The following is a 57,671-nucleotide window of genomic DNA, read 5'->3' on the forward strand; positions in this document are numbered from 1 at the left end:
AAATAAGATGAGCAAAAGATTAGTTGTGGTTGCGGGCGTACTTTGCGCCACCCTGGGCCTGTCGGCCTGTACCACTAACCCTTACACCGGCGAATCAGAAGCAGGGAAATCCGGCATTGGCGCAGGTCTTGGGGCCGCGCTCGGCGCAGGCGTCGGTATGCTGTCTTCCTCTAAACACGATCGCGGCAAAGGCGCGCTGATCGGTGCCGCAGCCGGGGCCGCACTGGGCGGCGGTGCAGGTTATTACATGGATGTGCAGGAAGCTAAACTGCGCGACAAAATGAAAGGTACCGGCGTCAGCGTGACGCGTCAGGGCGATAACATCGTGCTGAACATGCCAAATAATGTCACCTTCGATACCAACAGCAGCACGCTGAAACCGGCAGGCGCTAACACGCTGACCGGCGTGGCGATGGTACTGAAAGAGTACCCGAAAACCGCCGTCAACGTGATCGGTTACACCGACAGCACCGGCACCCGCGCGCTCAACATGAAACTGTCGCAGCAACGTGCTGACGGCGTGGGCAGTGCGCTGATTACACAAGGTGTTGAAGGCAGCCGCGTACACACCACCGGCGCCGGCCCGGATAATCCGATTGCCGGCAACAGCACCGAAGCCGGGAAAGCGCAAAACCGTCGTGTAGAAATCACGCTAAGTCCGTTGCAGTAAACTCTGAATATCCTTATTCATCACGGGGCCTTATGGCCCCGTTTTGTCTGGCATGTGATATTCTCCCGCAATGTGTCTCCTCAACGGCGTTACGGGTGTCAGTATGTCTCTGAAAGCTATCGCGAAAGATCTCGGTATTTCCGTGACCACCGTCAGCCGCGCGCTGAACGGTTACGATGACGTTTCAGCAGAGACCAAAGCCCGTGTTCAGGCGGCGGCAAATGTGCGCGGTTACCGCCCCAACACCCTCGCCCGCCGGTTGAAAATGGGCAAGATCGACGCCGTTGGCCTCATTTTTCCCTTCACTTCCCACCCTTTAAGTAATTCTGCTTTTATCGAAATGGTCGGTTGTATCACCCGTGAACTGGCCAAACATGAAATCGACCTGTTACTGGTGCCGGACGAACTGGGCACCTTTTCGTGGCGGCGTCTGATTGAAAGCAAACGCGTCGATGCTATGCTGGTGGCGCATACGCTTGATAACGACCCTCGCCTGCTGGATTTGCAGCAACGCAATTTCCCGTTCCTGGCACTGGGCCGCAGCGGTTGCCTGACGCAGGACTACGCCTGGTTTGATTTCGATAACCGCGCCGGTATGCAGATGGCGGTCGATCATCTCGCCGCACTCGGCCATCAGCGCATCGCGTTTCTTGGCGAAAATAATCAGCAATCGTTTATCGGACAGCGTTATCAGGGGTATCTCGACGGGTTGCAGGTCAACGCCCTGCCGGAAAACCCGGACTACATGCATAAAATCAGCCCAAGCCGTCGCGCCGGTTATCAGACCACGCAGGCATTGCTGGCGCTACCGGTACCGCCAACGGCGATTGTCTGCGACTGCAATATGCACGGCGAAGGCGCAGCACTGGCGTTACATGAAGCCGGTTTACTGCTCAGTGGCGGTATATCACTCATCATTTTTGACGGATTACCCCGTGACAGCGTGCCGGATGTGGCGGTGACCGCCGTCCGCCAGGGCACCCGCGAAGCGGTCGGTTTGCAAATCGCCACCATGACAATGTCGCTGATCCGCAACGAGCCACTGAAAGATTTACAGGTTCTCTGGCAGCCTGAACTGCAGGCGGGCGTTACCGCACATCCACCACGCTGATACTTCCCCTTTCGGTTATTTTTCCACCCTATATCACAAATCTGACGATTTACATTTCCCATCCGAAACGTTTCGGATCAATAGTTACTCCACCTGATCGCGTCTTATCAGCGCAAATCTTTGTTTGGAGCAGCGACTATATGGAAAACCAGATTGTTCATTTAACCGGCGGGAATACCGGCCTGATCGTGCGTTGCATGCCTTACGCCGAAATTCTTTACTGGGGAAACCGCCTCAGCCAGTTTTCAGCGAATGACATTATTTCGCTGAGCCGCGCGGTGCCCAATGGCCGGATTGATGTCGAAGCGCCGGTGAATGTCAGTGCCGACTCAGGGCGCGGTTCATTCGGCACACCGGGCATGGAAGGCCATCGCGACGGGCTGGACTGGTCGCCGGTATTCAATACCACGCAGGTAAAGCATGATGAAAACCAGCTCACCATTACCACCGAAGACCCGATCGCCGGACTGCAATTTCGCAGCGAGTTACGCCTCGATGACAGCGGCGTTTTACAGGCACGTAACAGCCTGACCAACCTCAAACCCGGCACGTATCAGGTGACGCGACTGGCCGTGACGCTGCCGCTGCCGGAACGTGCCGCCGAAGTGATGGCCTTTCATGGCCGCTGGATCAAAGAATTCCAGCCGCACCGCACACGGCTGGATCACGGCGGCATCATTCAGGAAAACCGTCGCGGCAAAACCTCTTCCGAATATTTTCCGGCGATGATGATCGGTCATCCGGGTTTCAGCGAAGAACAGGGCGAAGTCTGGGGAATGCATCTGGGGTGGAGCGGCAACCACAGGCTGCGCGCCGACATCAAAATCGACGGCCGCCGTCTGGTGCAAGCCGAAGCGTTGTATCTCCCCGGTGAGCAACGACTCGGGCAAGGCGAAACTCTGGAAACGCCCTGGTTGTATGCCAGTTATTCCGCCTGCGGCCTGAACCGCATGAGTCAGCAATTCCACCAGTTTGTGCGTGAACAGATTTTGCGCTTCCCGGCTGAGAAACCGCGTCCGGTACATCTCAATACCTGGGAAGGGATTTATTTCGATCACGATCCTGACTACATCATGCAGATGGCGACCGAATCCGCCGCGTTAGGTGTGGAACGCTTCATTATCGACGACGGCTGGTTCCGTGGCCGCGACCATGACCGCGCCGCGCTCGGTGACTGGTATCTCGACGAGAAGAAATACCCGAACGGCCTGAAACCGGTGATCGACCATGTAAAAAAACTCGGGATGGAATTTGGCATCTGGGTCGAGCCGGAAATGATTAACCCGGATTCCGATTTATACCGCGCCCACCCTGACTGGCTGCTGGCGTTGCCGGGCTATCAGCAACCGAGCGGACGTCACCAGTTCGTGCTCGATCTGAACAATCCGCAGGTCTTTGATTATCTGCTGGAACGCATGAGCTGGCTGCTTGGCGAGCACGACGTCGATTATGTGAAATGGGACATGAACCGTGAAATTGTCCAGCCCGGCCATGAAGGCCGCGCGGCACTGACGTCACAAACGCAGCAGTTTTACCGCCTGCTCGACGCGCTGGGCGAACGGTTCCCGCAGATTGAGTTTGAATCCTGCGCGTCCGGCGGGGGTCGCATTGACTTCGAGGTGCTCAAACGCAGCCACCGTTTCTGGACATCCGACAATAACGACGCGCTGGAGCGGCAGAAAATTCAGCGCGGCATGAGCTATTTCTTCCCGCCGGAAGTGATGGGGTCGCACATCGGCAACAAGCTGTGCCATGCCACCTCACGCCAGCACAGCATTGAATTTCGCGGCCTGACGGCGCTGTTCGGTCACATGGGGATTGAGCTGGATCCGGTGAAAGAAGGCGATACCGAACGCGCCGGTTTTGCGAAATACACCCGCCTTCATCAACAACTTCGCCCGTTATTACACAGCGGCGACGTTTACCGCGTGGATACACACGACGAGACGGTGCTGATCAATGGCGTGGTCAGTGAAAGCGCCGATCGCGCGGTATTCCTGGTCAGCCAACTGGCGATGCCCACCTGGTCGTTACCCGGTGTGTTGCGGGTGCCGGGGCTAAGATCTGATGCGCGTTATCGCGTGACGGTGCTGGATGAACCGCCATTGCTGGCGGGTGGCGGCAGCGGTCACACCATGCGCGTACAACCGGCGTGGCTGCATGAATCTCCGGTATTGAGCGGCGAATGGCTGGCAAATGCCGGGCTGGCACTGCCGGTGTTGGATCCGGAAAGTGCCCTGCTGCTGGGCTTCGAAGAAATCAGATAACAACAAAAAACGCCGGTACGACAGTGCCGGTTTTCATGGTTTCGGCAAGGAAATCACTATGAACTCTACACAAACCTCCGATCGTTGCTTCTACAAAAACAATACTAATTTCTGGATATTTGGCAGCTATTTCTTCCTGTATTTCTTCATCATGGCGACCTGTTATCCGTTTTTACCGATCTGGCTTTCTGACGTGATCGGCCTGAGTAAGACGGAAACCGGTATCGTGTTCTCCAGCATGTCGTTGTTTGCCATTCTGTTTCAGCCGATTTTCGGCATCATTTCAGACAAGCTCGGCCTGAAGAAGCATCTTCTGTGGGTCATCGCCGTACTGCTGTTCCTGTTTGCGCCGTTCTTCATTTACGTCTTCGCGCCGTTGTTAAAACTGAATATTGTGCTCGGTGCCATTCTCGGCGGCGCCTATATCGGTTTCGTGTTCGCGGGCGGTTCGGGCGCGACTGAGGCGTATATCGAAAGAGTGAGCCGCAACAGTTCGTTTGAATACGGTAAGGCGCGGATGTTCGGCTGTTTCGGCTGGGGGATTTGCGCCTCGACGGCGGGTGTGCTGTTTAATATCAACCCGGATATCGTGTTCTGGATGGGTTCCGGGGCCGCAATCATTTTGATGATTTTGCTGCTGATTGCCCGTCCACAGGAAAACAAAAACGCACAGGTTTTGGATAAACTCGGTGCCAATCAGCCGCAATTCTCGCTGAAAACGGCGGCTTTATTACTGAAAGAGCGCAAACTGTGGATGCTGATTTTGTATGTCATCGGCGTGGCCTGTGTGTATGACGTGTTCGATCAGCAGTTCGCGACGTTCTTCAAAACTTTCTTCGCGTCGCCACAGCAGGGCACGGAAATGTTCGGCTACGTCACCACCGCCGGTGAGTTGTGTAACGCACTGATTATGTTCTGTTCTCCGTGGATCATTAACCGCATCGGCGCGAAAAACACCTTGCTGCTGGCAGGTACGATTATGTCGATCCGCATTGTCGGTTCGTCATTTGCCACCACGGCGGTTGAAGTGATTTTGCTGAAGATGCTGCACGCGCTGGAAGTACCGTTCCTGCTGGTTGGCGTGTTCAAATACATCACGCAGATTTTTGATGTCCGGTTCTCGGCGACCATTTATCTGATCGGGTTTAACTTTGCCAAACAACTGGCGGCGATTTTCCTTTCGGCCTTCGCGGGCAGTTTGTATGACCGTATCGGATTCAGTGATACTTATCTGATCCTCGGCGGTATTGCCTTTGGCGTGACGATCATTTCCGCGTTTACCCTGAGCAGCAGGCCGAAGCCTGAAGCGGTTTCCGGGGTGCAAACGGCAGAAGGTTTGCGCTGACTTGCGGATGCAGTCTTTCAGCACTCTGTGCTAGTCTCCGTGGGATGAGCAAGAAGGGAGAAAGGCTGTGAGCAAAAAACAGGAACCGGGCGCTGCGGTTCGCGCCACGATACGTGACGTCGCCAGTGCCGCCAAAACCGGTAAAACCAGCGTTTCACGTTATCTCAACGGTGAACAACACCTGCTGTCCGATTCGCTGAAAGAGCGCATCGGACGGGCGATCTCCCTGCTCGATTATCAGCCCAGCCAGATGGCACGTAGCCTGAAAAGCGGGCAAACGCGGCTAATCGGGCTGATCCTCGCTGATATCACCAACCCGTATTCTGTCGATGTGATGCGTGGCGTTGAAGCCGCCTGCCGTCAGGAAGGGCTGACGCTGCTGGTGTGTAACACCAATAACGAGCTGGATCAGGAAAAGCATTACCTGCAATTACTCAGCAGTTATCGCGTCGATGGCATTGTGGTGAATGCCGTCGGGATGCGCGAGGCGGCGATTTCTACGCTGCAACAGGCCAATTTACCCATGGTGCTGATTGACCGTAAAGTGGCGAATTTCGCCTGCGACGTGATCGGACTTAACAACGTGGAAGCCACTCAGATGATGACCGGTCATCTTCTGGAGCAGGGTTTTGAAGCCCTGCTTTTCATCAGCGAACCCGCCAATATAAACACCCGCTTTGACCGCTTACACACCTTTCTGAAATGCATGCAGCAATCTCCGCAGTATATTGCCGAACAGGGTGAAATTGAGCTGAGTAATACCGGAGGGCTGGATAATCTGCTGAAGGACTTTGTGGCACGGCACGCGGATAAACACAAAGCGGTGATGTGTGTGAACGGCGCACTGACGCTACAGGTTGCACGCGCTATGCAGCGGCTGAATCTGCGCTGGGGGCCGGACATCGGTTTATCCGGCTTTGACGAACTGGTGTGGGCAGAACTGGCGGGCGTCGGTATTACGACGCTGAAGCAGCCGACTTACGACATGGGCGTGGCGGCGCTCAGACAACTGGTGACCCGCATTCAGGGCAATACTGAGCCGGTTAAAGACCTGGAGTTTTCCGGCGAACTCATTGCGCGCGGTTCTACAGCAGCGCGCTGATCCCTCTTCTTCCCCCTGAACCTGCCCGTTCTTCGTGAGCGGGATCATATTTTTGCGCTTTTGTCCTGTCGATTGGAACCGGTTCCAATTAGGTTGTATAAAACGAAACAAAACGTTAACAACGGCTCGACCTGTCATTTGTTCCACTAAAATAAGGTTTCGGAAATGATTGCCTGCGCCAGATTACAGGGCGCTTTCACAGGATAAGTATTCATGAAAAGAGAAATCGTCATTGTTACCGCAGCCTACGGCAACAGCGTGGTAAAAGCCCGCGGCGGCCAGGCGGAGCTGCTTTCAGTGATTGCTGATGCTAAGGCCGACGGTGTGGAAATTCGTCGCGAATTGTTCACTGCCGGAGAACTGGATTCGTTGCCAGCGCTGGCAGAAAAAATTAAAAGTCATGGATTGTTTGCGGTGTATTCCGTGCCGTTTCCGCTGTTTTCAGCCGGTGGCAAGCTTAATTCTGATGCATCACAATATTTTGAAGAGGCGCGCATTCTCAATGCCCGCACCATTAAGTTTTCTCTCGGCGAATTTATGCCGGGCCAGGATCTGACCCCGCTGAAGGTTGTGCTGGCGTCAAGCCCGGTGAAGCTGGTGGTTGAGAATGACCAGTCGCCGGATTGCGGCATTCTTTCACGCATTAACGCTTTTATGTTTGCTGCTGAGTCGCTGCATCTGCCGTTAAGCATGACGTTCGACATGGCCAACTGGCTGTGGGTCGGACAGGATCCGGCCGTGGCCGCTGAGCGTCTGGCGCGTCATGTGGGTTATGTGCATGTCAAAGCTGCACAAAAACGTAGCGGAAAATGGCATGCCGTCGCGCTCGATGACAGCGATGGCAGTTGGGAACCTTTATTGAAAAGCCTGCCTCAGGATGTGCCACGCGGTATCGAATTCCCGCTTGAGGGTGATGATCTGACCGCGGTGACGCGCCATTACGTAGAACTGTTACGTCAGTAAGCGCCGTCGGGACCGTGCTGATGCACTATCAGGAGAAACAGTTATGAACCAGTCCAGGATCGCCGCCCGCCGCTGGTGGTATATCATGCCGATCGTGTTCATCACTTACAGTCTGGCGTATGTCGACCGCTCGAACTTCAGTTTTGCCTCAGCGGCCGGTATCAACGACGATTTGGGCATTACCAAAGGGATGTCGTCCCTGTTGGGTGCACTGTTTTTTTTGGGCTATTTCTTCTTCCAGATCCCCGGCACGATTTACGCCGAACGCCGCAGTGTTAAAAAACTGATTTTCTGGTGTTTATTGCTTTGGGGGGGATTCGCCTCTTTAACCGGCGTGGTAACCAACATTCCGATGCTGGCAGTGATCCGCTTCGCCCTCGGCGTGGTGGAAGCTGCCGTGATGCCCGCCATGCTGGTGTATATCAGCAACTGGTTCACCAAATCCGAGCGTTCCCGTGCTAACACCTTTCTGATCCTCGGCAATCCGGTGACAGTGTTGTGGATGTCGGTGCTTTCCGGCTATCTGATCAAATCCTTTGGCTGGCGCGAGATGTTTATCTTCGAAGGCATTCCGGCGGTGATCTGGGCGGTTATCTGGTGGTTTACCGTCAAAGATAAACCTGAACAAGTCAGCTGGCTGAGCGACCAGGAGAAACAGGCGCTGGCCGCACAACTGGAAAAAGAGCAGAAAGACATTCAGGCGGTGGGCGGTTACCGGGAAGCCTTCCGCTCGCGCAATGTGGTGCTGCTTTGCCTGCAATATTTCTTCTGGAGCATTGGCGTGTATGGCTTTGTGCTCTGGCTGCCGTCGATTTTGCGCGACGGCAAATCAATGGGCATGGTCGAAGCGGGCTGGTTATCTTCCGCCCCTTATCTGGCCGCCACTATCGCCATGATCCTGGTGTCCTGGGCATCGGACAAAATGCAAAACCGTAAGTTGTTTGTCTGGCCGTTATTGCTGGTGGCCGCGCTGGCGTTCTTTGGTTCATGGGCCGCTGGCACAAACAATTTCTGGCTTTCGTACAGTTTACTGGTGGTTGCGGCTGCGGCAATGTATGCCCCGTACGGGCCGTTCTTCGCCATTATTCCTGAAATGCTGCCCAAAAATGTGTCCGGTGGCGCGATGGCTTTGATTAACAGCCTCGGCGCACTGGGCTCATTCTTTGGCTCCTGGTTTGTCGGCTATCTCAACGGCAATACGGGCAGTCCGGCAGCCTCATTTATTTTCATGGCCGTGTCGTTACTGGTTTCCGCAGGTTTAACCCTGCTGGTGAGACCGCGAAAGGCCAACATTCAGCCGAAAGAAGTTTCCTTAACCCAAGGGAGTAAGTCATGAAGCCGTCTATCGTTTTATATAAAAAATTACCCGCCGACCTGCATCAGCGTCTTGAAGAGCATTTCACCATCACTGAATTTGATGGCATTACGGATAAGAACCGTGCTCAGGTGTTTGATGCGCTGCAAAACGCCGAAGGATTACTGGGTTCCGGCGGGAAAATTGATAAAGAACTTTTCGACCATGCACAGCGCCTGCGTGCGGTTTCTACCATTTCCGTCGGTTATGATAATTTCGATGTGGCAGAACTGACCCGCCGCGAAATCCCGATGATGCATACTCCGACGGCGCTGACCGATACCGTCGCTGACACGGTGATGGCACTGGTGCTCTCTACCGCCCGCCGCGTGGTAAATGTGGCCGAGCGCGTAAAAGCCGGTGAATGGAATGAAAACATTGGCGAAGACTGGTTCGGCATTGATGTTCACCATAAAACCATGGGCATCGTCGGCATGGGCCGTATCGGTCTGGCGCTGGCGCAACGTGCGCATTTCGGTTTCGACATGCCGATTTTGTACAATGCACGCAGCCAGCATAAAGAAGCGGAAGAGAAGTTTGGCGCGCGTAAATGCGAGCTGGATGAGCTGCTGAAAGAGTCTGATTTCGTCTGTATCTTGCTGCCAATGACCGAGCAAACCTTCCATCTGATCGGTAAGGAAGAGCTGGCGAAGATGAAATCCAGCGCGATTTTGATCAGCGCAGGTCGCGGGCCGGTTATCGATGAACCAGCCCTGATCGAAGCGCTGAAAGCCGGTACGATTTATGGTGCTGGTATGGACGTGTTCGAGACTGAGCCGCTGCCAAAAGATTCTCCGCTGCTGAGCCTGCCAAACGTGGTGGCACTGCCGCATATCGGTTCCGCAACGCATGAAACCCGCTACGATATGGCGGCCTGCGCAGTGGATAACCTGATCGCCGCACTCAGGGGTGACGTGAAACAGTTCTGCGTGAACCCGGAAGTTCTGAAGAAGTAAGATAAAGAATGGGCGAGACCGGTCCGGGCGCAATCCTGCGGCCGGTCTCCCGATTATTTTCGAAGGGTCAGAGGTATTTCATTAATATCTCTCTGATTTTCCCGTCAGCTTTTCTTGCATATATTTCCTTGTTAAACGCATGAAGACTGCTTTTCAGCGCCAGCGTCGGGGCATCGTCGGGTGCCAGAAGCTTAAAGGAAAGGCTGCCAGTAAAGGCTTTTCTTCCGGCGACCATCGACTTAAATTTGTTGAGCAATTCTTCGCCCCCCAGTTCACGGGCACGGGTCTTCAATCCTTTAATAAGAGGGTCTTTCCAGGTTTGCTTGTCGTAATAAGGTAACCGCTTTTTCAGTGACAAATAATCGGAAAGGCTTTGATCGCCCGACATCATGCCAGTCTTGCTGATACTGGTCAGATTTTTAAACGTCGTGCCGGGAATGGTTTGGGTAATAACGATATGTACTTTTTTCTTTCCCGTACCGCGGGAGAAGCCGTGGCACTGGAATATATTTTCGTCTTGCATGGTTGAATAGTGACATTCAGAAAACAAATCATTATAAATTGACCCTGATAAGGAACCTTTGAGGTTTTTCAGTAATCGTTCAATACTCCCTTTTTCCCTGCACACCAGGACATAAGCTGAATTATTCAGCAAGCCACTGTCTTCTATCAATGAATTAATAATAAAAATCTGAGCACAGGTTGTCACGGTATCAGAACTTAAATAGGCAAGATATAAGCTACAATTTGCCGGCATCGATAAGTTATAACCGTCCAGTAATTTAATGATTTCCTGTTTTGCTGATTTTTGTATATTGATAACTTCCTGCTCAGGCATGGGTAAATAACCCATCGATTTCTTAGCGAATCCAAGGCTCTGGACAATGATGTTTTCGAAGCACAGACTCAACAGGGCAGCTTTATAATCACGATCAGATGAAGCCGCACCTCGGGTGACATCTATTTCATCAATGAGAATAACGGTGTTGCATGTGATTATGTCCAGCTGATAGAAAAAATCAGCCAGCACTGTCGATAATACATCGGGAGACAGGAGACTGTAGGGCGTCACAATAATTACCGGGTCATCATAATCCAATTTTTTACCCGGACTGAACACTTCCTTTCCCTGCATATTAATATGTCTTGTTTTGGCATTCACCGTAATTAATGCCCCCTCAGCCTGGGTGCTCCGCGCGATGTCTTTTATTTTCTTTCCCAGCGCATGGTCTCCTCCGCCTGCCGTGAAAATATTCAGTATAAGTATGCTTCTTTTCATTTTATCAACCTGATATATATATTCTTAAACATAATTATGCCAAGAAAGAAAAAATATCATAAGCCGTTTTTTATTACTCTGTCATTAAGCATAAAGGGTTCCGTTCAGGGATATTCGAAAAATACATTGAATGATTTTCCGTATTCATCTTTTTTAATACTTCTCCACGCCAAAACCCGCTGGTCCGATTGCACTGCCTTGCTGCAGGCGTTATGGTGGGTATCACATTTCGATAACATACAAAGCTTTCTATGACGTTTTCTGCTTTCGGTGACAAATTTACCCGTTTTTCAGGCATCACACGCCTGATGGGCGACATGAATGACGGTTTACGCACGCCTGGCGCGGTGATGCTCGGCGGCGGTAATCCGGCGCAAATTCCTGAGATGCAGGATTATTTCCAGACGCTGCTGGCGGAAATGCTCGCCGCAGGCAAGCTGACCGAAGCGCTGTGCAATTACGACGGGCCGCAGGGCAAAGATGTGTTGCGTCATGCGCTGGCAGACATGTTACAGAAAGAACTCGGCTGGCAGCTTGACGCGCAAAACATCGCACTGACCAACGGCAGCCAGAGCGCATTCTTCTATTTGTTCAACCTGTTCGCCGGACGCCGTGCCGACGGTAGTATGTCAAAAGTATTATTCCCGCTGGCACCGGAATATCTCGGTTATGCCGATGCCGGTCTGGACGAAAATCTGTTTGTTTCAGCCAAGCCGAACATCGAATTACTGCCGGAAGGCCAGTTCAAATATCACGTCGATTTCGATCATCTGAATATCACCGATGATATCGGCCTGATCTGCGTGTCACGCCCGACCAACCCGACCGGCAACGTCATTACTGACGAAGAACTGATCCGCCTCGATGCGCTGGCACAGCAGAAAGATATTCCGTTATTAATCGACAACGCGTATGGCGTGCCGTTCCCGGGCATCGTATTCACTGACGCCACGCCGCTGTGGAATCCGAATATTATCCTGTGCATGAGCTTGTCGAAACTCGGCCTGCCGGGTTCCCGCTGTGGCATCGTGATTGCTGATGAAAAAATCATCAAAGCGATCAGTAATATGAACGGTATTATCAGTCTGTCGCCGGGTAGTGTCGGCCCAGCGATTGCCCATGAAATGATTGTCCGTGGCGATTTGCTGCGCCTTTCCGAAGAAGTGATCAAACCGTTCTATTTCCAGCGCGTGCAGGAAACTATCGCCACGCTGCGCCGTTATCTGCCGGAAGAACGTTGCCTGATCCACAAACCGGAAGGGGCGATTTTCCTGTGGCTGTGGTTCAAGGATTTACCGATCACCACCGAAGTGCTGTATCAGCGCCTGAAACAACGTGGGGTACTTATGGTGCCGGGCGATTACTTCTTCCCGGGTCTCGAGCATCCGTGGCCACATACGCATCAGTGCATGCGGATGAATTACGTGCCTGATGCGGAACAGATCGAGCGCGGCGTGAAAATTCTGGCAGAAGAAGTAGAAAAAGCCCACGCTGAAGGCTGATTTTTCACAATAAAGTGACCAGAAGGAATGATATTCTTTCGGGTCACTTTATCAATCTAAGGACCCTTACTCATGAGTAGAAAACAATCTTATTCTCAATGACATCATAAAGTTATTTATATCTCCCTCAACGCATCCAGATACACATTCATTCAAAAAAATCAATTCATTTTATATATAGATATACACCACTTTATATTTTTTACAGTTAAACAAAAAAATAACATTATTTATCAAAGAAATAAAAACCCAGTCAAGAGCTTTAGTATTTTACATAATCAATTAAATGGGAATTTTATTATCACTGGCGTATTTTTATGCAATATGTATTTTTTGATTTAAAAAATAGGTGAGAAAATGATTAACAGATTACGTCAATATATTAATAAAACAAACGGTACATACAGTTTTTTTAATCAGGTGACGTACATACAGCAAAACAAATGGGTAGCTAACAACCCCCGAAATCTTGGTGGAGCATGGTTAGGAAGTCATAGAGACTCAGAAAGTAAACAAATTCAGTACGGATTACGTGGAGCCTGTTATGGCCTCTCTGCGGCATATTTAATTACTGGTAGAGATTGGAGTAGTTTCAAATGTTTCATCAATACCTCTGCATCGCATCGATTGATATTAGGAATAATGAATATTCAGGAACAGAACTCTGCGTTGGCATATAAACAAGCTAAATTAAAAGCACAAAAAAGTTTATTTGATAATTTTCACCGTAAAGGGCATTCCCCCAAGGTAAACTACATGCGTACTGAAGACGCATACCATCTGATAATGAAGAATGAGGGGAGGTTGATCTGCTTAAAAACGTCAACTCTGCCGCAGGCCAGTACTACCGCTGCAAGAATCGAAGGGCTGGTAAAATCGTTAAGGCAAGACAGCTTATATGAAATAGGTATTTATGAGGGTTGCAAGGGAGGCCATTCCATCGCTATCAGAACAGATGGGAACATGATTAAACTCTTTGATGCAAATATAGGTGAAATATCTTACGACTACAACACAAAACAGATCATGCATTTTGTGGAAGCACTTTGTATAGTATTTGATGGGTGTTACAAGAACTACAACCGAATCACAGTAGACGAATATTATCGTTAAGTTACATCACTCTAAATACATGCTTACCTCATCACTAAGAGCTTCAATTACGGAAAACGCTTTGAAAGACTTGAACAAAATAAATACACCTCGTTTTACTTACTGATTAAGATAATATATACCTCATCACATCCTGCTTTATGTTCCCCCGCATCGGGGGAACATAAACAGATCACGTTTATTCGGACTGATTTTCCAGCGCCGGTTTTTCAGTACCAATCGCAATTTTTTGCGGTTGCAATGCTTCCGGTACATCACGAACCAGATTGATATGCAGCAAGCCATGCGTAAATTCAGCCGCCGAGACGTGCATATGCTCTGCCAGCGTGAAGCTCAGGGTGAAAGGCTTAATCACCAGCCCCTGATGCAAATATTCCACTTTAGTTTCCGGCTGAGCCGGTGTGCCGCTGACCGTTAATCGCGGCCCTTCGACTTCAATATTCAGTTCGCTTTGCTGGAAACCGGCCAGCGCCAGTGAAATGCGGTAATGGTTGTCATCAGACTTTTCAATATTGTAAGGAGGAAAAGCCTGATCGGCGCCTTGCATTGAACTGGCTAATTTATCGAAACCAATCCACTGACGCAGTAATGGGGAAATATCATAATTACGCATAATGTAACTCCTTCTTTGAAGCGAGATGATTAATGTCGTCATCCTTTTTGGATGTGACAGTACAGCTCCCTGACGGCGAGCCTAAACTTTTTCATTTCGTGGCGGTCAACAACGATGATGGTCGCTGAATTAACGGATCTCGATACGCCGTGGTTTGGACGACTCAGGAACGACGCGTTCCAGATCGATATACAGCAAACCGTTCGACAAATTGGCCGCTTTTATCTGAATATGTTCAGCCAGCTGGAATTTGCGCTCGAAATTACGTTCCGCGATGCCCTGATATAAATAGGTTCGCTCAGTATCGCCAGGTGCATGCGCGCCTTTGACCAGCAGCATGTTGTCATGCGCAGTGATGTCCAGCTCAGATTCGGCAAAACCTGCGACCGCGATAGCAATCCGGTAATGATTTTCGTCAACCAACTCGACATTATAAGGGGGGTAGCCGCCGCCCTGATTCTGACCCGATTCGATAAGATTAAATAAACGGTCAAAACCAATGGCAGAACGGTAGAGCGGGGATAAATCAAAATTACGCATTGCTACTTCTCCTGATATTCAGCGAGTTTTTTAAATAGCCTTCCAGGCGGACAGACCAGCGTCACAGTGATGACAGAAGAACCCTTCCGGCGTTTCTCCTCCTGCGTCGTACAGTTAAAATGGAGACAAAAGGGCATATTTCAAGCCTGAAAAAACAAAAAATTTGGCTGTTGTTTATATGATGACAGCCAAAATACATGGCGGGACAGGGCTAAAATCCAGGGAGAGCAGGCGAATTCCTGCAAGATTTCAAATAGTAATTACACTTAATGGGATCGCAGCCACAGAGCTACAGCTTGCTTTGTTAATTTTTTGGGCTGAGTGGTATAAGTCACATTGACGTATAAGCTCAGCCTGACAGCATAAGATGAGTTCTAACATGACGAAATTTGCATTAACGCCGCTGATGACAGGATGTGTTTTTTTAGCGACGAGCGGTTGCTCCAGCGTAATGAGCCATACAGGTGGTGACACCGGATATTATTCAGGCGCACGTGCTGATGTGAATATGATAAAAAGCGATGACACCAGTTGGGCGATGACGCCGCTGCTGTTGATTGATTTGCCGTTCAGCGCCGTGCTGGATACGGTATTGCTGCCTTATGATTATTTTCGCAGCGGAAAAGTGACGACGCGCGATCGCGTCAAAGCCAGTGAAGAACACAATATTGCGCTGAGTAACGGTGTGGATATCGATCACATCCCGCCCATGACGACCACGCCGCGTCAGCAAAAATCGTCGACACATAAGAAGTAGTCACAATAAAACCGGCCTGTTCCGACCGGTTTACATCGTTCGCTAATCGCTATCGGCCACGCAAATCTGCGCATAGCCGTTACACTGACGCATAAACGCCACTTTGCTGCCATCGGGAGAATACACTACGGCATCGGCACAGGGTGCGTTTTCTGATCGTTGCGTTAACCGCTGCATCTTTCCGCTTTCCATGTCCAGCCGCATCACGCTGTTATCGCATACCAGCGCCAGAGATTTTCCGTCCTGGCTCCAGCTGAAGGCTGATTGAATTCCGCTTTCAGAATGGCTGATTTGCGCCGGCGCGCCGCCGTTAGGTGACACCGTCCAGACCTGAACCACTCCGGTTTCATCTTGCATCAGAAACGCAATCTTTGCGCCATCCGGCGATACGCGCAACCAGTGACGCGGTTGCAGGGCAATACCATTTTCAGTAAAAGTAATCCGTCTCTGTTTCACGCCCGCGGGTGACGCAGGCAGCATTTCCGGCGTGCCCTGCAAAGGTTTATCACCCGCCTGACGGTAATCCTCATCATTGCGCGGCAAATCCACCACAAAGATTTCCGGGTGCTTTTCACCACGAGCGGAAAGCGTGTCGCCGATAAAAGCCAGCGCCCACCGCTGACGGCTGCCATCCGGTTTCAGATAGCCTTCACGGCCAATCCAGCCTTCTTCGTAAGCCCGGTTGATTTCATCGCTGCCGGGGTGAGGACAGGGCGTGGTTTCGCTGACCAGCATGCTGAAATGGCTTCCATCGTATTCACGGGGATGATGCTTTGGCGGAATAACGGGATATCCTGAAATCGCCACGCCGACGTTGCGCAGATCGAGCGCCGGATCGCGTTCATGCAACACATGGTCGTTATAGGTAAAGCTCAGACGCGAACCATCCGGGCTGAAGACGTGAACATGTGTGCCACCGCGCAGGGCTCCGGCGGTAAAGGGGGCGGTAATGTCCATCGCATCCAGCGTGATGGCCTTTTCGCGCGCGGGCTCAGTGACAATAACTCCGCGACGGTGATGAAAATCATACTGCCAGCTGGCATCAGGATTTTCAGGGCCATGAATAAACGCATAACGGACAGGAAGATCCGGGCTGACGGTCACCACTCCCACATGCGCGCCGTCTTTTGCCTGATAAAGGACTTCCGTCTCACCGGTTTCGACATTCACGCGCTCAATGGTTGAACCGCTAAAAGAACCGCCATGCGGACGGACGTCATACACCAGCCACTGGCTGTCCGGCGTCCAGACATTAATGTTGGTGAGCTGATGCCCGCGGGCATCAGAAGTTAATTGTTTTTCCATGGCTGCAAGGTTCCTTCGGTACAAGCTCAGACGTTCAGAACAAATTTCTCGACCGCAAACGCCACGCCGTCTTCCGTGTTTGTTTTGGTAACGAACTGGCTGACGGCTTTTACGCTGTCCAGCGCATTCCCCATCGCGACACCAATTCCGGCGTATTCCAGCATCGCAATGTCGTTCTCCTGATCACCGAGCGTCATCACGCTCTCCCGCGCGATACCCAGTTTTTCCGCCAGTACTTTCACGCCTTCACCTTTATTCACGCGCTTATCGAGGATCTCGAGGAAATACGGTGAGCTTTTCATGATGGTGTAGCGTTCTTTTGCTTCAGCAGGAAGCTGACTGATGGCGCGATCCAGCAAGTCCGGATCGTCAATCATCATGACTTTCGGGAAGGTCAGTGCCGGATCCATTTCCTCTGCCGGGCAGAATTGCAACGGAATGCCGGTGGTGAAGGATTCATGTACGCTGTATTTGCTGATATGGCGGTTGGCGGTAAACAGATCGGTTTTGGTCAGTGCATGGAAATGCACACCAAGGTCACGCGCCAGCTGTTCAAAGTAGTGATAATCTTCAATTTTGAGGGCTACTTCGGCAATTACGCTGCTATCTTTCGCATTGTGCACAAGCGCGCCGTTGTTGGTGATGCAGTAACAACCGTCCTGCTGTAAATCCAGTTCCATCAGATAACGCTGCACACCGACGAACGGACGGCCGGTCGCCAGAACGATTTGCACACCTTTCGCCCGTGCTTCTGACAACGCTTTTTTAACGGCAGGGGTCACTTCATGCTGCGGATTGAGCAATGTCCCGTCCATATCAATTGCAATTAATTCAATAGCCATAGCATCCTCAGAGTTTAAGAAATCTTGCGCAATGCTAACGCGATTACCCGCTGTAAAGCCAGCCGCAATGCGGGTCGCGTCAGACGAAAAAAAAAGTCCGAAGCGGTTTCCCGTTTCGGACTCTTTATCAGCTCACGCCATTATCAGATATCGATATTGGCCGCTTTCAGGGCATTCTCTTCGATGAAGGCGCGACGCGGTTCAACCGCATCGCCCATCAGCGTAGTGAACAACTGGTCAGCAGCGATGGCATCTTTCACGGTCACACGTAACATGCGACGTTGTTCAGGATCCATGGTGGTTTCCCACAGCTGATCAGGGTTCATTTCACCCAGACCTTTGTATCGCTGAATCGACAGACCACGACGGGACTCTTTCACCAGCCATTCCAGCGCCTGCTCGAAGCTGGTCACTGGCTGACGGCGTTCGCCACGTTCGATGAAGGCATCTTCTTCGATCAGGCCGCGCAGCTGTTCGCCCAGCGCACAGATTTTGCGGTATTCGCCACCCTGAATGAAGTCTGCATCGAGATCGTAATCCGTATCAACACCGTGTGTACGGATACGCAGAACCGGTTCGAAAAGCTGATGTTCACGGTTTTCACGCACGATCGCGCTGTAAGAACTGCCGTGCTGCTCTTTCTCATTGAGACGCGCGACCAGCGATTCTATCCAGGTCTGAACTTTCGCCTGATCGGTCAGATCTGACCCCGGCAGGGTCGGCTGATAGATCAGGTTATTCAGCAGCGCACGCGGATAACGACGTTCCATGCGGCCAATCATTTTCTGCACGCTGTGATGTTCAGCCACCAGTTTCTCCAGCGGTTCACCCGCCAGGGCTGGTGCATGGGCGTTGGCGTGTAACGTTGCCCCGTCCATCGCAATGGAAATCTGATACTGATCCATCGCTTCATCATCTTTAATGTACTGTTCCTGCTTACCTTTTTTGACTTTGTACAATGGAGGCTGTGCGATAAACACGTGGCCACGCTCGACAATTTCAGGCATCTGACGGTAGAAGAACGTCAGCAACAGGGTACGGATGTGTGAACCATCGACGTCGGCATCGGTCATGATGATGATGCTGTGATAGCGCAGTTTGTCCGGGTTGTACTCGTCACGGCCAATGCCGCAACCGAGCGCAGTAATCAGTGTTGCCACTTCCTGAGAAGAGAGCATTTTGTCGAAGCGCGCTTTTTCTACGTTGAGGATTTTACCTTTCAACGGCAGAATCGCCTGGTTCTTACGGTTACGGCCTTGTTTTGCTGAGCCGCCCGCTGAGTCCCCTTCCACTAAGTACAGTTCGGAATGAGCCGGGTCACGTTCCTGACAGTCCGCCAGTTTGCCTGGCAAGCCAGCCAGGTCCAGCGCACCTTTACGGCGGGTCATTTCACGGGCTTTACGGGCTGCTTCACGGGCGCGCGCAGCGTCGATGATTTTCCCCACAACGATTTTGGCGTCTGACGGATTTTCCATCAGGTAATCCACCAGCTTCTCGTTCATCAGCGTTTCAACGGCCGTTTTCACTTCAGAAGAAACCAGTTTGTCTTTGGTTTGTGAAGAGAACTTAGGATCCGGTACCTTCACAGACACCACAGCAATCAAACCTTCACGGGCATCGTCACCGGTGGCGCTGATTTTGGATTTCTTGCTGTAACCTTCTTTATCCATGTAAGCGTTCAGGGTACGGGTCATCGCCGAACGGAAACCGGCTAAGTGAGTCCCGCCATCGCGCTGTGGAATATTGTTGGTGAAGCAGTAAATGTTTTCCTGGAAACCATCATTCCACTGCAACGCAACCTCAACACCAATATCGTCCTTCATCGTAGAGAAATAGAATACGGTCGGATGGATTGGGGTTTTGTTTTTGTTCAGGTATTCCACGAAGGCTTTGATACCGCCTTCATAATGGAAGTGATCATTCTTACCATCACGTTTATCCAGCAGACGGATTGCCACGCCGGAGTTCAGGAATGACAGTTCACGCAGGCGTTTCGCCAGAATCTCATACTCGAATTCTGTGTGATTGGTGAAGGTGTTGAAGCTCGGCCAGAAACGTACCGTGGTACCGGTTACGTCAGTATCGCCAATCACTTTCAGCGGATCCTGCGGCTCGCCGTGCACGTAAGTCTGAGTGTGCACTTTGCCTTCACGGCGGATAACCAGTTCCAGTTTTTCCGACAAGGCATTAACGACGGAAACACCTACGCCATGCAGACCGCCGGAGACTTTATACGAGTTATCGTCGAATTTACCACCAGCATGAAGAACGGTCATAATGACCTGAGCAGCAGAAACGCCCTCTTCTTCATGAATGCCGGTCGGAATACCACGGCCATCATCCTGTACGGAAACAGAGTTATCCGCATGGATCGTGACCTGAATCTCTTTACAGTGGCCCGCGAGGGCTTCGTCGATAGCGTTGTCCACAACCTCGAATACCATGTGGTGCAGACCAGTGCCGTCATCGGTATCGCCGATATACATGCCGGGGCGCTTACGCACCGCGTCCAGCCCTTTTAATACCTTGATACTTGAGGAGTCATAAGAATTCGACATCAACGTTTCTCGCTCATTTTTAGTCCTGTGATAGAACGGCTATTTTACCTTGTTCCACGCGGAACATCTTGCCCTTTTCACCCATCATGTCGGTCACTTGCTCAGCGCTTATCGCACTGACAAAAACCTGTGCCTGGGTGGCTTTCAGGCGATCAGCCAGCAACCGACGTCGGTCGGTGTCCAGCTCAGAGGCAAAATCGTCAAGAAGATACAGGCAACGCCGCCCGCTCTGTCGGGTGAGAAACTCACCCTGCGCCAGTCTCAGCGCACACATCAGTAACTTCAACTGCCCACGGGACAGTAAATCTTCCACCGGCGTGCCGTCGGCACGAATGCGGAAATCCGCTTTATGCGGGCCTGATGCGGTATAGGTTAAGGCTCTGTCGCGTTCAAAATTACGCTCCAGCAACTCGCCGTACTCCGTCTCCTTATCCCATCCACGCTGGAAAGAAAAACTGAGGGCGAATTCGGGCAGGAATTGCGCGCAGGTCGCGCTGATATCAGCCGCGATCGCGTCGCTGTAAGCTGCCCGCCATTCGCTAATACGCCCGGCTAACGGGATCAGTTCCTGATCCCAGGCACGAATTTGCGCATAACGACTCACCTGTCGCAGCGCGGCGTTGCGCTGCTTGAGTAACCGTCGCAGGTTGCTCCAGGCGATAAAAAAACCGGGGTCGTGATGAAAACAACCCCAGTCAATAAATGCCCGCCGGTACTTCGGCCCGCCGTTGAGCAGGGTGAAGCCTTCGGGTGTGATCAGTTGCATCGGCAGCATCTGTGCCAGTTCAGACACTTTGTGGCCATCACTGCCATCAATGCGTACTTTACTGTCGCCCTGACGGCTTTTGCTCAGACCAATCGACAATTCACGATCACCGCCGTCATCCACACGCGCATGGAGAACAAACTCCGGCTGATCGTGACGAATCACGCGTCCGGCCTGCAAACTGCGAAAAGCGCGGCCATGCCCCAGCGTATAGACCGCTTCGAGCACACTGGTTTTACCGCTACCATTGGGACCGACCAGAAAGTTAAAACCGGGCGACGGATCTAAATCTGCCGCCTCGATGTTGCGGAAATCTTTTATCAGTAAGCGCGTTAAGGCCATCTACTATCCATTCCAGGGCATCATCGTCGCAGTCAGTTTGCGTGCAGCTACAGTAAGCGGAGCATACTCAGGTGCGTGGGCATTGCGAACACTGCCCGATCGCAAAATGACAAGTCAGATAGCCCGATTACAGCCGCATTGGCATAACGACATACGCTGCCGACTGACTGGCTGCGTCTTCAATCTGCACGCTGGAAACAGAGTCCGTCAGCAACAGATTAACGTCTTCGCACTTGAGTGCATTGAGCACATCCAGTACGTAACTGACGTTGAAACCGATTTCCATTTCAGTGCCTTCGTAACCGACATCCAGAATTTCTTCTGCCTCTTCCTGTTCCGGGTTATTCGCGGTGATTTTCAGCTGGTTATGGCTGACATACAAACGTACGCCACGGAATTTTTCGTTGGACAGGATCGCGGCACGGGCAAACGCCTGCTTGAGCAAATCGCAGCCTGCCTGCAGCGTTTTGTCCGGATTTTTCGGCAATACGCGGCGATAGTCAGGGAAACGACCGTCAACCAGTTTAGAGGTAAAGATGAAGTCGCCGACGTGAGCACGGATATTGTTGCTGCCGATTTGCAGCTGCAATGTGGTGTCACCGCCATCAAGCAGACGCACCAGTTCCATCACGCCTTTACGCGGCACGATCACCGAATGCGACGGCAGAGACTGGCCGATTGGCATAGAACATACGGCCAGACGGTGACCGTCGGTCGCGACAGTACGCAGTTCTTCACCTTCGGTTTCGAACAGCATACCGTTTAAATAATAACGAACGTCCTGATGGGCCATAGAAAACTGCGTGGCTTCGATCAGACGTTTCAACGTGGCCTGCGGCAGGGTGAATTCTACTTCGCTTTGCCAGTCGTCGAGATTAGGGAAATCTGTCGCCGGTAAGGTCGACAGCGAGAAACGGCTGCGGCCTGATTTTACCAGCATGCGGTCGCCGTCGAGCGCGACGGAAATTTCCGCGCCTTCCGGCAATCCACGGCAGATATCAAAGAATTTACGCGCCGGCACCGTGGTGGCACCCGCTTCATGTGGCTGAGACAGCGCGACTTTCGCCACCATCTCCATTTCCAAATCCGTCCCGGTCAGCGACAGCGCGCCATCCGTCACCTGTAATAACAGGTTACCCAGAATAGGCAACGTTGGTCGTCCACCCAGCGGACTACTGACCTGTTGCAGTGGTTTCAGCAAATGCTCACGTTCAACAATAAATTTCATAGCGCTAGGAAGATAATGTTCTGATTAAGTTGGAGAAATCTTCTTTGATGTCGTGACTTTCTTCACGCAACTGCTCGATTTTACGGCAGGCGTGCAACACCGTGGTATGGTCCCGACCACCGAACGCATCGCCGATTTCTGGCAGGCTGTGGTTGGTCAGCTCTTTCGCCAGCGCCATCGCCATCTGGCGTGGGCGGGCTACCGAACGGGAGCGCCGTTTGGAAAGCAGGTCAGCGACCTTGATTTTATAATATTCGGCCACTGTTTTCTGAATATTATCAATAGTGACCAGCTTCTCCTGAAGCGCTAACAAATCGCGCAACGCTTCACGAACGAAGTCGATGGTGATCGCACGGCCGGTAAAGTTGGCATTGGCGATCACGCGGTTCAGTGCGCCTTCAAGCTCACGCACATTGGAACGCAGACGTTTAGCAATAAAGAAGGCCACTTCGCCGGGCAGACGGATATCGTTCTCGTCGGCCTTTTTCATCAGGATCGCTACGCGGGTTTCTAATTCAGGCGGCTCGATCGCCACCGTTAAACCCCAGCCGAAACGCGATTTCAGACGATCTTCAACACCGTTGATCTCTTTTGGATAACGATCCGAGGTCAGGATGATCTGCTGATTGCCTTCCAGCAGGGCATTAAAGGTGTGGAAGAACTCTTCCTGTGAACGCTCTTTATTGGCAAAGAACTGGATGTCATCGATGAGCAACGCATCGACAGAACGGTAATAGCGTTTGAACTCTTCAATGGCGTTGTTTTGCAGGGCTTTGACCATGTCCTGAACAAAACGCTCGGAGTGCATGTACACCACTTTGGCATTGGCTTTACGCGCCATGATGCCGTTACCGACGGCGTGCAATAAGTGGGTTTTACCCAGACCGGTGCCACCATAAAGGAAAAGCGGGTTGTACGCGCCACCCGGATTATCCGCCACCTGACGCGCCGCCGCGCGAGCCAGTTGGTTAGATTTACCTTCTACGAAGTTATCAAAGGTATGTTTCGGGTTGACGTTAGAGCGATAAGACAGCTCAGGCTGAGCCGGTGAGCTGTCCCAGCTTGGACGGGAAGGCGCCAGACGCGGAATGGCAGGCGCAGCCTGTGAACTGACGCTGGCCGCAACAGGCTGGCTGACGCGTTGGATCACCGGCTTGCTGCCGACTTCAAAACGCAGCAACGGTGCATCCGTGCCACAGAAATCGTTAAGCAAGCCGTTAATATTATTTAGGTATTTGTCACGAACCCAATCCAGAACAAAACGATTCGGGGCATACAGCGCCAGCGTATTGTCGTTGAGTTCCGCCTGCAGGGGGCGTATCCACATACTGAATTCTGTGGCAGGTAGTTCATCCTGCAAACGGGCAAGACATTGCTGCCAAAGCGAAAGTGACACGGCGGACTCCACTCGAACAAGTATCAAAAAAGAAAAGGATCAGGATATTTTTTAAATCATGATTTTTGGCACACGTTCCGCCCGCTAATGGGGGAAAATTTCTCTCACCACCCTGTCAGTGGCGTAAAGTCACGTGCGAACCGCTTTTTGCGGTTTTTGTCGATAGCATCCCAGCCGGGATCGCGATCGGAATGGCGGATCATAACGCAATCCGGCCCAGAGATCCTCCCCTTCCTGACAGATTAGATCCTTTTTATCCACAGGCAGCAATCGGCAAGTGGGTAAGCTTAGCCGATCCTTTTAAAATTAGGCGATGTAATCATCACTCTGGTGAAAAAATAGGAGTCCGCTGAGTTAAATTTCATCATACTGCGAGAAAGATCGCACGCCTGTGGATAAGGATCAGGCGAGGATCCTTGCGATTTGCGGCAGAGTCCGTATAATCTTCAGCCCTACGTGTGAAGCCTGTGTTCCTGATGGTCATAACCAGATGGATATTGCGGTGTGACCACGGGCAATTCTGGTAAACACTTGAACCATTTCTGGCAATGTAAATTGACTCAGGACTGTACAGTTATTACAATCCCGCTTCTTTATATGTTGCGACAAAGGCACCGGTCGTTTTTTCGCCGAAATGTCTTCGCGTTTACTGATCAGTAATAATTTAAGTTTAGGTAGAAATCGCCATGAAACGCACTTTCCAACCGTCCGTATTGAAGCGCAACCGTAGCCACGGCTTCCGTGCTCGTATGGCCACCAAAAATGGTCGTCAGGTTCTGGCTCGCCGTCGTGCGAAAGGCCGTACCCGTCTGTCAGCTTCTAAGTAATAAAAGCTAACCTATTTAGTGGTTAAGCTCGCTTTTCCCAGGGAGTTACGTTTGTTAACTCCCCGTCATTTCACTTTCGTCTTCCAGCAGCCACAACGGGCTGGCACGCCGCAAATCACTATACTCGGCCGCCTGAACGAGCTGGGGCATCCCCGCATCGGTCTCACCGTCGCAAAAAAACACGTCAAACGCGCACATGAACGCAATCGGATCAAACGCCTTACCCGCGAAAGTTTCCGGTTGAATCAGCATACGCTGCCGTCGATGGATTTTGTGGTAGTAGCCAAAAAGGGTGTCGCCGATTTAGATAATCGCGCGCTGACGGAAGCGTTGGAGAAATTATGGCGTCGACATTGCCGACAGGCTCCCGCATCCTGATAAAGCTGATACGTGGTTATCAGCTATTCATCAGTCCGTTGCTCGGGCCGCATTGCCGCTTTCGACCAACCTGCTCTCAATACAGTATTGAAGCAATTGGTCGTTTTGGCATGTTAAAAGGCAGTTGGTTGACTTTGAAACGCGTATTAAAATGCCATCCTTTGAACCCAGGTGGTGATGACCCCGTACCGCCGAAAACCGACAATAACAGAGAACACTAACGATGGATTCGCAACGCAATCTTTTCCTCATCGCTCTGCTGTTCGTGTCTTTCATGATCTGGCAGGCATGGCAAACGGACCACGCTCCGCAACCGGCCAACCAGACCACGCAACAGACTGCGAACACTGCAAACGGTGATGCTACTAATCAGGCTGTTCCTGATAGCGGACAGGGCAAATTAATTACAGTTAACAGTGATGTGCTGTCATTAACGATCAACACCCGTGGTGGCGACATTGAGCAGGCTCTGCTGAAGGCTTACCCAACGACTTTGGGCTCTGACCAGCCTTTCCAGTTACTGGAAACTACTCCTAATTTCCTCTATCAGGCACAAAGTGGTCTGACAGGTAAAAACGGTCCAGACAATCCGGCTAACGGTGAACGCCCTCTGTTCAAGGCGAGCTCCGATACCTTCACAATGGCTGAAGGCCAGTCTGAACTGCGCATTCCGATGACTTACACGGCGGCGAACGGTGCGATTTACACCAAAACCTTCGTGATCAAACGTGGTTCTTACGCGGTAAACGTTGAATACAACATCAACAACACCACGGCTGCCCCGCTTGAACTGACCATGTTCGGTCAGCTGAAACAAACCACCGAATTACCTAAGCACCGTGATACCGGCAGCAATAACTTTGCTCTGCACACGTTCCGCGGCGCGGCATATTCCTCAAGTGATGACAAATATCAGAAGTATGCGTTCGATAAGAGCGAAGCACTGAATGTCACGACTCAGGGTGGTTGGGTTGCGATGTTGCAGCAGTACTTTGCAACGGCGTGGATCCCATCAGCGAAAGACACCAATACCTTCTTCACCACCACCAATAACGGTATTTCAACGATTGGCTTTAAAGGCACACCGTTTACCGTTGCACCAGGTGCACAGCAACAAGTTGCTTCTATCCTGTGGGTTGGTCCGGAAATTCAGGACAAGATGGCCGCTATCGCGCCACACCTTGACCTGACGGTTGACTACGGTTGGTTATGGTTCATCTCTCAGCCACTGTTCAAACTGTTGAAATTCATTCAAGGGTTTGTCGGTAACTGGGGCTTCTCGATCATCGTTATCACCTTTATTGTTCGCGGTATCATGTATCCACTGACCCGCGCACAGTACACGTCGATGGCGAAAATGCGTATGTTGCAGCCGAAACTGGCCGCCATGCGTGAACGTATCGGTGATGACAAACAGCGCATGAGTCAGGAAATGATGGCGCTGTATAAGTCTGAGAAAGTGAACCCGCTGGGTGGCTGTCTGCCGCTGGTTATTCAGATGCCAATCTTCCTGGCACTGTATTACATGCTGTCTGGTTCCATTGAACTGCGCCACGCGCCATTCATCCTGTGGATCCATGACTTGTCAGCACAAGACCCGTACTACATTCTGCCGGTTCTGATGGGTATCACGATGTTCTTCATCCAGAAGATGTCGCCGACCACCGTCACTGACCCGATGCAGCAGAAGATCATGACCTTCATGCCGGTCATCTTCACCGTGTTCTTCCTGTGGTTCCCGTCTGGCCTGGTGGTGTACTACATCGTCAGTAACCTGGTCACCATTCTCCAGCAGCAGCTGATTTATCGCGGGCTGGAAAAACGTGGCCTGCACAGCCGCGACAAGAAAAAGTCATAAGTGAATGTCAGGACGGCTTTCGTCCTGACCGCTAAACTTGATGATAAAAAAGAAAGGCGATCATTTGATCGCCTTTTGCATATCCGTAAAAAGACCAACAGAGATCATTGCTATGAGCACCTCAGATACCATTATTGCCCAGGCAACCCCACCCGGCCGCGGTGGTGTGGGCATTTTGCGCATTTCCGGCCGTGCGGCGCGTGATGTGGCACAGGCTGTCTTAGGTAAACTGCCCAAGCCGCGTTATGCCGATTATCTGCCGTTTCAGGATGCTGATGGCAGCACGCTGGATCAGGGCATCGCGTTGTGGTTCCCCGGCCCGAACTCCTTTACCGGCGAAGACGTGCTTGAGCTGCAAGGCCACGGCGGGCCGGTGATCCTGGATTTGCTGCTTAAACGCATTATCGCGCTGGAAAACGTGCGAATTGCGCGTCCTGGCGAATTCTCTGAACGGGCTTTCCTCAACGATAAACTCGACCTGGCGCAGGCTGAAGCGATTGCTGATCTTATCGACGCCAGCTCCGAGCAGGCCGCACGTTCAGCGGTTAACTCCTTACAGGGCGCTTTCTCGAACCGTATTCATCATCTGGTGGAAGCACTCACTCACCTGCGGATCTTTGTCGAAGCGGCTATCGACTTCCCCGATGAGGAAATCGACTTCCTGTCCGACGGTAAAATCGAAGCCAAACTCAATACGGTGATGGGTGATCTCGATGCCGTGCGGGCCGAAGCACGTCAGGGCAGCCTGCTGCGTGAAGGGATGAAAGTGGTGATTGCCGGGCGTCCGAACGCCGGTAAATCCAGCCTGCTGAACGCGCTGGCCGGTCGTGAAGCGGCGATCGTTACCGATATCGCGGGCACTACGCGTGACGTTTTACGCGAACATATCCACCTTGATGGCATGCCGTTGCACATCATTGACACCGCCGGGTTACGTGAAGCCAGCGACGAAGTTGAGCGCATTGGTATCGAACGTGCATGGAATGAGATTGAACAGGCGGACTTAGTGCTGTTTATGGTCGACGGTACAACAACGGAAGCAACCGAGCCTGCGGACATCTGGCCCGAATTTATGGCCCGCCTGCCCGCGAGTTTACCTATTGTCGTTGTACGCAACAAAGCGGATATCACCGGCGAAGCGCTGGGACAAACGGAAGTGAATGGTCACTCACTTATTCGCCTTTCTGCCCGCACCGGCGATGGCGTTGATCTGCTGCGCGATCATCTGAAACAGGTGATGGGCTTCAATCACAATATGGAAGGCGGATTCCTTGCCCGTCGCCGTCACCTGCAGGCGCTGGAACAGGCCGCACAGCATCTGGTTCAGGGTAAAGATCAACTGCTTGGCGCATGGGCGGGTGAACTGCTGGCGGAAGAACTGCGTCTGGCTCAGCAATCGCTGAGCGAAATCACCGGTGAATTTACCTCGGATGATTTACTGGGGCGTATCTTCTCGAGTTTCTGTATCGGTAAATAAGCCGCTCTTCGCAGCAAACAAAACCCACATTGGAAAATGTGGGTTTTTTATTTTATTCAAAGAATTACGCCTTACCAGACTTTATAAACGCGTCCGGTCTGCGCCCCTTCCACGCTGCGACGATACGCTTTCGCCACGCGCGCTGCCGGTGCAGCCTCAAAGCCCGGGAAGAACGGGCCGTAAGCTTTCAGCGACTCTTCTACTACGGTCGGGCTGACCACATTGATGCGAATACCCCGTGACAGTTCAATCGCCGCGCCCCGGACAAAGCCTTCGACGGCGGCATTTACCGTGGTGGCGTTTGCCCCCTGACGAATAGGTTCATCAGCAATGATCCCGCTGGTCAGCGTGATGGAACCGCCATCGTTAAGGAATGACTGACCGATCAGCGCAAGGCGCACCTGGCCAAGCAGTTTATTCTGCAAACCAATATTGAACTGTGCTGCGGTCATCTCCACCAGCGGGCCAAAGTGCAGGCTGCCGGTAGTAGCAATAATCGCATCAACTTTTCCCGTACTCTGGAAAAGCGCTTTTACGCTGTTTTCATCGGTAATATCGACCTGAAAATCGCCGCGGGTTTTGCCTGCGGTGACAATTTCATGGTCTGCGCTAAGCTCCTGAATCACGGCTTTACCCAATGTACCTGTCCCGCCAATCACTAAAATTTTCATCAGATATTCCTCAACGTTGTTTGCAGGACCATCTTTCACCAAACTACGGGTTAGATATAGAATCGTATTATTCATTCTGTTCTAACTCAGGGTTTGTAATGTGGATAAGTTGCGGAATATCGAGGTCTTTATCAGCGTGGTAGAAACCGGGAATTTCAGTACAGCAGCGGAAACGCTGGGGATTTCAGCAGTGATGGTCGGCAAGCATATTCAGCAACTGGAAAAGTATTTGAATGCCCGCCTGTTGCAACGCACCACACGCAAGCAAAGCCTGACGGATGCCGGTGAAGTGTTTTACGAGAACGGAAAACGGGTGCTGGAGCAGATGAAATTCACCGAAAGCGCGATGGAAAGCCTGCAAAGCGTGCCGACCGGACTGCTGCGGGTCAGCGCCCCCGTATCACTCGGCTCCAGCGTGGTGGCGCCGATGCTGGCCCGTTATCTGCAAAAACACCCGAAAGTAAACGTGGAACTGATACTGAGCAACGCCAGGGTAGATTTGATCGCAGAGGGTTTTGACGCGGCGATCCGTATTGGCGAAATTGGCGATGACCGGCTGGTCGCCAAGCCGCTGAACCCTTATGAAATGGTGATCTGCGCTTCTGCAGATTATTTACAGCGTTTCGGCACGCCCGCGACGCCGGAAGATCTGAAAACGCACCCGTGCCTGGTGCATACCGTCTGGAATCAGAGTGAAGGCTGGCATCTGGCGAATGCAGAGCGCACCACGTCAGCGTGGCCGGTTAACAGCCGCTATGTATCCAACGACGGTCATGCGCTGCGCGCTGCCGCACTGGAAGGCGCCGGTTTGTTGCTGCAACCCAAAGTGTTACTGGCCGAAGATATCGCCAGCGGACAACTGATCCCGGTACTTGAGTCTTTTATCCCGAAACCCCGGGCAGTGCATCTGGTTTATCTGCCCGATTTCAGGCCGCGCGCCAAACTGACCAGCCTGATTAACTTCATGACTGAACACGCCTTTTACTGAGCCTTACGCAAAATACAAAACGGTAAGTGATCGCTCACTTACCGCTCAGTTTTGAACACTTTTAATCAGACGAAATCAGAGCTTAAAGCCTGCTACCACGGTTTCCAGCTGAACGGTCTGATCCTGCATCGCCTGCGCAGCGGCAGAAACCTGTTCCACCAGCGCGGCGTTCTGCTGCGTGGCGTTATCCAGCTGCGTGATAGCCACATTTACCTGCTCGATGCCCAGACTTTGCTCCTGACTGGAAGACATGATTTCGTTCATCAGCGTCGCCACGTTGTTCACGCCACCCATGACTTCATCCATCGTCGTTCCGGCGGTCGCCACCAGTTCGCTGCCGGTGGCGATATCCGCCACAGAATCCTCGATCAGCTTTTTGATTTCACGCGCGGAAGTGGCTGAGCGCTGTGCCAGACTGCGCACTTCGGATGCCACAACGGCGAAACCGCGTCCCTGTTCACCGGCACGCGCCGCTTCAACCGCCGCATTCAGCGCCAGAATGTTGGTCTGGAAAGCGATGCCGTCGATCACGCTGATGATATCGACGATTTTATGTGAAGAGCGGGTGATCGAGCCCATGGTCTCAACCACCTGTTTCACCACGTCCGAGCCCCTCCCGGCAACAGCCGAGGCATCACGGGCCAACTGGTTAGCCCCTTCCGCATTGGCAGCGTTCTGTTTCACGGTGCTGGTCAGCTGTTCCATTGAGGCTGCCGTTTCGACAATCGAGCTGGCCTGTTCTTCGGTTCGTGCTGACAGGTCCAGGTTACCGCTGGCAATCTGGCGCGAAGCCGAGGTGATAGCCAGACTGCTGTCGCCAACCTGACGCAGAATGGATTGCAGGAAAGACAGGAAACCGTTGAAGTTCTGGTTGATCTGATTGAACTCAGGGCTGCGGCTTTCCGGTAAGCGCCGGGTTAAGTCGGCACCGCCCGCAGAAAGCTGGGCGATATTTTTATTCAGTGCCGCCAGCTGGCGCATGAAAATTTTAATCGCGGCGATCAGAACGATCAGCAACAGCAAGACCATCGGGATTTGAACCAGTCCGAGACTCGTCAGAATGCTGTGGCTGCGCGCCAGTAACTGACTGGTCGGCATGTCGGTGGCGATAAACCACGGCCCCTGAATGTTGCTCATAAACATGGTATGCGACGTGCCGTCATTATCGTAGTCAGCCACCAGACTCGCCTGCCCGTTGATCTGATCCAGACTTTTGCGGATCTGCATCGCCAGCGGAGAAGTTTCGCCCAGTGAGGCCAGTTTCGGCAGTTTTTCATCCGTGGAATGACTGGTACCGACGATGGTGCCGTCTTTTTCCACGATATAAATCCTGGCGTGAACCTTTTTCTCCATCTCTGTCACCAGCTGGTTAAAGAACCCCAGTGTGACGTCAATGGTGGCGACGCCCCATTGCTTATCATCTTTGTAAATCGGCATCGCACAGTTAGTCCGCGGCTGGGTGCTGGCGTCATCGAAATAAGCAGGCGCCCAGACACACTGACCCTTTTCACCTTTTGATGCCGCCAGATACCACGACTGATCGAAATAGTTTGGGGATTCGGCGCTGTTCCAGAAAGTATTGACCGTCAGTTGATTATTATTATTACGGGCAAAGAAGGTGCTGAATTTGATTTTGGCCGGATCGCGTTGGTTCGGCAGAGGCCAGATCCCGCCACCAAACACGGCAGAGTCACCGTACTGATCAACCAGTGCCGGAAGTAAACGATCGATACTGTCGCTGTCCATTTGTGCAACAGTCTGGGTAATGGTGCGAACCTGTGACTCAACTTTATTCAGGCGGTCATTAATTGCCACCGCGACATCATCCACCTGATTAGCAACCAGATTACTTTCTGTCTGTTTCAGCTGGGGAGCGATATACACCTGGATCACGATAAGCGTAACGATGATCAGCACAATAAAAAACAAGCTGATCAATGCGATAAAGCGGGATTGCGTCGTTTTTAACATTTTTGGGTACTCGCAGGCAAAGCAGCGAGATCGCTGCTTAATTAGTAACGGCATTTTCTGGCGTTTCTTTATGTGGCTGTAGTAGATATATCTGGTGTAAGAATCTTATGAGTAAAAATCCAGAACATCATTCCAGTGAGATTCTTTCCCAATAAGAGATTAAGACTGTGATTACTTTCACTTTATGTTTATGAAAAACTGTATGAAAAGGGAAGAATGTGTGTGGCACTGCGGGGTTTAAGCGGTTTTTAATGATTTCTCTTAATGTTATTCTTTAGAACAATTGAGAAACTGCGGTCGAACCATTAATCATGGAGTGAACAATGGCGTGCCATTTTGCAAGATGGGCAATGACGGATGCAGAACCGGATACACACCGGTTGCCGCAAGAGATCGTATTATTTGCAAAACACCTTTCCGAAAAACAGCGCAAGCGTTTCTTAAACGGCCGCGTTCTGCTGGCAGAAATGATTTTCTATCTCTATGGAATCGCGGAACTTCCCAGCGTCATCACGTTACCCAGCGGTCGTCCGAGTTTTGAATCCCCTGATTTGCCTGATTTCAGTCTGGCGTATGCAGGAAGTACCGTCGGTGTTTTAATCAGCAGCGAAGGGAAAGTCGGCCTCGATCTCGAAATCATTCATGCCCGCAGTGCGCTGGTGAATCAGCAACAGCAATTACAGCTTTCTGCGGTGGAGAAAACCTGGATTGCTATGCAATCCGATCCGGTGGAATCCTCTCTGCAACTGTGGTGTATCCGCCAGAGCATGCTGAAAATGTCCGGCCTGAACGATCAGAGTCCGCTTACGCTCAGCCTGAATCCCGCTTCTGGTCGTTTACGGTCTACCGTAACGCCCGAGGCGCAGGTGATGAGCGACATTGAAGGTTCCATTATCTGGTCATGTGCGCAGTCACCCTCGATTATCCGTTTGCAGTGCTGGCGTTACGAACCTGAAAACGGCTTCACCCGCACACAAACCCTGGCCACAGACCAGCAATCTGAATCACCACACTTCATGAAATTCATCAGCCTGCCACCCGCTAAATAAAACTTCACTTTTGTTTACGCCCGTCGTGCCGTTTTTCGTTTATGGTTACAGGCAGTTCCTTTCGCAAAGTCATCCATAACAGGAGTTACCCATGTCAGCTCAACCACTGAAGTTTGTCACACTGTTAGGCAGTCTTCGTAAAGCGTCTTACAACGGAATGGTCGCCCGCACATTGCCAAAAGTGGCACCAGAGGGCATCAGCATTGAGGCGTTGCCTTCCATCGGTACACTGCCGCTCTATGATGCAGATATTCAGCAGGAAGAAGGCTTTCCGGCGGATGTTGAAGCGATTGCGGAACAAATCCGTCAGGCGGATGGCGTCATTATCGTCACGCCGGAGTATAACTACTCCGTTCCGGGCGGCCTGAAAAATGCGATCGACTGGATTTCCCGCCTGCCGAATCAGCCACTGGCCGGTAAGCCCGTGCTGATCCAGACCAGTTCAATGGGTCCGGTCGGCGGGGCACGTTGTCAGTATCATCTGCGTCAGATTCTGGTGTTCCTGGATGCGATGGTGATGAATAAACCCGAATTTATGGGTGGTGTGATCCAGAATAAAGTGGATGAGCAAATCGGCGAAGTCATCGACCAGGGGACGCTCGATTTCCTGCGCGGCCAGCTGACGGCATTTGCCGACTATACGCGCCGCGTCAGCCAATAATTCCGGTCATCAGAAATGCAAACAGCCCGCAATGCGGGCTGTTTTTTTACAGGCGTTAAGCAGATGTCAGCGGATTAATGCCCGTCGACAAACGCGATTTTCAGCACAAACAGCAGGGCTACGACCACCACACACGGGCTGATTTCTTTCCAGCGGCCAGTGCCCAGTTTCATCACCACGTAAGAGATGAAGCCCAGCGCGATACCTTCGGTGATCGAGAAGCTGAACGGCATCATTACCGCGGTCACGAACGCCGGAACCGCTTCGGTCAGGTCATCCCAGGAAACACGCGCCAGACTGGAGGTCATCAGCACGCCGACATAAATCAGCGCACCGGCCGCCGCGTATTCCGGCACCATCCCCGCCAGTGGGGAAATGAAGATCACCAGCAGGAACAGTAAACCGGTCACCACCGCCGTCAGGCCGGTACGACCGCCCACGGAAACGCCGGAGGTGCTTTCAATGTACGCGCCCACCGATGAAGTACCGATAAATGCCCCCGCCACGGAAGACACGCTGTCAACGTACAGCGCCTGTTTCATCTGCGGGAACTTGCCCTGCGCATCAGCCAGACCGGCTTTGTCGGTCACACCAATCAGCGTGCCGGAGGAGTCAAACAGGTTCACCAGCATGAAGGAGAAAATGACGCCCGCCAGACCGATATTCAGCGCGCCTTTCAAATCCACCTGACCGACAACCGTGGTGATGCTCGGCGGCATCGACCAGAAACCGGTGTAATGCACATCGCCAATCATCAGGCCAATGACTGTCGTGACAATAATCGACACCAGCACCGAGGCGTGGAAATTGCGCGACGCCAGCACGGCAATAATGAAGAACCCCAGCACACCGAGCAGCACGTTGTGCGAGGTCAGATTACCGATGGTCACGATGGTGTCAGGGTTCGGGACAATAATGCCGGCGTTTTTCAGCCCCATCATGCCGATAAACAGCCCGATACCGGCGGTAATGCCCACACGCAGGCTGACCGGAATATTGGCAATCATCCAGTAACGGATGCGGAAAATAGTCAGCAGCAGCAAACCCACAGCACCCCAGAATATCGCGCCCATACCGACCTGCCAGGAAACGCCCATTGCGCCGACGACCACAAACGCGAAGAACGCATTCAGGCCCATCGCCGGTGCCAGTGCGACCGGCAGGTTGGCGATCACGCCCATCAGGATGCTGCCGAACGCGGCAATCAGGCAGGTGGTCACGAACACGGCCTGTTTATCCATCCCCGCAACACCCAGGATCTGCGGGTTCACGAAAACGATATAGACCATGGTCAGGAAGGTAGTTAAACCGGCGATAGTTTCGGTGCGTACGGTGGTGCCGTGCTGCGTCAGTTTAAACAGACGTTCAGCCAGACCTTTACCCGCAGTCGCATTGCTCTGTGGTGTGCTCATTGGTGAGTTCCAAAATGGGGGAAAAACAATCGGGGGGTATCCTAAGGATTTTAGCCCGAAAGCGCCAGCACTGGATGTATGGGATTAAATCTATCGTTCGGGTACAGTGCCATAATGCACGCCAATAGATGAAACGCTCACAGGGAGAAAGTATGCCACAGGTTGAATGTGTCTTTTTTGATTGCGACGGTACGCTGGTGGACAGTGAATTGTTGTGCTGCGAAGCCTATGTCGAAATGTTCGCGCATTTTGGTGTGACGGTTTCATTCGACGAAATGTATAAGAAATACAAAGGCGTCAAACTTTACGAAATCGTCGCGATCGTCAATAAAGAGCACGGTATCGACGTGCCGAAAGAAGAAATGGAAGTCGTGTTTCGCCAGCATGTTGCCCGTCTTTTCGACAGCAAACTTGAACCTATTGACGGCGCACGCGAGTTACTGGAACAAATCACCGTGCCGATGTGTGTCGTCTCAAACGGCCCGGTCACCAAAATGCAGCACTCTCTCGGCCTGACCGGATTGCTGCCTTTTATGGGGGATAAGTTATTCAGCGGCTATGATTTACAGCGCTGGAAACCCGATCCTGCCGTCTTGTACAAAGCAGCCGACGTCATGAACGTGCCGGTGGAAAACTGCATTCTGGTAGAAGATTCCGTGGCAGGCGCACAGGCCGGGATCACCGCAGGCATCCCGGTGTTTTACTACTGCGCCGACCCGCATAACCCGCCGCTGGATCACCCGCTGGTGACCACTTTCCACGACATGCGCGAACTGCCGGGGATCTGGCGTGAAATGGGGTATCAGATCACTCGCTGAGTGATTTTTCGTACGCCTGCATGCGCTTTTCCAGCTCCGTCAGAGATCGCAGGCCATCAGCCAGCGGCAGGGTTTTATCATTGAAGATTTCCAGTGACCAGGGGCCGGTGAAACCTTTACGGTTCAGCGTGCTGACAAAATCCACCAGCGGTAAATCGCCCTGCCCCGGATAACAGCGGTAACTACGGCTCCACTGCTGCACGTTCATGTCTTTGAACGGTACATCGGCCAGTTGCAGGAAACTGATTTTTTCCAGCGGCACTTCATCCAGACGGTCAAGATTGTCGCCCACGGCGAGAATATGAAAGCTGTCGAGCACAATGCCCAGCGCCGGACTGTTCACCTCGCGTACGCGATCCCACGCCTGGCGGTAACGGTTGACGTGTTTACCCCATGCCAGCGCTTCATAGCCGATACGGATGTCATACAGCTCCGCCATTTCCGCCAGCGCAGCGAGATCGGCAATCTGCACCTCCCGCTCCGGTGAACTTTCCGGATCGGTGTTGCTGCACACCAGTAAATGATCGCAGCCCAGCTCGCTCATCAGGTCGAACTGGCGGCGTGCGCTGGCGAGTTTTTCAACCCGCTTCTCTGCCGGAACCCCTTCGAAATCACGGAAAGGTTGCAGCAGGAAAATACGCAGGCCGAGAGAATCGGCGAGGTTACGGATAGCCGCCGGTTTGACAGGACTTTTAAGCAAATCGTCTTCGAATATTTCCACACCATCAAATCCTGCAGCCGCAATGGCGGTAAGTTTTTCAGGCAAGGTTCCTGGTACTGAAACTGTCGCAATAGAATGTAACCGGGTGGTTGCAGGCAAAATAGTGTCCTTTTAGTCAGGCTTCGATACTTACAGTAGTGGACCCTCACGCCACATTCGTCAAGTGCGGCGAAGTTGTATGAACGCACAGATTGTAACTGGGCTAAGCAATGGTTAATCTCTGTGGCGAGAATGTGGTTAATGAAGAGGATAAGACGCTGAGCAGCCAAAGTTCCCCGGCGCCGGGACGTAAAAATGATCCGATAGGACTCAGGCAGCGCATTTTCGACAGCGCTCTGGCTGAATTCGCTGAATCCGGTCTGATGGGCGCGCGCATGGAAAATATCGCCTCCAATGCCAGCACCACGAAACGTATGGTGGTCTACCACTATAAGACCAAAGAAGCCCTGTACATGTTGGTTCTGGAACACGTTTATCGCGGTATTCGCCAGCACGAGCTGGAGCTGGACTTATCTTCGTTGCCACCTGCGGAAGCGATCGTCAAACTGGTAGAAGCCAGCTTCGATTTCCATGTCTCACACCCGGAATTTATCCGTATTGTATCGACAGAAAACATGCTGCGCGGCCGCTTTATCCGCCAGTCCACCAGCATCCGTGAGATCAACAAAACGGCATTAACGCTGCTGGAAGATATCCTTGAACGCGGCAAACAAAGCCATCTGTTTAAGGAAGATGCGCAGGCGCGCGACGTTCACCGCCTCATCAGCAGCCTGTGTGTGCACCAGGTCGCCAACCAATATACGTTCGGCGCTTTGTTTGAAAATCCGGATGAGGTGGATTTACAGACCGCCCATTACCGGCAGTTGGCCGTACAGGTCGCGCTGCGCTATGTGATGAAATAATTGCGCTGACCGGACGCGGGTATAGATCGGAAAGCAAAAAGGCCTCGTCAGAGGCCTTTTTTGTGGAGCGATGTCAGTAAACCCTTATTCTTTCGGCACATCTTTACCGTCTGTCAGCAATTTATCCAGCGCATCGCCGCCCACATGACGGAAATCCTGACCTTTCACAAAGTAGAAAATGAATTCGCAAATGTTCTGGCAACGGTCACCGATACGTTCGATAGAACGGGCGCAGAACAGTGCGGTCAGCACGCTTGGAATCGTGCGTGGATCTTCCATCATGTAGGTCATCAGCTGGCGCACAATGCCTTCATATTCCTGATCCACTTTTTTATCTTCACGGTAAATACGCACCGCTTCGTCAAGATCCATACGCGCAAACGCATCCAGCACATCATGCAGCATCTCTACGGTATGGCGGCCCAGCGATTCCAGGCTGACCAGCAACGGCTGATGCAAATGTGAGAATTTTTCCAGCGCCGTGCGGCAGATTTTATCTGCCACGTCACCGATACGCTCGAGTTCAGAAATGGTTTTGATAATCGCCATCACCAAACGTAAATCGCTGGCGGTTGGCTGGCGCTTGGCAATGATGCGCACACAAGCTTCGTCGATCGCCACTTCCATCAGGTTAACTTTGTCATCACCTTTGATGACGCGTTGCGCCAGTTCGGCATCCTGATTGTGCATCGCCGTGATGGCGTCAGTCAGTTGTTGCTCAACCAGGCCGCCCATCGCCAGAACCTGCGTACGGATATGTTCAAGCTCAGCATTGAACTGGCCAGAAATGTGTTTGTTTAAGTTCAGGTTGTCCATTCTTTGTACCTCAACCGTAGCGGCCAGTAATGTAATCTTCAGTCTGTTTGCGCGCTGGTGAAGTGAACAGCGAGTCAGTGTCGCTGTATTCGATCAGTTCGCCCAGATACATAAACGCAGTGCGATCTGAACAACGCGCAGCCTGCTGCATGTTGTGGGTCACGATCACCACGGTGTAATCAGATTTTAACTCGGTGATCAGCTCTTCGATACGGCCGGTAGAAATCGGATCGAGCGCCGAGCAAGGTTCATCGAGCAGCAGAACGTCAGGACGGATCGCAATACCACGTGCAATACACAAACGCTGTTGCTGGCCGCCGGACAGGCTGTAACCACTCTGGTGCAACTTGTCTTTAGATTCATTCCACAATGCAGCTTTGGTCAGCGCCCATTGCACACGCTCGTCCATATCCGTGCGGGACAGCTTTTCAAACAGACGGACACCAAACGCGATGTTGTCGTAAATCGACATCGGGAATGGCGTCGGTTTCTGGAAGACCATGCCGACTTTGGCGCGCAGCAGCGCGATGTCCTGCTTATCAACCAGAATGTTTTCGCCATCAAGCAGGATTTCACCCTCAGCGTGCTGTTCCGGATACAGCTGGTACATTTTGTTAAACGTACGCAGCAGCGTGGATTTACCACAGCCTGACGGGCCGATGAATGCCGTGACTTCGTTCTTAGCAATATCCAGGGAAATATTTTTCAGCGCGTGGAATTTGCCGTAATAAAAGTTCAGATCGCGAACCTGAATTTTGCTGTTGGATGCGTCAGTCATTCTCAGACATCTCTCTTATTCGCGCGCCGCATGGCGACGCCGGGTAAACAGTGATGGCAGCCGCTATCACCTGCCATCGATAATAAATTCGCTTATTGCTTTTTCGGGGCGAAAATCACACGCGCCAGAATGTTCAGCAGCAGCACACACACGGTAATCAGCAGTACACCCGCCCACGCCAGTTGTTGCCACTCGCCAAACGGGCTCATCGCAAACTTAAAGATGGTGACCGGCAGGTTAGCAATCGGCTGCATCATGTCGGTGCTCCAGAACTGGTTGGAGAGCGACGTAAACAACAGCGGCGCGGTTTCACCGGCAATACGGGCAATCGCCAGCAGGATCCCGGTGATAATGCCGGAAACTGAGGCTTTCAGTGTGATGGCCGAAATCATTTTCCACTTCGGCGTACCCAGTGCGTAAGCCGCTTCACGCAGGCTGTCCGGCACCAGTTTCAGCATGTTTTCCGTGGTACGGATAACAATCGGGATCTGTAACAATGCCAGTGCAAGCACGCCCGCCCAGCCGGAGAAGTGTCCCATTTTTGCCACCATAATGGTGTACACAAACAAGCCCACAACGATGGATGGTGCGGAAAGCAGAATGTCGTTAATGAAACGAATGAATTCAGCCAGCCAGGATTTACGTCCATATTCGGCCAGATAAATCCCCGCCATCACGCCCAGTGGCGTACCGATGACCGTTGCCCACAGAATCAATAATCCGCTGCCTGCAATGGCGTTAGCCAGACCGCCGCCTGCCGTATTCGGAGGCGGGGTATTTTCTGTGAACAGCGCCAGCGACATCCCGTCAACACCTTTAACGATCGTGGTGAACAAGATCCACACCAGCCAGAACAGACCAAACGCCATGGTCAGCATAGAGACCATCAGCGCCAGACGGTTCTTCTGACGGCGCCACGCCTGACGTTTGCGACGCGATTCCAGTAATGCAGTATTACTTTGCATTTCGAGTGTCGTCATCTTAACGGCCCTCTTTCTTAGCCAGACGCAGGATCATCATTTTCGACAGCGCCAAAACAATAAAGGTGATGACAAACAGGATCAGACCCAGTTCCATCAGTGCAGACGTATGCAGCCCGGCTTCCGCTTCGGCGAATTCGTTCGCCAGTGCAGAGGTAATGCTGTTGCCCGGCGCGTACAGCGATGCGCTATCGAGCTGGTAGGTGTTACCGATAATGAAGGTCACCGCCATGGTTTCGCCAAGTGCGCGCCCCAGACCTAACATCACGCCGCCGATCACACCATTTTTGGTGAACGGCAGCACGATGCGCCAGATCACTTCCCACGTAGTGCAACCAATGCCGTAAGCAGATTCTTTCATCATCACCGGCGTTTGCTCGAACACGTCACGCATGACGGAAGCTATGTACGGGATGATCATAATGGCGAGGATGACGCCTGCTGCCAGAATACCGATACCAAAACCCGGACCGGCGAACAGGGCACCAACAATCGGGATACCAGAAAGCACATCGCCCAACGGCGTCTGAAAATACTGCGCAAACAGCGGGGCGAAAACGAACAACCCCCACATGCCATAAACAATACTGGGGATCGCCGCCAGCAGTTCAATAGCAATCCCCAGCGGGCGTTTCATCCAGTTCGGCGCCAGCTCGGTAAGGAATAATGCGATACCAAAGCTGACGGGAACAGCAATCAGCAGGGCAATAATGGAGGTCACGACCGTGCCGTAAATCGGCACCAGTGCGCCAAATTGCTGGTTCGGTGCATCCCAGGTTTTCGTCCACAGGAAGGACAATCCGAACTTTTCAATGCTCGGCAGGGAAGCAATAAACAGCGAGACGATAATGCCGCCCAACATAAATAGCACAATCAGCGCTGCCAGTTTAACCAGCGCGCCGAAGATGATGTCACCGTTTTTGCTGGGTGCCTTGATAGCCGGCTTGTATTCAGCCATACCACTCTCTTTTAATTCAGATTTAATTCCCTCCCCGGCCGGAGAGGGAATGAAGCAGAAGACTTGTACTCTATATCAGACCCGAGGTCAGATCCTAGTAAAGTGCTTTACCGCTGCTGTCTTTGATGTTGGTTTTCCAGGCTGCGCGGATCTGTTCTACAACAGAAGCTGGCAGTGCGGCGTAATCCAAATCAGTCGTCAGTTTGTTACCGTTTTTGTAAGCCCAGTCGAAGAACTTCAGCACTTCGGTGCCCTTCGCTGCATCTTGCTGGTCTTTGTAAATCAGGATGAAGGTGGTGGAGCTGATTGGCCACGCATTATCACCTTTCTGATTGGTCAGGTCCTGAGCGAAGGTTTTGCTCCAGTCTGCGCCTTTAGCGGCTGCACTGAAGGATTCTTCTGTCGGGCTGATGGCTTTGCCGTCTGCATCTACCAGCTTGGTGTAAGCCAGGTTGTTTTGCTTGGCATAAGCATATTCTACGTAACCGATTGAACCAGGCAGACGCTGAACGAAGGCTGCGACGCCGTCGTTGCCCTTGCCGCCGAGACCCGTTGGCCAGTTAACAGTAGAACCTGCACCGATTTTGTCTTTCCACTCGCTGTTCACTTTCGCCAGGTAGCTGGTGAATACGAAGGAAGTACCGGAACCGTCAGCACGGCGAACCACCGCGATGTTAGTGTCTGGCAGTTTCACGCCCGGGTTCAGCTTGGTGATCGCCGTATCGTTCCACTTTTTGATTTTACCGAGGTAAATATCACCCAGCGTTGCGCCATCCAGAGTCAACTGACCGGATTTGATGCCCGGGATGTTAACAGCCAGTACCACGCCGCCGATTACAGTAGGAAACTGGAACAGACCGTTTTTATTCAGATCTTCTTCTTTCATCGGTGCATCAGATGCCCCGAAATCAACGGTTTTAGCGATGATTTGTTTCACGCCGCCGGAAGAACCGATGCCCTGATAGTTAACCTGAGTACCGGTTGCTTTCTGGTATGCATCAGCCCACTTAGCATAGACAGGGGCTGGGAAGGTACCGCCAGCGCCAGTCAGGTTAGCGGCAGCGAAAGCAGACATTGCTGTGAGGGAGAAAGTCGCTGCTACAAGACCGGCGACGGTGTTACGCATCAATTTCATGTTCCACTCCTGGTGGTTTTAAACTTCCCGACTGATGTCGACGTTAATTAAAGTGTTTGGCACAGGAGGAAAATAGGACAGTTTAGTGACAGTAAAATGTACGTTATATGACAGTTTTATGACACTGGTCACAATTCGAACCATACGGGCAAAATGCGGGAGTTTTAAGCAGAAAAAGCCGGTTATTACACCGGCGGATAATGAAAAGCAGGTAAATTAACGCCCCTTCTTCTTACGGCCAGGCTGGGCAAAACGCTTGCGGGATGCGGAATTTGCTTCAGGTTTTTCGCTGTTTTTCGTTTTAGTGACAGCCGGTTTTTTAGCCTGAGCAGGTTTTGATGGCCCTTTTTTCGCCGGTTTGTCTTCAGACGAAGAGTTTTCAATCAGCTTAAACAATTCGATCAGTTCATCATCGGTCAGATCACGCCATTCGCCCAGCGGTAATCCTTTCAGATTGATATTCATAATACGCACACGTTCAAGCTTAGTGACGTCGAAACCAAAATGCTTAGTCATGCGGCGGATCTGTCGGTTAAGTCCCTGCACCAGCGTAATGCGAAACACCATCGGTGCTTCTTTCTTCACTTTGCATTTCTTGGTCACGGTGCCGAGCATCGGCACACCCGCGCCCATACCGGCAATAAACTCGTCCGTGATCGGTTTATTGACAGTCACGATATATTCTTTTTCGTGGTCGTTACCGGCACGCAGGATTTTATTGACCAGATCACCGTGATTGGTCAGTAAAATCAGGCCCTGCGAATCTTTGTCCAGACGGCCAATCGGGAAGACGCGTTTGCTGTGGTTAACGAAATCGCGGATGTTGTCCCGCTCCCCCTCTTCCATCGTGGTGATAATGCCTACGGGCTTGTTCAGCGCAATAAGCACCAGATCTTCTTCATCACGCGGCTCAATAATCTGACCATTCACTTTCACCACATCGCCGGCAAACACCTGAGCACCCACCGCAGCACGCCTGCCGTTGATAAAAACATTTCCCTGTTCGATGTAACGATCAGCATCGCGGCGCGAGCAGATGCCGCTCTCGCTAATGTATTTGTTGAGACGAATGGAGGAGTTAGTCAGCATTCAGAGGGGTACCTTCAGAAAAACGCGAACTATACCTTATCCGGGGCGGGTTACGAAGCCTGAGAGAAGAGAATCGTGACCGGCTGCTGACAAAGGGAGAGCAGGTCACCGGAGAACAACATTCTGGAAAGAGAAAAGCGCCCCGGGAGGCGCTTAGAGATAACATGGCTGAAACCGGACAGTCTTATTCGACAGTCACAGACTTCGCCAGATTACGTGGCTGGTCAACATCGGTGCCTTTAATCAGCGCAACGTAGTAGGACAGCAACTGGAGCGGTACGGTGTAGAAAATCGGAGCGACGATTTCTTCAACGTGAGGCAGCTGAATAATCTTCATACCGTCACTGTCGACAAAACCCGCGTCCTGATCGGCGAAGACATACAGTAAACCGCCACGTGCACGCACTTCTTCGATATTCGACTTCAGTTTTTCCAGCAATTCGTTATTGGGCGCAACCACGATCACCGGCATATCCGCATCAATCAGCGCCAGCGGGCCATGTTTCAGCTCGCCTGCCGCATAGGCTTCAGCGTGGATATACGAAATCTCTTTCAGCTTCAGCGCACCTTCCATCGCGATCGGATATTGATCGCCACGGCCAAGGAACAGGGCGTGATGTTTATCAGAGAAACCTTCAGCCAGTGTTTCGATAGTCTTATCCAGCGACAGCATTTGTTCGATGCGCGCAGGCAACGCCTGAAGCGCGTGAACAATGTCGTGCTCAACTTGCGGACTCATCCCTTTCAGGCGGCCCATACGCGCCACCAGCATCAGCAGAACGGTCAGCTGCGTGGTGAAAGCTTTGGTTGAGGCCACACCGATTTCGGTGCCCGCTTTGGTCATCAGCGCCAGATCGGATTCACGCACCAGAGAAGAACCAGCCACGTTGCATACTGCCAGCGAACCAAGATAACCCAGCTCTTTCGACAGACGCAGCGCTGCCAGCGTATCAGCCGTTTCACCCGACTGAGACAGCGTGATGATCAGGCTGCCCGGACGAACAGCAGATTTGCGATAGCGGAATTCCGAAGCGATCTCGACATCACAAGGCATGCCAGCCAGTGACTCAAACCAGTAACGCGCCACCATCCCGGAGTTATATGACGTACCGCAGGCGATAATCTGCACGTGCTGAACACGGGACAGAATTTCGTCCGCTTTTTCGCCCAGCTCGCTCAGATTCACTTCGCCGTGGCTGAAACGGCCTTCCAGGGTGTTTTTAATGGCCAGCGGCTGTTCGTAGATTTCTTTTTGCATGTAGTGGCGGTAAACGCCTTTATCACCGGCGTCGTACTGCACTTTGGATTCGATTTCTTCACGCTCAACGGCATGACCATTTCTGTCATATACGCTGACGGAACGGCGCTTAACTTCAGCAACATCGCCTTCTTCCAGGAACAGGAAGCGGCGGGTCACAGGTAACAGCGCCAGCTGATCGGAGGCAATGAAGTTTTCACCCACACCACGACCAATCACCAGCGGGCTGCCGGAACGGGCCGCGACCAGAACAGACGGATCGCGGCGATCCATCACCACCGTGCCGTAGGCTCCACGCAGTTGCGGGATAACGCGCTGGACCACTTCGAGCAGCGTACCGCCCTGGAGTTGTTCCCAATGCACCAGATGCGCGATCACTTCGGTATCTGTTTCAGAATCAAAACGGTAGCCGCGTTCAATCAACAATTCACGCAGAGGTTCGTGGTTTTCGATAATGCCGTTATGCACCACAGCAATGTAATCAGACACATGCGGGTGAGCATTCGCTTCAGAAGGTTCGCCATGGGTTGCCCATCGTGTGTGAGCAATACCGGTGCCACCATGCAAAGGATGTTCATCGAGTGCATCAGCCAGCATCTGGACTTTACCCAGACGACGCAAGCGCCCCATTTTCCCGTCAGCATCAATGACAGCCAGACCGGCTGAGTCATAACCGCGGTATTCGAGACGGCGTAAACCTTCCAACAGAATTTCAGCAATATCGCGTTGCGCTACTGCGCCTACAATTCCACACATCAGTTTTATTCCTATTGAAGGTCTTTTCGGGACCTTTTTTGATGCCTGACCTGATTTATCCGCAAGCCCCGTTTTCCGGTGTACTTGCGGTTCCCCGAGCCTTGTAGAGAGTTGGGGATTATTATGAACAGCTTATTTTTTCTTCACCGGTTTCTGCCAGTCAGGTTTATGCACCTGCGGCACCCGGCTTAACAGTAAACCATTGTCCGGCACGTCGCGCGTGACCGTTGTACCGGCGGCGATCGTCACGTTATTACCCACAGTGACTGGCGCTACCAGCTGAGAATCTGACCCCACAAAGACATCGTTACCGATGATGGTCTTATGCTTGTTTACGCCGTCGTAGTTGCAGGTGATGGTACCCGCGCCAATGTTAACGTTATCCCCAATATCAGCATCACCAAGGTAGGAGAGATGACCAGCTTTAGAGCCTTTGCCGAGACGCGCTTTTTTGATTTCGACGAAATTGCCGACATGCGCGCCTTCAGCCAGTTCAGCGCCGGGGCGCAGACGGGCGAAAGGCCCGACCGTACAACCGCTTTCCAGCACCGCATCTTCGAACACGCTGTAAGGGCTGACTTCACAGTCATCGCCAATCACGCAATTTTTCAGCACGCAGCCCGCACCGATTTTGACGCGATCACCCAGTTTCACGTGACCTTCGATAATGACATTGGTGTCGATCAGTACATCGATGCCGTGAGACAGTTCACCGCGCAGATCAAACCGCGCTGGGTCCATCAGCATCACGCCTTCGAGCAACAGACGCTCTGCCTGTTCACTCTGATATACGCGCTCAAGACGGGAAAGTTGCAGGCGGTTATTCACACCATCCACTTCGCTGTTTCGCGCCGGATGAACGGTGGCGATCAGATGTCCTTCCGCATGCGCCATCGCAATAATATCGGTGATGTAGTATTCACCCTGCGCATTGTTGTTATTCAGCTGCCCGAGCCAGCGTTTGAATGACGCGCCGTTAGCGACCAGGATACCGGTGTTAATTTCCTGAATTTTCAGCTGTTCTTCGCTGGCATCTTTCTGCTCAATAATGCCGGTAACAATGCCATTCTCACGAACGATACGGCCATAACCGGTCGGGTCATCCAGCACGACGGTCAGTAAACCAATGCCGCCATCGGGCTTGGCTTTGAGTAATTCGTTCAGGGTGTCGACGGAAATCAGCGGAACATCGCCGTACAGCATCAGCACATCTTCATCATCGGCAAAGAACGGCGCCGCCTGCTGCATCGCATGACCGGTCCCCAGTTGCTCTGCCTGCAATACCCAGTTCAGATCACTGCCTGCCAGATTTTTCTTCAGTAAATCGCCACCATGGCCATAGACCAGATGCACGTTCCGGGCACCCACTTGCGTGGCCGCATCAATGACGTGCTGAACCATTGGCTTGCCAGCCAATGGGTGAAGAACTTTCGGAAGGTTGGAGTACATGCGTGTCCCCTTGCCCGCGGCAAGGATCACCACACTCAGTGCGCTGTTCGACATAGGTAACCTGACAAATCCAATTTGAGTGACAAAAGTAACCCGTTCAGTGCGCGGATTACTACATATTTCGCTTCAAAAACCGCCCGCAGGCCGCAGCCTGCAAGGGTTGTATGCTGTATAGACTACACCAAAAAAACTGAGGGTAAAGTGTCGGTTAATCACCCAAGTATTCCATTAAAAGCGAAAATTAGCCTTGGGAAAAACACTGAAAATGCACTTTATTAAAAGCAAAAAAAAAGCGACCCGAAGGTCGCTTTTCTAACTGATGTTGTTACATCGCTTTTCTGGTCAGTTCGATAACGCGAAGTTTCGCGATCGCCTTAGCCAGTTCCGCTGACGCCTGAGCGTAATCAACGTCGCCGTGAGAACCACTAATGTGTTCTTCCGCTTTGCGCTTAGCTTCAAGCGCGCGCGCTTCGTCGAGGTCTTGCCCACGGATTGCAGTATCAGCCAACACGGTCGTTGCATTCGGTTGCACCTCAAGGATGCCACCGGAAAGATAGATATACTCTTCTTCACCGTGTTCTTTAACAATGCGCACCATGCCAGGCTTGATGGCGGTGAGCAGCGGAGCATGCCCCGGGAAAATACCCAGTTCGCCTTCGCTACCCGTCACCTGGATCTTTTGTACCATGCCGGTAAACATACGTTTTTCCGCACTAACAACATCCAGATGGTAAGCTTTTTCAGCCATGTCATCCTCTCTCACAACAAGCTAGCGTTACAGTTTCTTGGCTTTTTCCACTGCTTCATCAATGGTGCCAACCATGTAGAACGCTTGTTCCGGCAGGTGATCGTAGTCGCCGTCCATAATGCCTTTGAAACCACGAATGGTATCTTTCAGCGATACGAACTTGCCCGGAGAACCGGTGAAGACTTCGGCCACGAAGAATGGCTGGGACAGGAAGCGCTGAATTTTACGCGCACGGGATACAACCAGTTTGTCATCTTCTGACAACTCGTCCATACCCAGGATCGCGATGATGTCTTTCAGTTCCTGGTAACGTTGCAGAATAGACTGCACGCCACGAGCCACATCGTAGTGCTCCTGACCAACAACCAGTGGATCCAGCTGACGGCTGGTGGAATCCAGTGGGTCAACCGCCGGGTAAATACCCAGTGACGCGATCTGACGGCTCAGAACCACGGTCGCATCTAAGTGAGCGAAGGTGGTAGCTGGAGATGGGTCAGTCAAGTCATCCGCAGGAACGTAAACGGCCTGTACGGAGGTGATTGAACCACTTTTGGTCGAGGTGATACGTTCTTGCAGAGCGCCCATCTCTTCCGCCAGCGTTGGCTGATAACCTACCGCTGATGGCATACGGCCCAGAAGTGCGGACACTTCGGTACCGGCCAGGGTGTAACGGTAAATGTTGTCAACGAACAGCAGTACGTCACGACCTTCGTCACGGAATTTCTCCGCCATGGTCAGGCCGGTCAGTGCAACGCGCAGACGGTTACCTGGTGGCTCATTCATCTGACCATACACCAGGGAAACTTTGTCGATAACGTTGGAGTCGGTCATTTCGTGATAGAAGTCGTTACCCTCACGAGTACGTTCACCCACACCTGCAAACACAGAATAACCGGAGTGCTCGATCGCGATGTTACGGATCAGCTCCATCATGTTTACAGTCTTACCAACACCCGCACCACCGAACAGACCGACTTTACCGCCCTTAGCGAACGGACACATCAGGTCCATAACTTTGATACCGGTTTCCAGCAGTTCCTGGGAGTTTGCCAGCTCTTCATAAGAAGGCGCAGCGCGGTGGATCGCACGACGTTCTTCTTCGCCGATCGCACCTTTCATGTCGATTGGTTCACCCAATACGTTCATGATACGACCCAGAGTCGCTTTACCCACCGGTACTTCAATTGGGTGTTCCAGGTTGTTCACTTTCAGACCGCGACGCAGGCCGTCTGAGGTACCCATTGCGATACAACGAACAACGCCGCCGCCTAACTGTTGCTGTACTTCCAGCACCAGTTTGGAGGTACCGTTTTCTACCTCAAGAGCATTGTACACGTTCGGTACTGCATCCTGAGGGAACTCGACGTCCACCACGGCGCCGATTACCTGGATAATCTTTCCAGTAGCCATCTTGAATCCTCTACGTAATTCGTAAACCTAGCTTAAACCGCGGAGGCTCCCCCGACGATCTCGGTGAGTTCCTGAGTGATGCTGGCCTGACGAGCTTTGTTGTATACCAACTGCAGCTCTTTGATCAGGCTGCCGCCGTTATCGGTTGCGGCTTTCATCGCTACCATTCGCGCGGCCTGTTCGCTGGCCAGGTTTTCTACGACGCCCTGATAAACCTGGGACTCCACATAGCGACGCAGGAGAGTATCCAACAGTGCTTTAGGGTCCGGCTCATACAGGTAATCCCAGGATTTTTTCGCCAGTTCGCCGTCTTCTGCTGGTGGCAGAGGCAACAACTGAACGATACGTGGTTCCTGAGACATGGTATTGACGAATTTATTGCTAACAACGCATAACTTGTCTAAGCGACCTTCGTCGAAAGCCTGCAACATCACTTTCACCGGCCCGATCAGTTCTGACAGGGAAGGGTTATCCCCCATGCCAGTCACCTGAGCAACAACGTTGCCCCCAACGGAGCCGAAGAAAGAGGCTGCTTTGGAACCGATCAGTGCGAGATCAACTTCAACACCTTTTTCGGACCAGCCTTTCATCTCTGACAGCAGTTTTTTGAACAGGTTAATGTTCAGACCACCACAAAGACCACGGTCGGTAGACACCACCAGATACCCGACACGCTTAATTTCACGCTCATCCAGGTACGGGTGCTTGTATTCCAGATTACCAAGCGCAAGGTGACCAATCACTTCACGAATGGTTTCTGCATAAGGACGGCTGGCCGCCATGCGATCCTGCGTTTTACGCATTTTGGAGGCGGCGACCATTTCCATCGCTTTAGTGATCTTTTGCGTGTTTTGCACGCTGCTGATCTTACTACGTATCTCTTTTCCGCCGGCCATCTCTGCTTCTCCTCATTACCAAACGGCCTGCTGCTTATCTGCCAGAGGCAGGGCAGCAAGGCCGCGAGGTGTTACCAGGACTGGGTTGCTTTGAAGGTATCGAGGATATTTTTGAATTTACCCTCGATCTCATCGTTATACGCACCAGTTTGGTTGATTTGCTGCAGAAGCTCGCCGTGCTCACGGTCAGCGTAAGCCAACAGTGCAGCTTCGAAGCTACCGACTTTAGACAACTCAACGTCTTCCAGATAACCACGTTCTGCTGCGAAGATGATCAGAGACTGCGCAACGATTGACATCGGAGCGTATTGTTTCTGTTTCAGCAGCTCAGTCACTTTCTGACCGTGATTCAGCTGTTTACGGGTTGCCTCATCCAGATCAGAAGCGAACTGCGAGAACGCAGCCAGCTCACGATACTGTGCCAGAGCGGTACGAATACCACCGGACAGTTTCTTCATGATCTTAGTCTGAGCAGCACCACCAACACGGGATACCGAAATACCCGGGTTAACCGCAGGACGAATACCGGCGTTGAACAGGTTAGATTCCAGGAAGATCTGACCATCGGTAATCGAGATTACGTTGGTCGGAACGAACGCGGAAACGTCACCCGCTTGCGTTTCGATAATTGGAAGCGCAGTCAGGGAACCGGTTTTGCCTTTCACTTCACCTTTGGTGAATGCTTCAACATACTCGGCGTTAACACGCGCAGCACGTTCCAGCAGACGGGAGTGAAGATAGAAAACGTCGCCTGGGTAAGCTTCACGACCAGGTGGACGACGAAGCAGCAGGGAAATCTGACGGTAAGCAACAGCCTGTTTAGACAGGTCATCATAAACGATCAGTGCGTCTTCACCGCGGTCACGGAAGTATTCACCCATTGCGCAACCGGAATACGGTGCCAGGTATTGCAGTGCAGCAGATTCTGATGCAGTTGCAACAACAACGATGGTGTTTGCCAGTGCGCCGTGCTCTTCCAGTTTACGAACCACGTTAGAAATGGTGGACGCTTTCTGGCCGATAGCCACATAGATACATTTGATGCCGGAATCGCGCTGGTTGATGATCGCATCGATCGCCAGAGCTGTTTTACCGGTTTGACGGTCGCCGATGACCAGTTCACGTTGACCACGACCAATTGGGATCATGGCATCAACGGACTTATAACCTGTCTGCACAGGTTCATCTACCGACTGACGTTCGATAACGCCAGGTGCGATTGCTTCAACAGCTGAGAAGCCGTCGTGCTCTACCGGACCTTTACCATCAATTGGCGCACCCAGGGTGTTAACCACGCGGCCCAGCAGGCCACGGCCAACTGGAACTTCCAGGATACGGCCAGTACATTTTACTTTCATACCTTCGGCGAGGTCAGCGTAAGGGCCCATTACAACGGCACCTACAGAGTCACGCTCCAGGTTCAGGGCGATAGCGTAGCGGTTACCCGGCAGCGCAATCATTTCGCCTTGCATGACATCGGCTAAGCCGTGCACACGGATGATCCCGTCACTGACGGAAACGATAGTACCTTCATTGTGAGCTTCGCTCACCACATTGAACTGAGCAATGCGCTGCTTGATCAGTTCGCTGATTTCGGTGGAATTCAGTTGCATGCTCCAGTCCCCTTAAGACTGCAAGACGTCTGCCAGGCGTTCTAGACGACTGCGAACGCTGCCATCAATCACCATATCACCTGCACGGATTACGACACCGGCAAGAACAGACTTGTCAATTTTGCAATTCAGCTTAACTTTGCGAGACAGACGTTTTTCCATCGCAGCAGCAATTTTTGCCTGCTGTTCTTCCGAAAGCGGATTTGCTGAGGTCACTTCAACTTCAGCAACAGCCTCGAGAGAGGCGCGCAGTTCAATAAACTGCTCCAGCACTTGCGGAAGAACGCGTAAACGTCCATTTTCAGCCATTACCTTAATCAGGTTTTGGCCTGCGTCGTCGAGTTCGTCACCACATACGGCAATAAACGTTTTAGACAAAGTTTCAGGCGCGCTAGCACCGGAAAGCAGTTCTTCAATTTGTTCATTGCGCGTGACTTCAGCCGTGAACGCTAACATGGACTGCCAGCGGTCTAAGCTTTGGTGCTCAACGGCAAAGTCAAAAGCTGCTTTGGCGTAGGGGCGAGCTACAGTTACAAATTCAGACATCAGCCCCTCCCTCCTTACAGTTCAGCGACCAGTTTATCAACGATGTCGCTGTTAGCAGCTTCATCCACGGAACGTTCGATAATCTTCTCGGCGCCAGCAATGGCCAAAATTCCGACTTGCTTACGCAACTCTTCACGGGCGCGTTGGCGTTCGGCGTCGATCTCTGCCTTGGCTTGCGACACGATCTTGTTACGTTCCTGCTCGGCTTCAGCTTTTGCTTCGTCGACGATTTGAGCTTTACGCTTGTTCGCCTGATCGATGATTACCTGAGCTTCAGCTTTGGCTTTCTTCAGTTGGTCGGTCGCATCGGCTTGCGCTAAGTCCAGCTCTTTTTTGGCACGTTCTGCGGAAGATAAACCTTCAGAAATTTCTTTCTGACGTTTTTCGATGGCAGCCATAATTGGCGGCCATACGTACTTCATGCAGAACCAGACAAACAGGACGAACGCGATAGCCTGGCCGAGGATTGTTGCGTTAAGATTCACAGCACAATGCCTCTTTCAAAGTGAATTATTTGATGTAGTTCGATTAACAGTGAGCAAGCTCAGTGTTAGGCGACAGCAAACATCACGTACAGACCCAGACCAACCGCAATCATTGGGATTGCATCGACCAGACCCATAACGATAAAGAACTGTGTACGCAACAGAGGGATCAGGTCAGGCTGACGTGCAGCACCTTCCAAGAATTTACCACCCAAGATGCCGATACCGATTGCAGCACCGATTGCCGCCAGGCCCATCATCACAGCGGCAGCCATGTACAGCAGATCCATACTCAGGTTTTCCATGACAGTCTCCAGTTTGTTTCAGTTAAAACGCAGTAGTGTTGAAAGAAAATCAGTGTTTTTCAGATGCCATCGAGAGATAGACAATCGTCAGAACCATGAAAATAAAGGCTTGCAGCGTAATGATCAGGATGTGGAAAATGGCCCAAGGCACATTTAGAATCCACTGTGACCACCACGGCAACAGGCCAGCAATAAGGATGAAGATCAACTCACCCGCATACATATTGCCAAACAGTCGCAGACCCAGTGAAACTGGTTTAGACAGCAGGCTGACACCTTCAAGAATCAGGTTAATCGGAATGAAAACCGGATGATTGAATGGCTGCATTGTCAGTTCTTTAATGAAACCGCCAAAGCCTTTCATCTTAATGCTATAGAAAAGAATCAGAATGAATACGCCGAGTGCCATGGACAACGTGATGTTCACGTCAGCCGTAGGAACCACACGCAACGCTGGCAGACCAAGCAATTTTTCACCGATAGTCGGCAACAAATCGATTGGCAGCAAATCCATCAGGTTCATCATAAACACCCAGACGAAGACGGTCAGCGCGAGAGGTGCAATCACTTTGCTTTTGCCGTGATACATGTCACGTACGCTGCTGTCGACGAAACCAACGACCAGTTCAACTGCGGTTTGCAGTTTACCCGGGACACCGCTGGTGGCGTTTTTGGCTACGCGATGGAAAATAACCAGAAAGAGTACTCCGAGGAACACGGAGAAAAACATCGAATCGATGTTAATCGACCAGAATCCCGTCCCAATCTGAAGCTGAGTCAGATGGTGACCGATATACTCTTGTGGAGTAGAGATTTCTCCTGATGCAGACATGATGCCTCTTACCCTTTAGTAGTTAAGTACGGTAACTGTTAATGACGGCCGGTGCCAAAATCTGAGTCATCAACACCGATAAATAGGCCAACCCCAACGGAGCAAAAGCCGCCTTAAACAGGCCAAGTGCGATAACCATTAAGATCACCGTAACCAGCACCTTCAGCGCTTCTCCGATTGCAAAGGACCAGGCAACCCGTCCAGAGACCGTTGTTTGCGCCTGATGGCGCCATGCAAACAGCATGAACAGTACATTTGGCACCCAGGCGGCCAACCCACCCATAAGAGCCGATGTGGTCCATTCCAGGCTTTTAAAACCAAATACTGCACTGAGCAGAACAAAGGTCAATAACTGCAGTATCAACAGCTTTCTGGCAACCTTCACACTATTTGTACTGTGTAAAATACCGGATACAGACATGACGTTTGTTCTCTCCGTATCAAGTACCTAGCTGGAGGTAGACTGAATGCCGTATATCACTGCCTTTACTGTTTTGAGTCAAGCAGCAAAAACCGAGCAAATTATACGGGGCACAGGGACGAATTCAATGGATAAGTAGCGAAAAGGTGAACAATTATTTAAATTTTCCCCTTCACGACTATTTTGACAACCAAACTATAGCTGAATTTGCCCTTTTTGGTTTGATACGGTTATTTCATCACCCGACAAAGAAGCGTGCACTGGATCACATAATTAACTCATGACACTTTATATACCCTGCACTGTTTGAATGTCTTTAGCTAATCAGGCCTTTTAAAATCTTTATAAATCAATTTGTTAATAAAACACTGTTCGTTAAACAATCTTCTTTAAAAATAACCACGATTTATTGACACAACAACCCAACAAATAACAACATTTTCATTACAAGTTCAATATCAGCCGGTTGATGACCGTTCAATTTCAAAAGTGACTATTACAGTCCGGATTAAAATAAAAACATCTCTGAAATGCTATCAGTCTGTAAAAAAGCGGTGATTGAGTGTTTGTCACCGCTATATAATTAGCCTGCTCATTTTAACTGCAATAACTCATGCGCTTTTTAAATATTTTTTGATAAAACGCAACTTTAGTTTGAGCTAAGAATGACGAGATGCCGTTCCCCGTCAAGTTCTGGTACCTGCAGTTTTATGACCGATTCCAGAGTGATACCTTCCGGCAATACCGCCATTTCACCATCAGGGCTCACCCCTTTTAAGGCGTAAAAACGCCCCTGCCCTTTTTGTGGCAGGTGATGGCACCAGGAAAGCATATCCTGCAGGGATGCAAAAGCACGGCTGATCACCCCATCAAACAACGGGTCTGGCTCAAACTCTTCCACACGACTTTGTACCGGTTCGATATTTTTCAGCCCCAGTTCATGCTGAACCTGACGCAGGAAGCGTACGCGCTTACCCAAGCTGTCCAGCAGCGTAAAGTGTGAATCAGGGCGAACGATGGCAAGAGGAATTCCCGGTAAACCAGGGCCTGTGCCTACGTCGATGAAACGGCTGCCCTGCAGATGCTCATTTACTACGATGCTGTCCATGATATGGCGTACCAGCATCTGCATCGGGTCACGGACAGACGTCAGGTTATAGGCTTTGTTCCACTTATGCAGCAGTTCCACATAGCCAATCAGTTGCTGTTTTTGCTGATCGGGTAACGCTATTCCTGCCGCAGCAAGCAGCGAGTCCAGTTTCTTTTGCACAGTGAATCCTCAGAAAGAGTCAATATTCGGGAACAGCCCGGTTGAGAAATGATAAAACACTCAGAAAGATGGGAAAAGTAAGAACTGACCGCCGCTTTGTTTTCAAAGGGCGGTCATAAGAGAGGTGAGTTATGCGCTACGGCGCAGTAAGCCTTGTTTTTTAAGCCAGATCAGCAAGATCGAGATAGCTGCCGGCGTAATACCCGAGATCCGCGATGCCTGACCAATGGAGGTCGGCTTGTGATCGTTAAGCTTGGCGATCACTTCATTGGAAAGACCATTAACCTGGCGGTAATCAAGATCAACAGGCAACACAGTGTTTTCGTTACGCTGCTGTTTTTCGATCTCTTCCTGCTGACGGGCGATATAGCCTTCATATTTGATCTGAATTTCAACCTGTTCTGCTGCCTGCACATCCGGGACAGAAGGTGCGAACGGAGAAAGACGGGTAATCAGCTCATAGGTCATTTCAGGACGACGCAGCAGTTCTTCTGCACTGGCTTCTTTAGAAAGCGGTGCAGAAAGATGTGCATTAATCTCTTCAACCTGCGCGTGATGAGGGTTCACCCAGATACCACGCAGACGCTGACGTTCCTGTTCGATCATTTCCAGTTTTTCGTTGAACCGCGCCCAGCGGGCATCGTCAACCAGACCTAATTCACGGCCTTTTTCTGTCAGGCGTAAATCGGCATTGTCTTCGCGCAGCATCAGTCGATATTCAGCGCGTGATGTAAACATCCGGTACGGTTCTTTGGTGCCCAGCGTACACAGGTCATCAACCAGCACACCGAGATAAGCTTGATCGCGACGTGGCGCCCAGCCCTCTTCTTCGCTGGCACTACGGGCAGCATTCATGCCAGCGAGTAAGCCCTGTGCAGCGGCTTCTTCGTAACCCGTCGTACCGTTGATTTGTCCGGCAAAGAACAGACCGGCGATAAATTTACTTTCCAGCGTCGGTTTCAAATCACGCGGATCGAAGAAATCGTATTCAATCGCATAACCCGGACGAACAATAACGGCATTTTCCATCCCCTGCATAGACCGGACGATCTGCATCTGCACATCGAATGGCAGGCTGGTGGAAATTCCGTTTGGATAAACTTCATTGCTGGTCAGGCCTTCCGGTTCAAGGAAGATCTGATGAGAATTGCGATCGGCAAAACGCATGACTTTATCTTCGATCGACGGGCAGTAACGCGGGCCGATCCCTTCGATGATCCCGGCATACATCGGGCTGCGATCCAGATTATTGCGGATCACGTCATGGGTTTTTTCGTTGGTATAGGTCATGTAACACGGGATCTGGCGCGGATGTTGCGACACATTGCCCATGAACGAGAATACCGGTGCCGGATTATCACCATGCTGTTGTGCCAGAACACTGAAATCAATGGTCCGGGCATCAATACGCGGAGGTGTACCGGTTTTAAGACGGTTAACGCGTAAAGGCAATTCACGCAAACGTTGAGACAAAGAGATCGCCGGAGGATCCCCTGCACGGCCACCGCTGTAGTTTTCCAGACCTATGTGGATCTTTCCGTCCAGGAAGGTGCCGACAGTCAGTACAACCGCTTTAGCGCGGAATTTCAGCCCCATTTTGGTCACAGCACCGACCACACGATCGTTTTCGACGATCAGGTCTTCAACAGGTTGCTGGAAGATCATCAGGTTTGGCTGGTTTTCCAGGGCGGTATGGACGGCCTGACGGTACAGAACGCGGTCAGCTTGAGCACGTGTTGCCCTGACTGCCGGGCCTTTGCTTGCGTTTAGTATCCTAAACTGAATACCCGCATGATCGATAGCCGTAGCCATCAGTCCGCCCAATGCGTCGACTTCTTTTACCAGATGTCCTTTCCCGATCCCGCCAATTGCCGGGTTACACGACATCTGTCCCAGCGTGTCGATATTGTGGGTTAATAATAAGGTCTGACGTCCCATGCGTGCAGAAGCCATTGCGGCTTCAGTACCTGCATGACCACCACCTATGATGATGACGTCAAATTGATCCGGATAAAACATGCGACTGCACCTCGGCGTTCAAGCGAACTTTCTTTGTATGGCGTTGGGAGGAGGGATTCTACTCAAGTTTTGAGCTTCCACAAGTCCCCGGGGATCTTCACTAATTAAAAGAAGATCTTTTTTATTTAAAGATCTCTTATTAATACTTCTATTAGGATCGCGATC

General features: G+C 51.7%; 52 protein-coding genes and 1 pseudogene. 21 read left to right on the plus strand and 32 right to left on the minus strand.

Features of this window, described 5'->3' with window-relative positions; translation table 11 throughout:
- Positions 1-7 precede the first annotated feature (7 nt).
- From DXU84_RS15860 to ghrB, 8 genes are all read left to right on the plus strand, one after another.
- Complete coding sequence (locus DXU84_RS15860; RefSeq protein WP_013573372.1) at positions 8-670, plus strand: OmpA family lipoprotein; 663 nt, start codon at positions 8-10, stop codon at positions 668-670.
- A 103-nt stretch (positions 671-773) separates the two neighbouring features.
- Positions 774-1,781, plus strand: a complete 1,008-nt coding sequence (locus DXU84_RS15865; RefSeq protein WP_014411432.1) for a LacI family DNA-binding transcriptional regulator — start codon at positions 774-776, stop codon at positions 1,779-1,781.
- Positions 1,782-1,921: 140 nt separating this feature from the next.
- A complete protein-coding gene (locus DXU84_RS15870) occupies positions 1,922-4,048 on the plus strand; it encodes an alpha-galactosidase (protein ID WP_153376196.1) in 2,127 nt (708 codons plus the stop codon).
- Positions 4,049-4,106: 58 nt separating this feature from the next.
- A complete protein-coding gene (locus tag DXU84_RS15875; protein ID WP_013573369.1) occupies positions 4,107-5,393 on the plus strand; it encodes an MFS transporter in 1,287 nt (428 codons plus the stop codon).
- A 67-nt stretch (positions 5,394-5,460) separates the two neighbouring features.
- A complete protein-coding gene (locus DXU84_RS15880) occupies positions 5,461-6,495 on the plus strand; it encodes a LacI family DNA-binding transcriptional regulator (RefSeq protein WP_013573368.1) in 1,035 nt (344 codons plus the stop codon).
- Positions 6,496-6,708: 213 nt separating this feature from the next.
- Positions 6,709-7,458: a sugar phosphate isomerase/epimerase gene (locus tag DXU84_RS15885; protein ID WP_037033869.1), complete on the plus strand. Its 750-nt coding sequence runs from the start codon at positions 6,709-6,711 to the stop codon at positions 7,456-7,458.
- Between the two features lie 43 nt (positions 7,459-7,501).
- Entirely contained in the window at positions 7,502-8,794 is a 1,293-nt protein-coding gene (locus tag DXU84_RS15890; RefSeq protein ID WP_013573366.1) for an MFS transporter, read from the plus strand.
- On the plus strand, positions 8,791-9,768 hold the full coding sequence (gene ghrB / locus DXU84_RS15895; protein ID WP_153376198.1) for a glyoxylate/hydroxypyruvate reductase GhrB: 978 nt from the start codon (positions 8,791-8,793) through the stop codon (positions 9,766-9,768). Before DXU84_RS15890 ends, ghrB begins: the two co-directional genes overlap by 4 nt.
- Before the next feature lie 67 nt (positions 9,769-9,835).
- On the opposite strand, the gene DXU84_RS15900 is transcribed toward ghrB, so the two are convergent.
- On the minus strand, positions 9,836-11,047 hold the full coding sequence (locus tag DXU84_RS15900) for a hypothetical protein (RefSeq protein WP_153376200.1): 1,212 nt from the start codon (positions 11,045-11,047) through the stop codon (positions 9,836-9,838).
- A gap of 251 nt (positions 11,048-11,298) precedes the next feature.
- Here DXU84_RS15900 and DXU84_RS15905 point away from each other — a divergent pair, with 251 nt between their 5' ends.
- Positions 11,299-12,549, plus strand: coding sequence for a valine--pyruvate transaminase (locus tag DXU84_RS15905; protein ID WP_112197571.1), 1,251 nt, complete (start codon positions 11,299-11,301; stop codon positions 12,547-12,549).
- 357 nt (positions 12,550-12,906) lie between these two features.
- Positions 12,907-13,662: a YopT-type cysteine protease domain-containing protein gene (locus DXU84_RS15910; RefSeq protein WP_112152004.1), complete on the plus strand. Its 756-nt coding sequence runs from the start codon at positions 12,907-12,909 to the stop codon at positions 13,660-13,662.
- A gap of 178 nt (positions 13,663-13,840) precedes the next feature.
- Here DXU84_RS15910 and ibpB read toward each other — a convergent pair whose 3' ends face one another.
- Both ibpB and ibpA read right to left on the minus strand, forming a co-directional pair.
- Complete coding sequence (gene ibpB, locus DXU84_RS15915) at positions 13,841-14,275, minus strand: small heat shock chaperone IbpB (RefSeq protein ID WP_112152005.1); 435 nt, start codon at positions 14,273-14,275, stop codon at positions 13,841-13,843.
- Positions 14,276-14,404: 129 nt separating this feature from the next.
- Positions 14,405-14,815 (minus strand): small heat shock chaperone IbpA, encoded by a 411-nt coding sequence (ibpA, locus tag DXU84_RS15920; protein WP_013573359.1) that lies wholly within the window; start codon positions 14,813-14,815, stop codon positions 14,405-14,407.
- 379 nt (positions 14,816-15,194) lie between these two features.
- On the opposite strand from ibpA, the gene DXU84_RS15925 reads away from it, so the two are divergent.
- A complete protein-coding gene (locus tag DXU84_RS15925; RefSeq protein WP_013573358.1) occupies positions 15,195-15,572 on the plus strand; it encodes a YceK/YidQ family lipoprotein in 378 nt (125 codons plus the stop codon).
- Positions 15,573-15,614: 42 nt separating this feature from the next.
- Here DXU84_RS15925 and DXU84_RS15930 read toward each other — a convergent pair whose 3' ends face one another.
- The 6 genes from DXU84_RS15930 to dnaA form a co-directional block, all read right to left on the minus strand.
- The gene (locus tag DXU84_RS15930) at positions 15,615-16,877 is read right to left on the minus strand and encodes a DUF3748 domain-containing protein (RefSeq protein WP_153376202.1); all 1,263 of its coding nucleotides are present in this window, start codon (positions 16,875-16,877) and stop codon (positions 15,615-15,617) included.
- Between the two features lie 26 nt (positions 16,878-16,903).
- Complete coding sequence (yidA, locus tag DXU84_RS15935) at positions 16,904-17,719, minus strand: sugar-phosphatase (RefSeq protein WP_153376204.1); 816 nt, start codon at positions 17,717-17,719, stop codon at positions 16,904-16,906.
- A 143-nt stretch (positions 17,720-17,862) separates the two neighbouring features.
- Positions 17,863-20,277, minus strand: a complete 2,415-nt coding sequence (gyrB, locus tag DXU84_RS15940) for a DNA topoisomerase (ATP-hydrolyzing) subunit B (protein ID WP_013573355.1) — start codon at positions 20,275-20,277, stop codon at positions 17,863-17,865.
- Between the two features lie 19 nt (positions 20,278-20,296).
- Positions 20,297-21,385 (minus strand): DNA replication/repair protein RecF, encoded by a 1,089-nt coding sequence (gene recF, locus DXU84_RS15945; RefSeq protein WP_037033875.1) that lies wholly within the window; start codon positions 21,383-21,385, stop codon positions 20,297-20,299.
- 127 nt (positions 21,386-21,512) lie between these two features.
- Positions 21,513-22,613 (minus strand): DNA polymerase III subunit beta, encoded by a 1,101-nt coding sequence (gene dnaN / locus DXU84_RS15950; RefSeq protein ID WP_013573353.1) that lies wholly within the window; start codon positions 22,611-22,613, stop codon positions 21,513-21,515.
- Between the two features lie 4 nt (positions 22,614-22,617).
- Positions 22,618-24,009, minus strand: coding sequence for a chromosomal replication initiator protein DnaA (dnaA, locus tag DXU84_RS15955; RefSeq protein ID WP_014333276.1), 1,392 nt, complete (start codon positions 24,007-24,009; stop codon positions 22,618-22,620).
- A 686-nt stretch (positions 24,010-24,695) separates the two neighbouring features.
- On the opposite strand from dnaA, the gene rpmH reads away from it, so the two are divergent.
- The 5 genes from rpmH to mnmE all read left to right on the plus strand — a co-directional run bounded on the left by rpmH (position 24,696) and on the right by mnmE (position 28,549).
- A complete protein-coding gene (gene rpmH / locus DXU84_RS15965) occupies positions 24,696-24,836 on the plus strand; it encodes a 50S ribosomal protein L34 (RefSeq protein ID WP_009637487.1) in 141 nt (46 codons plus the stop codon).
- Positions 24,837-24,854: 18 nt separating this feature from the next.
- Complete coding sequence (rnpA, locus tag DXU84_RS15970) at positions 24,855-25,214, plus strand: ribonuclease P protein component (RefSeq protein WP_071823635.1); 360 nt, start codon at positions 24,855-24,857, stop codon at positions 25,212-25,214.
- A complete protein-coding gene (yidD, locus tag DXU84_RS15975; RefSeq protein WP_013577705.1) occupies positions 25,178-25,435 on the plus strand; it encodes a membrane protein insertion efficiency factor YidD in 258 nt (85 codons plus the stop codon). The genes rnpA and yidD overlap by 37 nt, the downstream gene beginning before the upstream one ends.
- A gap of 2 nt (positions 25,436-25,437) precedes the next feature.
- On the plus strand, positions 25,438-27,072 hold the full coding sequence (gene yidC / locus DXU84_RS15980; protein ID WP_013577704.1) for a membrane protein insertase YidC: 1,635 nt from the start codon (positions 25,438-25,440) through the stop codon (positions 27,070-27,072).
- Between the two features lie 112 nt (positions 27,073-27,184).
- A complete protein-coding gene (gene mnmE / locus DXU84_RS15985; RefSeq protein ID WP_013577703.1) occupies positions 27,185-28,549 on the plus strand; it encodes a tRNA uridine-5-carboxymethylaminomethyl(34) synthesis GTPase MnmE in 1,365 nt (454 codons plus the stop codon).
- 71 nt (positions 28,550-28,620) lie between these two features.
- Here the strand turns inward: mnmE and DXU84_RS15990 are convergent, their stop codons facing one another.
- Positions 28,621-29,220, minus strand: a complete 600-nt coding sequence (locus DXU84_RS15990; RefSeq protein ID WP_126125283.1) for a short chain dehydrogenase — start codon at positions 29,218-29,220, stop codon at positions 28,621-28,623.
- A 100-nt stretch (positions 29,221-29,320) separates the two neighbouring features.
- Between DXU84_RS15990 and DXU84_RS15995 the strand changes: the two genes are divergently transcribed.
- The gene (locus tag DXU84_RS15995) at positions 29,321-30,208 is read left to right on the plus strand and encodes a LysR substrate-binding domain-containing protein (protein ID WP_354567828.1); all 888 of its coding nucleotides are present in this window, start codon (positions 29,321-29,323) and stop codon (positions 30,206-30,208) included.
- 75 nt (positions 30,209-30,283) lie between these two features.
- Here DXU84_RS15995 and DXU84_RS16000 read toward each other — a convergent pair whose 3' ends face one another.
- The gene (locus tag DXU84_RS16000) at positions 30,284-32,179 is read right to left on the minus strand and encodes a methyl-accepting chemotaxis protein (RefSeq protein ID WP_013577700.1); all 1,896 of its coding nucleotides are present in this window, start codon (positions 32,177-32,179) and stop codon (positions 30,284-30,286) included.
- A 323-nt stretch (positions 32,180-32,502) separates the two neighbouring features.
- On the opposite strand from DXU84_RS16000, the gene DXU84_RS16005 reads away from it, so the two are divergent.
- Together DXU84_RS16005 and DXU84_RS16010 are read left to right on the plus strand one after the other, a co-directional pair.
- The gene (locus DXU84_RS16005) at positions 32,503-33,228 is read left to right on the plus strand and encodes a 4'-phosphopantetheinyl transferase superfamily protein (protein ID WP_013577699.1); all 726 of its coding nucleotides are present in this window, start codon (positions 32,503-32,505) and stop codon (positions 33,226-33,228) included.
- A 91-nt stretch (positions 33,229-33,319) separates the two neighbouring features.
- A complete protein-coding gene (locus DXU84_RS16010; RefSeq protein WP_013577698.1) occupies positions 33,320-33,889 on the plus strand; it encodes an NADPH-dependent FMN reductase in 570 nt (189 codons plus the stop codon).
- A 74-nt stretch (positions 33,890-33,963) separates the two neighbouring features.
- On the opposite strand, the gene DXU84_RS16015 is transcribed toward DXU84_RS16010, so the two are convergent.
- Positions 33,964-35,301 carry an NCS2 family permease gene (locus DXU84_RS16015; RefSeq protein ID WP_013577697.1) on the minus strand — a complete coding sequence of 446 codons (1,338 nt, stop codon included), beginning with the start codon at positions 35,299-35,301 and terminating at the stop codon, positions 33,964-33,966.
- Positions 35,302-35,453: 152 nt separating this feature from the next.
- On the opposite strand from DXU84_RS16015, the gene yieH reads away from it, so the two are divergent.
- The gene (gene yieH, locus DXU84_RS16020; RefSeq protein WP_013577696.1) at positions 35,454-36,119 is read left to right on the plus strand and encodes a 6-phosphogluconate phosphatase; all 666 of its coding nucleotides are present in this window, start codon (positions 35,454-35,456) and stop codon (positions 36,117-36,119) included.
- Positions 36,120-36,135: 16 nt separating this feature from the next.
- Here the strand turns inward: yieH and DXU84_RS16025 are convergent.
- Positions 36,136-36,939: pseudogene (locus DXU84_RS16025) on the minus strand (sugar phosphate isomerase/epimerase family protein); the annotation flags it as partial.
- Between the two features lie 110 nt (positions 36,940-37,049).
- Between DXU84_RS16025 and DXU84_RS16030 the strand changes: the two are divergent.
- Positions 37,050-37,742: a TetR family transcriptional regulator gene (locus DXU84_RS16030; protein ID WP_013577694.1), complete on the plus strand. Its 693-nt coding sequence runs from the start codon at positions 37,050-37,052 to the stop codon at positions 37,740-37,742.
- 84 nt (positions 37,743-37,826) lie between these two features.
- On the opposite strand, the gene phoU is transcribed toward DXU84_RS16030, so the two are convergent.
- From phoU to mnmG, 19 genes are all read right to left on the minus strand, one after another.
- Positions 37,827-38,558 carry a phosphate signaling complex protein PhoU gene (phoU, locus tag DXU84_RS16035; RefSeq protein WP_013577693.1) on the minus strand — a complete coding sequence of 244 codons (732 nt, stop codon included), beginning with the start codon at positions 38,556-38,558 and terminating at the stop codon, positions 37,827-37,829.
- Between the two features lie 10 nt (positions 38,559-38,568).
- Positions 38,569-39,336: a phosphate ABC transporter ATP-binding protein PstB gene (pstB, locus tag DXU84_RS16040; RefSeq protein WP_013577692.1), complete on the minus strand. Its 768-nt coding sequence runs from the start codon at positions 39,334-39,336 to the stop codon at positions 38,569-38,571.
- A gap of 92 nt (positions 39,337-39,428) precedes the next feature.
- Positions 39,429-40,316 (minus strand): phosphate ABC transporter permease PstA, encoded by an 888-nt coding sequence (gene pstA / locus DXU84_RS16045; protein ID WP_013577691.1) that lies wholly within the window; start codon positions 40,314-40,316, stop codon positions 39,429-39,431.
- A gap of 1 nt (position 40,317) precedes the next feature.
- Positions 40,318-41,274: a phosphate ABC transporter permease PstC gene (pstC, locus tag DXU84_RS16050; RefSeq protein WP_013577690.1), complete on the minus strand. Its 957-nt coding sequence runs from the start codon at positions 41,272-41,274 to the stop codon at positions 40,318-40,320.
- A gap of 94 nt (positions 41,275-41,368) precedes the next feature.
- Positions 41,369-42,409 carry a phosphate ABC transporter substrate-binding protein PstS gene (gene pstS, locus DXU84_RS16055; protein WP_013577689.1) on the minus strand — a complete coding sequence of 347 codons (1,041 nt, stop codon included), beginning with the start codon at positions 42,407-42,409 and terminating at the stop codon, positions 41,369-41,371.
- Between the two features lie 216 nt (positions 42,410-42,625).
- The gene (rluF, locus tag DXU84_RS16060) at positions 42,626-43,498 is read right to left on the minus strand and encodes a 23S rRNA pseudouridine(2604) synthase RluF (RefSeq protein WP_013577688.1); all 873 of its coding nucleotides are present in this window, start codon (positions 43,496-43,498) and stop codon (positions 42,626-42,628) included.
- Positions 43,499-43,682: 184 nt separating this feature from the next.
- The gene (glmS, locus tag DXU84_RS16065) at positions 43,683-45,512 is read right to left on the minus strand and encodes a glutamine--fructose-6-phosphate transaminase (isomerizing) (RefSeq protein WP_037033885.1); all 1,830 of its coding nucleotides are present in this window, start codon (positions 45,510-45,512) and stop codon (positions 43,683-43,685) included.
- A gap of 132 nt (positions 45,513-45,644) precedes the next feature.
- A complete protein-coding gene (glmU, locus tag DXU84_RS16070; RefSeq protein ID WP_013577686.1) occupies positions 45,645-47,015 on the minus strand; it encodes a bifunctional UDP-N-acetylglucosamine diphosphorylase/glucosamine-1-phosphate N-acetyltransferase GlmU in 1,371 nt (456 codons plus the stop codon).
- Between the two features lie 271 nt (positions 47,016-47,286).
- On the minus strand, positions 47,287-47,709 hold the full coding sequence (locus DXU84_RS16075) for a F0F1 ATP synthase subunit epsilon (RefSeq protein WP_013577685.1): 423 nt from the start codon (positions 47,707-47,709) through the stop codon (positions 47,287-47,289).
- Between the two features lie 27 nt (positions 47,710-47,736).
- Complete coding sequence (gene atpD, locus DXU84_RS16080; protein WP_013577684.1) at positions 47,737-49,119, minus strand: F0F1 ATP synthase subunit beta; 1,383 nt, start codon at positions 49,117-49,119, stop codon at positions 47,737-47,739.
- 32 nt (positions 49,120-49,151) lie between these two features.
- Complete coding sequence (atpG, locus tag DXU84_RS16085; protein ID WP_013577683.1) at positions 49,152-50,015, minus strand: F0F1 ATP synthase subunit gamma; 864 nt, start codon at positions 50,013-50,015, stop codon at positions 49,152-49,154.
- Positions 50,016-50,086: 71 nt separating this feature from the next.
- Entirely contained in the window at positions 50,087-51,628 is a 1,542-nt protein-coding gene (gene atpA, locus DXU84_RS16090) for a F0F1 ATP synthase subunit alpha (RefSeq protein ID WP_013577682.1), read from the minus strand.
- Between the two features lie 12 nt (positions 51,629-51,640).
- Entirely contained in the window at positions 51,641-52,174 is a 534-nt protein-coding gene (atpH, locus tag DXU84_RS16095) for a F0F1 ATP synthase subunit delta (protein WP_013577681.1), read from the minus strand.
- Between the two features lie 14 nt (positions 52,175-52,188).
- Positions 52,189-52,659 carry a F0F1 ATP synthase subunit B gene (gene atpF / locus DXU84_RS16100; RefSeq protein WP_013577680.1) on the minus strand — a complete coding sequence of 157 codons (471 nt, stop codon included), beginning with the start codon at positions 52,657-52,659 and terminating at the stop codon, positions 52,189-52,191.
- A 65-nt stretch (positions 52,660-52,724) separates the two neighbouring features.
- Positions 52,725-52,964: a F0F1 ATP synthase subunit C gene (atpE, locus tag DXU84_RS16105; protein WP_004093904.1), complete on the minus strand. Its 240-nt coding sequence runs from the start codon at positions 52,962-52,964 to the stop codon at positions 52,725-52,727.
- A 49-nt stretch (positions 52,965-53,013) separates the two neighbouring features.
- Positions 53,014-53,796, minus strand: coding sequence for a F0F1 ATP synthase subunit A (gene atpB, locus DXU84_RS16110; protein WP_013577679.1), 783 nt, complete (start codon positions 53,794-53,796; stop codon positions 53,014-53,016).
- Between the two features lie 22 nt (positions 53,797-53,818).
- Positions 53,819-54,217, minus strand: coding sequence for a F0F1 ATP synthase subunit I (gene atpI, locus DXU84_RS16115; RefSeq protein WP_013577678.1), 399 nt, complete (start codon positions 54,215-54,217; stop codon positions 53,819-53,821).
- Between the two features lie 649 nt (positions 54,218-54,866).
- Positions 54,867-55,487: a 16S rRNA (guanine(527)-N(7))-methyltransferase RsmG gene (gene rsmG, locus DXU84_RS16120; RefSeq protein WP_241916819.1), complete on the minus strand. Its 621-nt coding sequence runs from the start codon at positions 55,485-55,487 to the stop codon at positions 54,867-54,869.
- A gap of 129 nt (positions 55,488-55,616) precedes the next feature.
- Positions 55,617-57,506, minus strand: a complete 1,890-nt coding sequence (mnmG, locus tag DXU84_RS16125) for a tRNA uridine-5-carboxymethylaminomethyl(34) synthesis enzyme MnmG (protein ID WP_153376210.1) — start codon at positions 57,504-57,506, stop codon at positions 55,617-55,619.
- Between the last annotated feature and the right edge of the window lie 165 nt (positions 57,507-57,671).

It is taken from the genome of Rahnella sp. RcJ3 (assembly GCF_009498575.1).
In the GTDB taxonomy this organism is placed as follows: domain Bacteria; phylum Pseudomonadota; class Gammaproteobacteria; order Enterobacterales; family Enterobacteriaceae; genus Rahnella; species Rahnella aceris.

Excerpts from the sequence above, each read along its gene's own strand:
- DXU84_RS15860 (WP_013573372.1), top strand. The coding sequence starts at position 8 with ATGAGCAAAAGATTAGTTGTGGTTGCGGGCGTACTTTGCGCCACCCTG.
- DXU84_RS15865 (WP_014411432.1), top strand. The coding sequence starts at position 774 with ATGTCTCTGAAAGCTATCGCGAAAGATCTCGGTATTTCCGTGACCACC.
- DXU84_RS15870 (WP_153376196.1), top strand. The coding sequence starts at position 1,922 with ATGGAAAACCAGATTGTTCATTTAACCGGCGGGAATACCGGCCTGATC.
- DXU84_RS15875 (WP_013573369.1), top strand. The coding sequence starts at position 4,107 with ATGAACTCTACACAAACCTCCGATCGTTGCTTCTACAAAAACAATACT.
- DXU84_RS15885 (WP_037033869.1), top strand. The coding sequence starts at position 6,709 with ATGAAAAGAGAAATCGTCATTGTTACCGCAGCCTACGGCAACAGCGTG.
- DXU84_RS15890 (WP_013573366.1), top strand. The coding sequence starts at position 7,502 with ATGAACCAGTCCAGGATCGCCGCCCGCCGCTGGTGGTATATCATGCCG.
- ghrB (WP_153376198.1), top strand. The coding sequence starts at position 8,791 with ATGAAGCCGTCTATCGTTTTATATAAAAAATTACCCGCCGACCTGCAT.
- DXU84_RS15900 (WP_153376200.1), bottom strand. The coding sequence starts at position 11,047 with ATGAAAAGAAGCATACTTATACTGAATATTTTCACGGCAGGCGGAGGA.
- DXU84_RS15905 (WP_112197571.1), top strand. The coding sequence starts at position 11,299 with ATGACGTTTTCTGCTTTCGGTGACAAATTTACCCGTTTTTCAGGCATC.
- DXU84_RS15910 (WP_112152004.1), top strand. The coding sequence starts at position 12,907 with ATGATTAACAGATTACGTCAATATATTAATAAAACAAACGGTACATAC.
- ibpB (WP_112152005.1), bottom strand. The coding sequence starts at position 14,275 with ATGCGTAATTATGATATTTCCCCATTACTGCGTCAGTGGATTGGTTTC.
- ibpA (WP_013573359.1), bottom strand. The coding sequence starts at position 14,815 with ATGCGTAATTTTGATTTATCCCCGCTCTACCGTTCTGCCATTGGTTTT.
- DXU84_RS15925 (WP_013573358.1), top strand. The coding sequence starts at position 15,195 with ATGACGAAATTTGCATTAACGCCGCTGATGACAGGATGTGTTTTTTTA.
- DXU84_RS15930 (WP_153376202.1), bottom strand. The coding sequence starts at position 16,877 with ATGGAAAAACAATTAACTTCTGATGCCCGCGGGCATCAGCTCACCAAC.
- yidA (WP_153376204.1), bottom strand. The coding sequence starts at position 17,719 with ATGGCTATTGAATTAATTGCAATTGATATGGACGGGACATTGCTCAAT.
- gyrB (WP_013573355.1), bottom strand. The coding sequence starts at position 20,277 with ATGTCGAATTCTTATGACTCCTCAAGTATCAAGGTATTAAAAGGGCTG.
- recF (WP_037033875.1), bottom strand. The coding sequence starts at position 21,385 with ATGGCCTTAACGCGCTTACTGATAAAAGATTTCCGCAACATCGAGGCG.
- dnaN (WP_013573353.1), bottom strand. The coding sequence starts at position 22,613 with ATGAAATTTATTGTTGAACGTGAGCATTTGCTGAAACCACTGCAACAG.
- rpmH (WP_009637487.1), top strand. The coding sequence starts at position 24,696 with ATGAAACGCACTTTCCAACCGTCCGTATTGAAGCGCAACCGTAGCCAC.
- yidD (WP_013577705.1), top strand. The coding sequence starts at position 25,178 with ATGGCGTCGACATTGCCGACAGGCTCCCGCATCCTGATAAAGCTGATA.
- yidC (WP_013577704.1), top strand. The coding sequence starts at position 25,438 with ATGGATTCGCAACGCAATCTTTTCCTCATCGCTCTGCTGTTCGTGTCT.
- mnmE (WP_013577703.1), top strand. The coding sequence starts at position 27,185 with ATGAGCACCTCAGATACCATTATTGCCCAGGCAACCCCACCCGGCCGC.
- DXU84_RS15990 (WP_126125283.1), bottom strand. The coding sequence starts at position 29,220 with ATGAAAATTTTAGTGATTGGCGGGACAGGTACATTGGGTAAAGCCGTG.
- DXU84_RS16000 (WP_013577700.1), bottom strand. The coding sequence starts at position 32,179 with ATGTTAAAAACGACGCAATCCCGCTTTATCGCATTGATCAGCTTGTTT.
- DXU84_RS16005 (WP_013577699.1), top strand. The coding sequence starts at position 32,503 with ATGGCGTGCCATTTTGCAAGATGGGCAATGACGGATGCAGAACCGGAT.
- DXU84_RS16010 (WP_013577698.1), top strand. The coding sequence starts at position 33,320 with ATGTCAGCTCAACCACTGAAGTTTGTCACACTGTTAGGCAGTCTTCGT.
- DXU84_RS16015 (WP_013577697.1), bottom strand. The coding sequence starts at position 35,301 with ATGAGCACACCACAGAGCAATGCGACTGCGGGTAAAGGTCTGGCTGAA.
- yieH (WP_013577696.1), top strand. The coding sequence starts at position 35,454 with ATGCCACAGGTTGAATGTGTCTTTTTTGATTGCGACGGTACGCTGGTG.
- DXU84_RS16030 (WP_013577694.1), top strand. The coding sequence starts at position 37,050 with ATGGTTAATCTCTGTGGCGAGAATGTGGTTAATGAAGAGGATAAGACG.
- phoU (WP_013577693.1), bottom strand. The coding sequence starts at position 38,558 with ATGGACAACCTGAACTTAAACAAACACATTTCTGGCCAGTTCAATGCT.
- pstB (WP_013577692.1), bottom strand. The coding sequence starts at position 39,336 with ATGACTGACGCATCCAACAGCAAAATTCAGGTTCGCGATCTGAACTTT.
- pstA (WP_013577691.1), bottom strand. The coding sequence starts at position 40,316 with ATGACGACACTCGAAATGCAAAGTAATACTGCATTACTGGAATCGCGT.
- pstC (WP_013577690.1), bottom strand. The coding sequence starts at position 41,274 with ATGGCTGAATACAAGCCGGCTATCAAGGCACCCAGCAAAAACGGTGAC.
- pstS (WP_013577689.1), bottom strand. The coding sequence starts at position 42,409 with ATGAAATTGATGCGTAACACCGTCGCCGGTCTTGTAGCAGCGACTTTC.
- rluF (WP_013577688.1), bottom strand. The coding sequence starts at position 43,498 with ATGCTGACTAACTCCTCCATTCGTCTCAACAAATACATTAGCGAGAGC.
- glmS (WP_037033885.1), bottom strand. The coding sequence starts at position 45,512 with ATGTGTGGAATTGTAGGCGCAGTAGCGCAACGCGATATTGCTGAAATT.
- glmU (WP_013577686.1), bottom strand. The coding sequence starts at position 47,015 with ATGTCGAACAGCGCACTGAGTGTGGTGATCCTTGCCGCGGGCAAGGGG.
- DXU84_RS16075 (WP_013577685.1), bottom strand. The coding sequence starts at position 47,709 with ATGGCTGAAAAAGCTTACCATCTGGATGTTGTTAGTGCGGAAAAACGT.
- atpD (WP_013577684.1), bottom strand. The coding sequence starts at position 49,119 with ATGGCTACTGGAAAGATTATCCAGGTAATCGGCGCCGTGGTGGACGTC.
- atpG (WP_013577683.1), bottom strand. The coding sequence starts at position 50,015 with ATGGCCGGCGGAAAAGAGATACGTAGTAAGATCAGCAGCGTGCAAAAC.
- atpA (WP_013577682.1), bottom strand. The coding sequence starts at position 51,628 with ATGCAACTGAATTCCACCGAAATCAGCGAACTGATCAAGCAGCGCATT.
- atpH (WP_013577681.1), bottom strand. The coding sequence starts at position 52,174 with ATGTCTGAATTTGTAACTGTAGCTCGCCCCTACGCCAAAGCAGCTTTT.
- atpE (WP_004093904.1), bottom strand. The coding sequence starts at position 52,964 with ATGGAAAACCTGAGTATGGATCTGCTGTACATGGCTGCCGCTGTGATG.
- atpB (WP_013577679.1), bottom strand. The coding sequence starts at position 53,796 with ATGTCTGCATCAGGAGAAATCTCTACTCCACAAGAGTATATCGGTCAC.
- atpI (WP_013577678.1), bottom strand. The coding sequence starts at position 54,217 with ATGTCTGTATCCGGTATTTTACACAGTACAAATAGTGTGAAGGTTGCC.
- mnmG (WP_153376210.1), bottom strand. The coding sequence starts at position 57,506 with ATGTTTTATCCGGATCAATTTGACGTCATCATCATAGGTGGTGGTCAT.